Annotated in this window: 45 protein-coding genes, 3 tRNA genes and 3 rRNA genes (1 of these 51 running past the window's edge); 20 read left to right on the forward strand and 31 right to left on the reverse strand. The window is 55.5% G+C overall.

The genetic code is table 11. From position 1 onward, the window contains the following. Positions 1-54: 54 nt before the first annotated feature. Positions 55-258: a hypothetical protein gene (locus tag AC127K_RS09780; protein ID WP_483720441.1), complete on the reverse strand. Its 204-nt coding sequence runs from the start codon at positions 256-258 to the stop codon at positions 55-57. Positions 259-335: 77 nt separating this feature from the next. Between AC127K_RS09780 and AC127K_RS09785 the strand changes: the two genes are divergently transcribed. Further along, positions 336-848, forward strand: coding sequence for a pyridoxamine 5'-phosphate oxidase family protein (locus AC127K_RS09785; protein WP_294540885.1), 513 nt, complete (start codon positions 336-338; stop codon positions 846-848). Between the two features lie 3 nt (positions 849-851). Here the strand turns inward: AC127K_RS09785 and AC127K_RS09790 are convergent, their stop codons facing one another. The 10 genes from AC127K_RS09790 to AC127K_RS09835 all read right to left on the reverse strand — a co-directional run bounded on the left by AC127K_RS09790 (position 852) and on the right by AC127K_RS09835 (position 10,721). After that, complete coding sequence (locus AC127K_RS09790; RefSeq protein ID WP_483720442.1) at positions 852-1,628, reverse strand: hypothetical protein; 777 nt, start codon at positions 1,626-1,628, stop codon at positions 852-854. A 157-nt stretch (positions 1,629-1,785) separates the two neighbouring features. After that, positions 1,786-2,346: a flavin reductase family protein gene (locus AC127K_RS09795; protein WP_483720443.1), complete on the reverse strand. Its 561-nt coding sequence runs from the start codon at positions 2,344-2,346 to the stop codon at positions 1,786-1,788. A gap of 104 nt (positions 2,347-2,450) precedes the next feature. Then, entirely contained in the window at positions 2,451-4,511 is a 2,061-nt protein-coding gene (locus tag AC127K_RS09800) for a hypothetical protein (RefSeq protein ID WP_483720444.1), read from the reverse strand. Positions 4,512-4,651: 140 nt separating this feature from the next. Next, the gene (locus AC127K_RS09805) at positions 4,652-6,607 is read right to left on the reverse strand and encodes an oleate hydratase (RefSeq protein WP_294540878.1); all 1,956 of its coding nucleotides are present in this window, start codon (positions 6,605-6,607) and stop codon (positions 4,652-4,654) included. A gap of 152 nt (positions 6,608-6,759) precedes the next feature. Continuing rightward, positions 6,760-7,320: a TetR/AcrR family transcriptional regulator gene (locus AC127K_RS09810; RefSeq protein ID WP_483720445.1), complete on the reverse strand. Its 561-nt coding sequence runs from the start codon at positions 7,318-7,320 to the stop codon at positions 6,760-6,762. A gap of 119 nt (positions 7,321-7,439) precedes the next feature. Then, positions 7,440-7,934 carry a flavodoxin family protein BilS gene (gene bilS, locus AC127K_RS09815; RefSeq protein WP_483720446.1) on the reverse strand — a complete coding sequence of 165 codons (495 nt, stop codon included), beginning with the start codon at positions 7,932-7,934 and terminating at the stop codon, positions 7,440-7,442. Continuing rightward, entirely contained in the window at positions 7,934-9,052 is a 1,119-nt protein-coding gene (gene bilR, locus AC127K_RS09820; protein WP_483720447.1) for a bilirubin reductase, read from the reverse strand. The genes bilS and bilR overlap by 1 nt, the downstream gene beginning before the upstream one ends. Continuing rightward, positions 9,037-9,468, reverse strand: coding sequence for a bilirubin utilization transcriptional regulator BilQ (gene bilQ / locus AC127K_RS09825; protein ID WP_294540872.1), 432 nt, complete (start codon positions 9,466-9,468; stop codon positions 9,037-9,039). Before bilQ ends, bilR begins: the two co-directional genes overlap by 16 nt. A 162-nt stretch (positions 9,469-9,630) precedes the next feature. Next, positions 9,631-10,290 carry a YczE/YyaS/YitT family protein gene (locus tag AC127K_RS09830; protein ID WP_294540870.1) on the reverse strand — a complete coding sequence of 220 codons (660 nt, stop codon included), beginning with the start codon at positions 10,288-10,290 and terminating at the stop codon, positions 9,631-9,633. Then, positions 10,290-10,721 carry a MarR family winged helix-turn-helix transcriptional regulator gene (locus tag AC127K_RS09835; RefSeq protein ID WP_483720448.1) on the reverse strand — a complete coding sequence of 144 codons (432 nt, stop codon included), beginning with the start codon at positions 10,719-10,721 and terminating at the stop codon, positions 10,290-10,292. The genes AC127K_RS09830 and AC127K_RS09835 overlap by 1 nt, the downstream gene beginning before the upstream one ends. A 180-nt stretch (positions 10,722-10,901) precedes the next feature. On the opposite strand from AC127K_RS09835, the gene AC127K_RS09840 reads away from it, so the two are divergent. The 4 genes from AC127K_RS09840 (at position 10,902) to AC127K_RS09855 (ending at position 14,767) form a co-directional block, all read left to right on the forward strand. Beyond that, complete coding sequence (locus AC127K_RS09840; protein WP_483720449.1) at positions 10,902-12,182, forward strand: GDSL-type esterase/lipase family protein; 1,281 nt, start codon at positions 10,902-10,904, stop codon at positions 12,180-12,182. Positions 12,183-12,217: 35 nt separating this feature from the next. Beyond that, positions 12,218-13,468, forward strand: a complete 1,251-nt coding sequence (locus tag AC127K_RS09845) for a 5-bromo-4-chloroindolyl phosphate hydrolysis family protein (RefSeq protein ID WP_294540864.1) — start codon at positions 12,218-12,220, stop codon at positions 13,466-13,468. Between the two features lie 109 nt (positions 13,469-13,577). Next, on the forward strand, positions 13,578-13,928 hold the full coding sequence (locus tag AC127K_RS09850; protein WP_483720450.1) for a transposase: 351 nt from the start codon (positions 13,578-13,580) through the stop codon (positions 13,926-13,928). Beyond that, positions 13,919-14,767: an IS3 family transposase gene (locus AC127K_RS09855; protein ID WP_483720451.1), complete on the forward strand. Its 849-nt coding sequence runs from the start codon at positions 13,919-13,921 to the stop codon at positions 14,765-14,767. The genes AC127K_RS09850 and AC127K_RS09855 overlap by 10 nt, the downstream gene beginning before the upstream one ends. Positions 14,768-14,866: 99 nt before the next feature. On the opposite strand, the gene AC127K_RS09860 is transcribed toward AC127K_RS09855, so the two are convergent. The 5 genes from AC127K_RS09860 to AC127K_RS09880 form a co-directional block, all read right to left on the reverse strand. Next, positions 14,867-16,078, reverse strand: coding sequence for an FprA family A-type flavoprotein (locus AC127K_RS09860; protein ID WP_483720452.1), 1,212 nt, complete (start codon positions 16,076-16,078; stop codon positions 14,867-14,869). Between the two features lie 141 nt (positions 16,079-16,219). After that, a complete protein-coding gene (locus tag AC127K_RS09865) occupies positions 16,220-16,900 on the reverse strand; it encodes a phosphatase PAP2 family protein (RefSeq protein ID WP_483720453.1) in 681 nt (226 codons plus the stop codon). Between the two features lie 320 nt (positions 16,901-17,220). After that, positions 17,221-18,564 (reverse strand): hypothetical protein, encoded by a 1,344-nt coding sequence (locus AC127K_RS09870; protein WP_483720454.1) that lies wholly within the window; start codon positions 18,562-18,564, stop codon positions 17,221-17,223. Beyond that, entirely contained in the window at positions 18,561-19,121 is a 561-nt protein-coding gene (locus AC127K_RS09875) for an RNA polymerase sigma factor (RefSeq protein WP_483720455.1), read from the reverse strand. Before AC127K_RS09875 ends, AC127K_RS09870 begins: the two co-directional genes overlap by 4 nt. Positions 19,122-19,265: 144 nt before the next feature. Beyond that, the gene (locus tag AC127K_RS09880; RefSeq protein ID WP_483720456.1) at positions 19,266-20,207 is read right to left on the reverse strand and encodes a magnesium transporter CorA family protein; all 942 of its coding nucleotides are present in this window, start codon (positions 20,205-20,207) and stop codon (positions 19,266-19,268) included. Positions 20,208-20,703: 496 nt separating this feature from the next. Here AC127K_RS09880 and AC127K_RS09885 point away from each other — a divergent pair. The 6 genes from AC127K_RS09885 to AC127K_RS09910 all read left to right on the forward strand — a co-directional run bounded on the left by AC127K_RS09885 (position 20,704) and on the right by AC127K_RS09910 (position 26,021). Further along, positions 20,704-22,218: ribosomal RNA gene (locus AC127K_RS09885) — 16S ribosomal RNA — on the forward strand. A gap of 160 nt (positions 22,219-22,378) precedes the next feature. Further along, a tRNA-Ala gene (locus AC127K_RS09890) sits at positions 22,379-22,454 on the forward strand. Positions 22,455-22,457: 3 nt separating this feature from the next. Continuing rightward, positions 22,458-22,534, forward strand: a tRNA-Ile gene (locus tag AC127K_RS09895). A gap of 196 nt (positions 22,535-22,730) precedes the next feature. Continuing rightward, positions 22,731-25,563 (forward strand): 23S ribosomal RNA (locus AC127K_RS09900). Between the two features lie 99 nt (positions 25,564-25,662). After that, positions 25,663-25,779 (forward strand): 5S ribosomal RNA (gene rrf, locus AC127K_RS09905). Together the 16S, 23S and 5S rRNA genes with 3 tRNA genes alongside form the textbook arrangement of a ribosomal RNA operon. 166 nt (positions 25,780-25,945) lie before the next feature. Next, a tRNA-Lys gene (locus tag AC127K_RS09910) sits at positions 25,946-26,021 on the forward strand. A 334-nt stretch (positions 26,022-26,355) separates the two neighbouring features. On the opposite strand, the gene AC127K_RS09915 is transcribed toward AC127K_RS09910, so the two are convergent. Continuing rightward, positions 26,356-26,760: a MerR family transcriptional regulator gene (locus AC127K_RS09915; RefSeq protein ID WP_204647975.1), complete on the reverse strand. Its 405-nt coding sequence runs from the start codon at positions 26,758-26,760 to the stop codon at positions 26,356-26,358. Positions 26,761-26,896: 136 nt separating this feature from the next. On the opposite strand from AC127K_RS09915, the gene AC127K_RS09920 reads away from it, so the two are divergent. Next, positions 26,897-27,757 (forward strand): aldo/keto reductase, encoded by an 861-nt coding sequence (locus AC127K_RS09920; RefSeq protein ID WP_204647976.1) that lies wholly within the window; start codon positions 26,897-26,899, stop codon positions 27,755-27,757. Positions 27,758-27,876: 119 nt separating this feature from the next. Here the strand turns inward: AC127K_RS09920 and AC127K_RS09925 are convergent, their stop codons facing one another. From AC127K_RS09925 to AC127K_RS09940, 4 genes are read right to left on the reverse strand one after another with little or no spacing between them, the layout of a single operon-like run. After that, entirely contained in the window at positions 27,877-30,093 is a 2,217-nt protein-coding gene (locus AC127K_RS09925) for an FtsX-like permease family protein (protein WP_483720457.1), read from the reverse strand. A gap of 5 nt (positions 30,094-30,098) precedes the next feature. After that, the gene (locus AC127K_RS09930; protein ID WP_483720458.1) at positions 30,099-30,779 is read right to left on the reverse strand and encodes an ABC transporter ATP-binding protein; all 681 of its coding nucleotides are present in this window, start codon (positions 30,777-30,779) and stop codon (positions 30,099-30,101) included. A 56-nt stretch (positions 30,780-30,835) separates the two neighbouring features. After that, positions 30,836-31,987: a sensor histidine kinase gene (locus AC127K_RS09935; RefSeq protein WP_483720459.1), complete on the reverse strand. Its 1,152-nt coding sequence runs from the start codon at positions 31,985-31,987 to the stop codon at positions 30,836-30,838. After that, on the reverse strand, positions 31,984-32,655 hold the full coding sequence (locus AC127K_RS09940; protein WP_483720460.1) for a response regulator transcription factor: 672 nt from the start codon (positions 32,653-32,655) through the stop codon (positions 31,984-31,986). The genes AC127K_RS09935 and AC127K_RS09940 overlap by 4 nt, the downstream gene beginning before the upstream one ends. 142 nt (positions 32,656-32,797) lie before the next feature. Between AC127K_RS09940 and AC127K_RS09945 the strand changes: the two genes are divergently transcribed. Beyond that, the gene (locus AC127K_RS09945; RefSeq protein WP_483720461.1) at positions 32,798-33,172 is read left to right on the forward strand and encodes a helix-turn-helix domain-containing protein; all 375 of its coding nucleotides are present in this window, start codon (positions 32,798-32,800) and stop codon (positions 33,170-33,172) included. 13 nt (positions 33,173-33,185) lie between these two features. Continuing rightward, positions 33,186-34,673 carry a recombinase family protein gene (locus AC127K_RS09950; RefSeq protein WP_483720462.1) on the forward strand — a complete coding sequence of 496 codons (1,488 nt, stop codon included), beginning with the start codon at positions 33,186-33,188 and terminating at the stop codon, positions 34,671-34,673. 740 nt (positions 34,674-35,413) lie between these two features. Here the strand turns inward: AC127K_RS09950 and AC127K_RS09955 are convergent. The 6 genes from AC127K_RS09955 to AC127K_RS09980 form a co-directional block, all read right to left on the reverse strand. After that, positions 35,414-36,976, reverse strand: a complete 1,563-nt coding sequence (locus tag AC127K_RS09955; RefSeq protein ID WP_483720464.1) for a glycoside hydrolase family 43 protein — start codon at positions 36,974-36,976, stop codon at positions 35,414-35,416. Positions 36,977-37,150: 174 nt separating this feature from the next. Beyond that, positions 37,151-38,038 carry a carbohydrate ABC transporter permease gene (locus tag AC127K_RS09960; protein WP_483720465.1) on the reverse strand — a complete coding sequence of 296 codons (888 nt, stop codon included), beginning with the start codon at positions 38,036-38,038 and terminating at the stop codon, positions 37,151-37,153. Between the two features lie 13 nt (positions 38,039-38,051). Then, a complete protein-coding gene (locus AC127K_RS09965; protein ID WP_483720466.1) occupies positions 38,052-38,972 on the reverse strand; it encodes an ABC transporter permease in 921 nt (306 codons plus the stop codon). A 163-nt stretch (positions 38,973-39,135) separates the two neighbouring features. Then, positions 39,136-40,659, reverse strand: coding sequence for a type 2 periplasmic-binding domain-containing protein (locus AC127K_RS09970; protein ID WP_483720467.1), 1,524 nt, complete (start codon positions 40,657-40,659; stop codon positions 39,136-39,138). A gap of 444 nt (positions 40,660-41,103) precedes the next feature. Beyond that, entirely contained in the window at positions 41,104-42,711 is a 1,608-nt protein-coding gene (locus AC127K_RS09975; RefSeq protein WP_483720468.1) for a response regulator transcription factor, read from the reverse strand. Position 42,712: 1 nt separating this feature from the next. After that, complete coding sequence (locus AC127K_RS09980) at positions 42,713-44,479, reverse strand: sensor histidine kinase (protein WP_483720469.1); 1,767 nt, start codon at positions 44,477-44,479, stop codon at positions 42,713-42,715. Positions 44,480-44,660: 181 nt separating this feature from the next. On the opposite strand from AC127K_RS09980, the gene AC127K_RS09985 reads away from it, so the two are divergent. Beyond that, positions 44,661-45,353, forward strand: a complete 693-nt coding sequence (locus tag AC127K_RS09985; RefSeq protein ID WP_483720470.1) for a YesL family protein — start codon at positions 44,661-44,663, stop codon at positions 45,351-45,353. A 73-nt stretch (positions 45,354-45,426) separates the two neighbouring features. Here the strand turns inward: AC127K_RS09985 and AC127K_RS09990 are convergent, their stop codons facing one another. Together AC127K_RS09990 and AC127K_RS09995 are read right to left on the reverse strand one after the other, a co-directional pair. Next, positions 45,427-46,923: an alpha-N-arabinofuranosidase gene (locus AC127K_RS09990; RefSeq protein WP_193503327.1), complete on the reverse strand. Its 1,497-nt coding sequence runs from the start codon at positions 46,921-46,923 to the stop codon at positions 45,427-45,429. A 97-nt stretch (positions 46,924-47,020) separates the two neighbouring features. Then, positions 47,021-48,181 carry a family 8 glycosyl hydrolase gene (locus tag AC127K_RS09995; RefSeq protein WP_300282329.1) on the reverse strand — a complete coding sequence of 387 codons (1,161 nt, stop codon included), beginning with the start codon at positions 48,179-48,181 and terminating at the stop codon, positions 47,021-47,023. 559 nt (positions 48,182-48,740) lie between these two features. Here AC127K_RS09995 and AC127K_RS10000 point away from each other — a divergent pair. From AC127K_RS10000 to AC127K_RS10010, 3 genes are read left to right on the forward strand one after another with little or no spacing between them, the layout of a single operon-like run. Further along, a complete protein-coding gene (locus AC127K_RS10000; RefSeq protein ID WP_483720471.1) occupies positions 48,741-50,426 on the forward strand; it encodes an SGNH/GDSL hydrolase family protein in 1,686 nt (561 codons plus the stop codon). Positions 50,427-50,460: 34 nt separating this feature from the next. Continuing rightward, the gene (locus AC127K_RS10005) at positions 50,461-52,614 is read left to right on the forward strand and encodes a glycoside hydrolase family 3 C-terminal domain-containing protein (protein WP_483720472.1); all 2,154 of its coding nucleotides are present in this window, start codon (positions 50,461-50,463) and stop codon (positions 52,612-52,614) included. A 45-nt stretch (positions 52,615-52,659) separates the two neighbouring features. Next, positions 52,660-53,808: a cysteine desulfurase family protein gene (locus tag AC127K_RS10010; RefSeq protein WP_483720473.1), complete on the forward strand. Its 1,149-nt coding sequence runs from the start codon at positions 52,660-52,662 to the stop codon at positions 53,806-53,808. 76 nt (positions 53,809-53,884) lie between these two features. On the opposite strand, the gene AC127K_RS10015 is transcribed toward AC127K_RS10010, so the two are convergent. Continuing rightward, positions 53,885-54,760, reverse strand: a complete 876-nt coding sequence (locus AC127K_RS10015; protein WP_483720474.1) for a cupin domain-containing protein — start codon at positions 54,758-54,760, stop codon at positions 53,885-53,887. A 34-nt stretch (positions 54,761-54,794) separates the two neighbouring features. Then, the gene (locus tag AC127K_RS10020; RefSeq protein WP_483720475.1) at positions 54,795-56,096 is read right to left on the reverse strand and encodes an ROK family transcriptional regulator; all 1,302 of its coding nucleotides are present in this window, start codon (positions 56,094-56,096) and stop codon (positions 54,795-54,797) included. Positions 56,097-56,155: 59 nt separating this feature from the next. Here AC127K_RS10020 and xylB point away from each other — a divergent pair, with 59 nt between their 5' ends. Beyond that, on the forward strand, positions 56,156-57,640 hold the full coding sequence (gene xylB, locus AC127K_RS10025) for a xylulokinase (RefSeq protein WP_007048102.1): 1,485 nt from the start codon (positions 56,156-56,158) through the stop codon (positions 57,638-57,640). 28 nt (positions 57,641-57,668) lie between these two features. Next, positions 57,669-57,671 carry the start of a DUF4867 family protein gene (locus tag AC127K_RS10030; protein WP_007048103.1) on the forward strand. 639 nt of this gene lie beyond the right edge of the window, so only the first 3 of its 642 coding nucleotides appear in the window; the start codon lies at positions 57,669-57,671; the stop codon falls past the right edge of the window.

A 57,671-nucleotide genomic window follows, 5' to 3' on the forward strand; every position in this document is an offset into this window, starting at 1 on the left:
AGCTCCGATCCAACAGGCCCCGGCCTTCCCTGCAGGGAAGGCCGGGGCCTGCATTCATTCTTTCTTGTCCAGTTCCTGCCGGATCAGGTCCCCGGCGATGGTGAATGCCTGGATGCGGCGTCTGGCCAGGGTGATCTGGGACTTGTACCGGTCGGGGTCTTCCTTGGCTTCCAGGGTCTTGACCACCTCCCGCAGCTTGTGCAGGGTGGAGTCGATCTGGCGTTTGGCTTCGGAGAGCTGTTCAGATGTGTACGGCATGGCTACCTCACAAAAAAAGATTGTATCTGCGTTTGAAATACGTCATAATAGAAGAAAAACAAAAGGAGGATCCCATCATGACCCATGATGAATACGCCGCGGCAGCCCGGTACTGGGATGAAAAGGATGCCGGCAATGCAAAGATGGACCCGGCGGCCCTGCGGCAGGCGGCGGAAGCGTACATTCTGGCCAACAATACCTGCGCGCTGGCCACCGGGGCGGGAACGTATGTCCGCTGCACCCCCATCGAGTACAGCTACCATGACGGCTGCTTCTGGATGTTCACCGAGGGCGGCAAAAAGTTCATCGGCCTGGAACAGAACCCGCAGGTCTGTCTGGCCATCTTTGACAAGTATCAGGGGTTCGGGACCCTGCACGGCATGCAGGTCATGGGCCGTGCAGAGGTGGTGGAGCCCTTCAGTGACCGGTACAAGGCCCATGCGGCCCGCAAAAATATCCCGCTGGACTACCTGAAGCGGATGGACCCGCCCATGCACCTGTTGTGCGTACACCCGGAACAGGTGGAGTTCCTCTCTTCCGATTTCAAGGCGCAGGGCTTTTCCAACCGGCAGCGCCTGGATCTGGCATAAGCTTCACTCTCCCCGGGTCTGACGGAGGATACAGTACACCAGCAGGAAAAAGGCCACAAAAGCGCCGCCCAGACAGGGAAAGTAGAGGTCCGCGGACAGGGTCCCCACAGCCGGATGGCTCATGACGCACAGAAGCACCAGCACGGCCAGAGCGGCCCCGCTGAGGGTGATGTAAAGGGGATTGCGGTTTTCCTGAGGTTCCCAATCCGTCTGCCAGTTCCGGCGCCGCTCCAGCTGGCGAAGAAGCTGGTCCTCCGCCTCCACCCCTTTCACCAGCAGGCAGGTCTTGCGGAAAACGGGGCCGTCCTGCACCCGCATGCGGCAGCGCAGGGCATAATGGCCGGCGGTTTCCCGGATGTTTTCCACCTGCAGGATCTCTTTGGCCAGGGCCGGCACAAAGGGATCGGCGGCCAGTTCCCGCAGCAGGGCCTGGGTCCGCAGGGTGCCGGCGGCGTAGCGGAGAAGCGTCCGGCCGTTGTTCAGTTCCCCGGCGTTCAGGAGGAACAGGCGGTCATCGTCGGTGAGCAGAAAGACGGTGGCGTCCCGCAGACTCCTTTGCCCCAGCCGCAGTCCCAGCCAGAATCCCAGGGCCGTGATGCCTGCACAGAAAAGCAGGCCCACCGCCTGCATCGGCCACCGCAGGACCAGGGCCAGCACCGTGAGGCCTGCCGTGAGCGCCATGAGCAGAGCGGCCACGCCCAGAATACCGCCCAGGGTCCGCAGGGCATACCGGCTTTTCCGGGCCGTGTTCCCGGACATCCAGACTTGCTTTACCCTCATGGAAATCCCTGCCTTTTTATGGAGCATATGGTATCGGTGTCTTCCAGTATAGGGGAAATGCTATGGAAACGCAATACTTGTATGGCGGATATCTCTTCGCCTGTACAAAAAAACCTCCCGGCGGGATCTGTGCCGGGAGGTTTTTTGTATGGTGGGGTTATCGCAGGGCTGCGCCGTCCCGGAAGGCGTTGCCCGCCTTCTCGCCCAGCTTGCGGTAGGCGTTGTGGATGGGGTCAAAGAGGATGGGCTGCAGCTTGTCCGGGTCGATCTTGCCGGCTTCGTCCAGCACCGATTCGTCGGCGCTCACGTTGACGATCTCCCCCACAAGATGGCAGGATTCGGGATCGTAGCTGACCAGACGGCACTCCACCGCCATGGGCAGTTCGTCAATGAGGGGAGCGTCCACAAAGGCGGACCGGGTGGTGTGCCAGCCGGTCTTGGCCAGCTTGTCGGGCACCGTGTTGGCCGAAGCGATGCCCACATAGTCGCAGGGGACCAGCTGGTCGGCGGTGGCCATGCTCACCGTAAAGGCCTTGCGGGCCAGGATGTTGGCGGTGGTCTTGTGGTTGGCGCCCAGACAGATGGACAGCTGGGTATCGTCGCTGATGCCGCCCCAGGCCGCGTTCATGGCATCGGGGGTGCCGTCCTCCCCGTAGGTGGCAATGATGAAGACCGGCTGGGGATAGGTCCAGGGCTTGGCTCCGAAATTCTTACGCATGACAAAAACCTCCTTGGGCCGTGCCGTCCGCCCGGAGGTGGGCGTGGAGGCGCGGCGGCTCTTTCCTTTATTATACCACACCGGTGCAATGGGCCGGGAAACGCCTACATCCAGTAGATGGCCACCTCGGCGTTTTCAAAGACCGGGTGCTTGTCCGGCGGCAGACGGCCCGGCCAGCGTCTGGCCCAGACCAGACAGGTGACCCCGGCCTCCCGGCAGAGGTCTTCCCGGACATCGGCGGGGGTGGCAGGGTCGAACACGGTATCCGTGAGGGTCCGGCGGCGTCCAACCTCTTCCGGGGACACGCCCATGTTGCTCACGGCATAGGTCCAGCCCTCCATGTAGCACTGCACGCCGGAAAAAGCGGTGTACACGTTGGAGATGCCATCCTGTCCGGCGGGGTCCGGGTCGGGCAGACCGCTGGTGCGGTTGGTCAGGAACACGGTGCCGTCGGGGGCGTGGTCCCGCAGCCATTGTCCGGCCTGCTCATCCAAGGCGGTGACGGCACCGGGCGTGTACAGGCCGCCCTCCGGCATCCGGGCCAGCATGGCGGCGCCCTTCCCGCCCAGGGCCAGCACCATGCACAGGGTCGTCACAAGGCCGGCAGCCCCGGCCCCCAGGGTGAACAGGGGCGGTCGTTTGGCCCGGTGCAGGGCGGGCAGCTGCTCGGCGGCCAGAATGCTCATGCAGAGCAGGGCAAACAGGGCAAAGTAGACCTGGCTGGAACTTTCGTGGCGGAAGAGGTGATAGGCCAGGAACCCGCCCGCCGTGCCCGCGTGGAGCAGCAGGTGGGCGGCGTCCAGCCGGGGCAGGTTCCGCAGGGCTTCCGGCAGGCTCCGCGCCCACAGGCAGAACTGGAAGGGACAGAAGAAAAAGGTGTTTGCCACCCCGATAAGCCCCAGCCACACATACCCCGAAACCGTCAGATGGGCGCAGAGCCAGTCGGCCAGGGGCTCCAGACGGGCGTAGGTCAGGGTATCCCGCATGGAAAAGAGGGAAAACTGCATGCTGGTGTTGGCTCCGGCGGCGTACAGCGTGCGGTATACCAGGGCAAACATCCCGGCCAGCAGGGCGGCAAAGGCCACCGCGGGCAGGACCCGGGCCCTGCGGAACAGCAGCACAAAGACCATGGCGGCACCGCAGGCGCACAAGGCCAGGGCAGCCTCCGGCCCTTTGGCCACCGCGAACAGGACAAAGGCGACAAGACACAGCCCCCACAGCCGTATGCCGCCGAACCGGGCCAGACGGCTGAACAACGCCAGAAAGATACAGAAAAACACCGTTGCCGATGCCTGGGCGTTGATGTTGGAGGTCAGATGCCGCAGCATGGTGTTGCCGAAGAGGCTGTCTCCGGTGCGAAAGACCTTCCACAGCGACCCGCACTGAAAGCAAAGCAATACAAATGGTATAAACGCAGAATTTGTTTCCTTTTTGTAAATAACAAGGCCCAGCCAGTACAGGGCGGCGATGGCCCCGGCCAGCCACACCGGCGGCAGAAAGAAGGCGCACAGGTCGTAACAGGACGCCCCGCTGACCAGGGACAGGGCGGCGGTCAGTAGCTCGGTGAGGTAATGGTAGGAGAACCGCACCCCCGCAAACCGGATATCCTGGGCGGGAAAAGCCTTGCAGAAAGCCTCGGCGTTGCCCACATTCCACAAAAGGTCCCGGTCCAGGGGCGCGGCCCCGGCGGCGGTGGGGTGGGGATTCACGGCGCTGAAGCTCAGGGCCGAAACCAGGCAGAGCCCCGCCCACAGCAAGAGCAGGGCATGGCAGGGCAACGCCGGGAGAACCCGCTCCGGGCGCCGGATGCCGCCCTTGCGCCAGAGCAGCACGCCCCACAGGGCGGGCGGACCCAAGTGCAGAAGCAGGGGCTGGTGCAGGACCATGGTCCCCAGGTAGCAGACCAGCAGCAGGCAGCAGCCACAGAGCAGGGCGCACAGGGGGCGCAGCCCGGGCACATCCGGGGCCAGCCGCTCGGCCAGCAGCCGACCGGGCAGCAGCAGATACAGGACCAGACACAGATACGCCCGGGCTCCGGCCCACAGGTCGGCACCGCACAAAGCGTATACCAGGGCACAGGCGCCCAGGCAGACCGGTACCGGCACAAAGCGGAGCAGGGCCGACGGGCGGCAGGGAACAGACACAGATACAGCGGGGCAGGACATAGGGCAGACACTCTCCTTTTCCCCTCATCCTACCAGGAGCGCCTTTCCGTTTCCTTTAGAATGGTCCCCGGATGCAAAAAAACGCCCCCGGGAGCGCAGCTCCGCGGGGACGTCAAAGGGAAAAACCGTATGGCAGCAGGTTACAGCATGCCGTCTTTCAGCACATGGTGGTCACGGAGAAGTTTCTCCACCACCGTGCCCTGCACGGCTTTCAGCAGGGGTTTCTTCAGCAGGTTCAGGGGACCGGGCAGCTCGATCTCCAAAGGAGACTTGCCGTCCATCAGGCGGACGGAGCTTTCCAGCAGCTCCCGCACGTCATACACGCTGCCCCACACTTCGGGCACGCCACGGTCCACGCCCAGCAGGCCGTAGACCGCCTCCATGGCGGTGCGCACCGAGTATTCGGTGGTGAAAACGGTGTCCCGGGGGGTCTCGGCAAACTGACCCAGGAAGGCAAAGTTCACGCAGCCGTCGGGGATGACGTCGGGGCGGTCCCCCTTGGCCCGGGGCATGAAGAAGGCGGTGATATAAGGCATCATGGTGGGCACGCAGACGGCGCTGTGCTCTGCCAGTTCGGGAATGTCCGCCTCCGGCACGCCCAGATGGTACAGCCACTCCTCGGTGATCTCCCGACCGGTGCAGTCCTTCATGGGTTTCTTCACATAGTCGCCGGGAACATCGGTGAACAGGCCATACACCCAGATGCAGACCTTTTCCGGGTCCTGCTCCTTGAACTGGCCCTGCCGGTTGATGGTCCAGCTGAGCAGCCAGGCGGAGTCCTTGCAGCTGACGATGCCGCCGGTGACCACCCGGCCGCTGCGGGGATCCCGCTGGCAGATGTTGGTGATATAGGGGATGATCTTTTCGTCCAGGGTGGTGATGGTGGCGGACTCCCAGTTGGTCTTGGACACATCGGAGCAGAACTTCTCCGGATGGCCGAAGGCCGGGTCCTGTCTGGCGATGTTCTTCCACAGGTTCCAGCATCCGCTGGTGCGCACCTCGGCGTCCCCGTTGGGGGCGTGGTCCTGGTCGCCGTAGATGGTGCCTTCGGTGCAGCTGCCGTTGGTCACAAAGACCAGGTCGTTCTCGGTGAGGACGATGCCCTTTTCCGCCCCGTTGACCTTGCACTCGATGGCGGTGGCCACCTTGCGGCCGTCATGGATATCAAAAAGGACGTTGGTGACCTCGGTGCCGAACTGGAAATCCACCCCGGCATCCTCCAGGTACTTCTGCATGGGCAGGATCAGGGATTCATACTGGTTGTACCGGGTGAACTTCAGGGCGCTGAAATCCGGCAGCCCCGCAATGTGGTGGATGAACCGCTGGAAATAGAGCTTCATCTCCAGGGCGCTGTGCCAGTTTTCAAAGGCGAACATGGTGCGCCAGTACAGCCAGAAGGTGGAGTTGAACACCTCATCGTCGAACACGTCCTCGATGGTCTTGTCGTACAGGTCCTCGTCGGGGGTCATGAAGAGCTTGACGATCTCCATGCAGGCTTTCTGGCTCAGGTCAAACCGGCCGTCGGTGTGGGCGTCCCTGCCCCGGCGCTCGGTGGCGCGGCAGAGGGAATAGTTGGGGTCGTGCTTGTTCAGCCAGTAGAATTCGTCCAGCACCGAAGCCCCCGGCTTTTCCAGGGAGGGGATGCTGCGGAACAGATCCCACAGACATTCAAAGTGGTTTTCCATCTCCCGGCCGCCCCGCATGATGTACCCGCGGGTGGGGTCGTGGATGCCGTCGCAGGCGCCGCCCGCCACGTCCATGGCTTCCAGGATGTGGATGTGGGAACCGGGCATCTGGCCGTCCCGCACCAGGAAGCAGGCCGCCGCCAAAGACGCCAGACCGCTGCCCACCAGATAGGCGTGCTTGTCCTCCACCCCGGCGGGCTTTTCCGGGCGGGCAAAGGCCTCATAGTTGCCGCTGGAATAGTAGATGCCCTTGCTGTTCTTTTTGTGCATGCCCAGCTCGGTGTTGCGGTAGTCGGAAACCGGGGCCGCCGCCTTTTTGCCTGTGGTGTGTTTGCGGGCCAGGGCCACCGCCGCTCCCGCACCGGCCAGACCGGCCGCCGCTGCCGTCAGTTTTACAAAATTGCTTGCCATAGTCAAAACCGCCTTTCATAATAGGGAACCGCAGATGCGGTGATTGGTTCGGAATGTGGCTATAGCTTACCCCAAAACCGGGCGGCGTACCATTGACAAAACCCGCCCGATGATGAAAAACTGATCATCGGGCGGGTTTTGTACAAAAGGATTCAGCGGGCGGCGGCGAAGTTGCGGATGGAATTGTCGATGTTGCCCTGCATGGTCAGACCCATGCAGGCGGCGATCTGGTGGTAGTCGTCATGCATGCCCTGCTTGATCCAGTCCAGCATGATGCCCACAAAGCTGTACTTGTAAAAATCGGCGATGAAGGTCTTGTCCGCTTCGGTGATGGCGGCGCCCCGGCTTTTTTCGTCCACCACCCCCCGGATGAGCCCGTAGGTCAGCTTGTACAGGAACCGCTCCATCTGTTCCCGGCTGATGCAGCGGCAGGCGTTGAGCACAAAGGGCTTGTTTTCCAGCACCGCCTCAAAGATCTGCAGCAGCCCTTCCTGCCAGGTATCGCAGGTCTTTTTGCCCTGCAGCGCCCGGGTGGCGTCCTCCACGCAGACCCATTCGATGAGGTCGTAGATGTCCTTGAAGTGGTAGTAAAAGGCCATGCGGCTGATGCCGCAGTCGTCGGTGATGTCGCGGATGGTGATCTTGGCCAGGGGCTTTTTCAGCATCATCCGTTTCAGGGATGCTTCCAGCGCCTGTTTGGTGGTGTTTGCCATGGGAATCCCTCCTGCTCCTGAAGATAATCGGATACCGCAGTATACCGCATAAATATGACAAATCCGTGGCCAAAACAAAAAATGCCCGGGGCACAGGCTCCGGGCGGGGATTTATGCGGTCACAGGGTCCCCTGCACATCGGCACACAGCCGGGTCAGGTCGTCGGCGTCGGGATGGGCCAGGGCCTGGTCAAAGTTGTCCAGCATGGCCTGCCGGCGGGGGCTTTCGGGCATGGCTTCGTACCGGCGGCGGACAGCCTCGGGCATTCTGCCCTGGCACATGTACCGTCCGGCCACCTGCACCCCGGCGGGCAGATTGGCCGCCGCGGCGTTCAGGATCTTGTCAAAATAGACAGGGGAGCCGCCGAACCCGGCGGTGCCGAAGAGGTAGACCTCCTTGCCGGCGGGCACGCTCTGCAAAAAGGCGGCCACGGCCTCGTCGCAGGTGCCCTTGTCGGTCCAGAAGCCCACATACACCCGGTCGGCGGCCAGGGCTTCGGGGGCGGGGGCGCCGAAATAGAGGCAGTCTCCGGCGGGCAGGGCGCTGTGCAGGGCGTCGGCCAGCTGGCGGGTGTTGCCGGTGCGGCTGCTGTAAACGATGGCGTATTTCATCATCAGGACTTCCTTTCTTCCTTGTGTTCGTAGATGCAGTGGACGCCGCGGTGGGCCATCATGCCGCCCAGGCATTCCCGGTTGCAGCGCACGCAGCGGCGGATGGTCCCGGCCTGTCCGGCGGCCACCTTGTTGGGCCAGTCGGGGTCGGCGATGAGCTGGCGGCTCATGGCGGCGCAGTCGATGCGTCCGGCGGCCAGTTGGGCTTCCACAAAATCCGGGTCGGTGAGGCCGCCCACCCCGCACACCGGGCATCGGGTCAGGGCCCGGACCTGGTCGCAGAATTTCAGGAAGCAGCCTTCCTCATGGAATGCCGGATGGCTGGCCGGGGGGATGGTGTCGCTGAGATTGCAGTGGTCGGCCAGGGTCACATGGAAGCTGGTCACTCCCGCCTGTTCCAGCAAAGGCACAAAGACGGGCAGTTCCTCCTCCGCCACGCCGGCCCGACCGTACGCCGGATGGGTCTGGCGCACGGCCAGCTTGTAGTCGATGGGCATTTCCGGCAGACGGCTGCGCACCGCCCGCACCGCTTCCACCGCGAACCGGGCCCGGTTTTCGGCGCTGCCGCCGTACTCGTCGGTGCGGTGGTTGAAGAGGGCGGAACTGAAACTGCCGCACATCCGGTCCCCGTGGACCTGAATCATGTCGAAGCCGGCCTTCTGGGCCAGCACCGCCGCCTCCCCGAAGGCCTCGGTGATCTTGCGGATCTTCTTCCGGGACAGATTGGTCACCAGCGGTCCGGCGCCGTCGTTGAGCTTGGCCCGCAGTTCGTCCGCCGTGATCTTTTTGCAGAGGAACCCGGGCAGGTATTTCACCAGCGCCTTAAAGTCGGAGTCCGACTGGTGCAGCTGGGCGCAGAGCAGACAGCCCTCGCCGTGGACCAGCTCCGCAGCCTGCTGGTACAGGGCAAAGCCTTTCTTGCTGTACAGGGAGGGCCCGAACCCGTGGGGCAGCACCGGCACGTCCCCCAGGATGATCATGGCGCAGCCGCCTTTGGCGATGCGCTGCAGTCGGGCCAGCCACTCCTCGGTGGGAACCCCCATGGAGGTGGGGGCGAAGATGATGCGGTTTTTCAGCCGGATGCCTCCGTAATTCACGGGGGAGGTTATCGTCTGGTACATAGTTTGGAATTCGCCTTCTTTTCCTTGACTTTTTTCAAGAGCAGCAGCAGCTGGGTCTGTTCCGCGGGGGACAGTTCCTCCAGCGCCTGCTTGTCCCAGTCAAAAAAGACCTCGTGGCAGACCGAAAAGGCGTTTTCGCCCTTCATGCTCAGCCGCAGCCGGTAGGCCCGACCTTCCTTCTCCCGGGTCAGGAAGCCGTCCTCCGCCAGTTTCAGGGTGCTGCGCTGGCCGTACCCCCAGTCCAGGCCCAGGGCCTGGGTCAGTTCCGACTGGGTGCACCCCGGGTGCCGCCCCACATACAGCAAAAGGAACATCAGCCCGTGGCTGAGCCCCAGCTCCTGCAGCCGGCGGGAGGTGTAGGCCGCAAAATCCCGGTACAAAATGGTGGAATAGTAGGACAGGGTTTCCGTCATCATTAAGGACCTCTCTTTCTTGACTTGGTCAAGTATAGTCCCGATACTTGATGAAGTCAAGTAAAAACCGGGAAGTTTTCAAAAGATTCACAATTGCCTGCGCACAGATACAAAAAGACCGCAGACCTTTCCCAAAAAAGGACTGCGGTCTTGCAAAAGAGCAATTCAATCCAGCACCCGGGCGGCAAACCGGCGCATGGGGCGGTTGACCTGGCGGGCCACCAGACCCACACAGAAGGCCGCCGCCACGGTGCCTTCCCGTACGCCGTACAGCCCGCCCAGGAACACCAGGGACAGCACGCTGGCAATGACCACCAGGGTCACGTCAAAGCCGATCTTGGCGTTGCCGAAGGGCACCGGGAACACCTTGCACACGGCCAGGACCATGCCTTCGCCGGCCAGGGTGACCACGTTGGCGGTGACTTCAAAGCTCACCCCCACGCCCACCAGCAGAATGCCGATGATGCACAGCACCCACCGGGCGGGGTAGGTGCTGACGGTGATGCCCTGCAGGGCCCAGACGCTGAAGTCGGTCAGGCTGCCGAAGATCAGGGCCACCGGCAGCTGGGCCAGCTGGAAGGGATCGTACCGGCGGCGCAGCAGCAGGATCTGAAGCAGGATCAGGGTCACATGCATGGCGATGGTGGCGGTGCCCACCGTCAGGGTCACGGGCAGGGGAAGCAGGCTGAGCACATAGGGCAGGCTGGAGATGGGGGAGGTGCCCAGTCCCGCCTTGATGGAAAAGGCCACGCCGAAGGCCATGATCACCAGGCCCACCACCAGCAGGGCCCAGCGGCGCAGCAGATGTTTTTGTTTGGTTTGCATCAAAAAGACTTCCTTTCCGGTTCGGCGACGGCATCGTATACCCGCTGCAGCAGCCGCTGCAGTTCCAGGCATTCTTCCGCAGAAAGCTCTGCGGCGGCGCGGGCGTCTGCCTGCTGAAAGATCCGCTGGACCTGGGCGGCCATCTGCAGGCCCCGGGGCGTCAGCGAAACATACAGTGCCCGACGGTTGCCGTCCTTCTGGACCCGACGCACCAGTCCGTCCCGCTCCATGCGCAGCAGGATGCTGCCCACGGTGGCCTGTTCGATCTCACAGTACCGGGCAATGGCTTTCTGGTTGCACTCGCCGCATTCAGCCAGACATTCCAGGACCTTGGGCTGCCCGGGAGACAGCCCGAGCGCGGCGGCGTCGGCCATGATCCGGCGGTTGAGCTGGGTGTGTGCTTTCATAAGCAGATAGTGAAGCGGTTCCATCGTGTACCTCATATACTAAGTATACTTATTATAACGAACCTTATTATACAACGCCCCGGTATCGTGTGCAAGAGCGGCGGGTAAAACTTTTGAGCAGGTCTGTTTTTGCAGGGGCGAGTGTGGTATAATCAATCTGGTACCAAAAAAACGGACAGGCCAAAACAGGAAAGGAGGGCGCATATGCCCAACAGGGAAGGCGGTTACGGCGGCTACAGGCAGGACCCGCGCAGCCAGACCGGCCGCAAGGTCCATTCTCCCGGAACGGGCGGGGTGCGCCGCATGGGGCGGGACAACCGGCAGGATCTCTACCATCCGCCCTATACCCCCCGGGAGGGCGGCAATGATGTGCGTCCGGCCCGGTATGACCCCGATGGCCTGGAAGAAGATTGGGTCCGCGCGGAAGACTACACCCCGCCGCGGGCACCGGAACCGGATGGCCCCCAGCCTCCCCGCCGCCGGAGCGATGCGGCCCGCCAGCAGGCGGCCCGTCAGCGCCGCCGCCAGCAGCGGCGTCTGCTGTTCCTGGTAACGGTGGTGGGCATTCTGGTGGTATCCGGTGTGGTGACCCTGGTCCTGCCGGAAAGCGTGACCACGCCCCCTTCCCAGGTCTCCAGCCCGGAGACCGCCCTGGCCGACCGGCTGGTGGCGCCCCTGCCCTACGGCGGCGGGGACGGCAGCAGCACCACCACGGCCCAGGCCGTGAACTGGGGCAGCGTGGGACCGGTGAAGCAGACCGATTCCTATACCTACACCGCCCTGCCCGCCGCACCGGATTCGGTGCCGGAATTCGGCCGTGTGACCACCGAATGGTTCTCCGACGCGGCATTCCTGGGCGATTCTCTGACCGTGGGCTATGTGGATTACGACATTGACCTGGACGGGGCCCGCATCCTGGCTTATGAGGGTGCCTCCCCCAACAACTTCGTCAACCGCACCACCATGAAGAACGCCAACGATGAGGAAGAGATCCCCTATGACCTGCTGGCGGCTGACCCGCCCGCCAAGCTCTATGTGCTGGTGGGCACCAATGCCCTGGCCAGCGGCACGGCGGACGATTCCTTCCTGAACTACTACGGTCGGATGCTGGATGACCTGAAGAGCCTCCTGCCGAACACCAAAATCTTTGTGCAGTCGGTGCTTCCGGTCCGTCCCGAGGTGCTGGAGACCTCTCCGGGCATGGCCACCGACCACCTGAACACCATCAACGCTGCCATCCGGGATATGTGCGCCGAAAAGGGCTGCTATTACCTGGATCTGGCCTCCGCCTTCACCGACTCGGAGGGCGCCCTGATGGAGGAATATGCCCAGCCGGACGGCATCCACCTGACCGTGTCCGGCTATACGAACTGGGTCTCCTATCTGTGCACCCATGTGCCCTATGACAAGGACAATCCCTACCAGGCGGGCAGCACATATTACCTGGATGATTCCATCAGGCAGCTGCTCACCGATCTGCCCTGACAGCGGACCAATTTGCGGAAAGAAGGAATCCTACCATGCCCTCTCCCTATCATGACGATCAGGACAAACGCCGGCCCGTGAGCCCGCCGGTGTATTCCCGGCACCGTCCGCCCCAGCGCCAGCAGTACCGCCGGGGCGACGCCCCGTTCCAGATCCCCATCTGGGTGGTGATCCTCACCTTCTGCTTCGGGATGTGGCCGGTGTCCGTCGTGCTGCTGATCCTCAACTACCTGCTGCGCACCGGCCAGATCAGCTCGGATGCCTTCCGCTCCCGGCAGCGGTATGCACCCACCAACAGCATCTATGCCCAACCGGCAAAGGCGCCGGCAAAACCGGCCCCCGCCGCCAAGGCCGCCCCGCCCAAGCAGGGGGATGGCGGCGCCAACGTGCTGGCCATTGTGGGCATCGTGGTGGCGGCCATCGGCCTGCTGGCCACGGTCAGCGGCCTGCATGACATGATCTTCTACGGCGGCTGGGAGTACTGGGATCTGTATATTGAGGATGTGGTGGCCGGGTCCCTGCCTCTGTTTGCGGGTATTGGCATGTGCATCGGTGCCAACATCATGCGCACCGGACGCCGCATCCGCCGCAAGATCGACAAGATCGTGGGCGATGCGGACCACATGTACATCAAGGAAATCGCCGACGCCCTGCCCTGCAGTTATGACAAATGCCGCCGGTATCTGGAAGACTGCATCGACAAGGGTGTGTTCGGGGATGATGCCTACCTGGACATGCGCACCCGCTGCCTCATTGTGCGGGGCGATGCGCCCAAACCCGAGCCTGCCCCCAAACCGGCAGCCCCCCAGGCACCGGCGGCGCCCCAGAGCGAATATGACAAGACCCTGGCCCGCCTGCGGGAACTGAATGACGCCATCCCCGATGAGGAGATGAGCGAGCGGATCGCCCGGTTGGAAGCCGTCACCGCCAAGATCTTTGCCCAGGCGGAGTCCGACCCGGACAAGCTGCCCCAGATGCGCAAATTCCTGGACTATTACCTGCCCACCTCCCTCAAACTCCTGGAAGCCTATGCCGAGATGGATGCCCAGGGGATCGAAGGGGAGAACATCACCGAATCCAAGCGCCGGATCGAGCAGACCATGGGCACCCTGGTCACTGCTTTTGAAAACCAGCTGGACAAGCTGTTCCAGTCCGATGCGCTGGATCTCTCGGCGGACATTGATGTGATGGAAAAGATGCTGCAGGCCGACGGTCTGGCGGGGGACAATGACCCCTTTGACCTCAGGACGCCCAAAACGCCCGAAAGTCCCAAGATCCAGCTGTGAGCCCTGCCTGAATCCGAATAAGAACCAAGAAAAGCCCCGCCCCGGACATGAACTGCACCCCATTTGTTAGACAGTATGGTATACTGGATAACAAGTGGGGTGCTTTATTATGCCGAAAGGAATACCAAACAAACGCTACACACCGGAATTTAAGCAACTGGTAGTGGAGACAATGCGAGAAGAACATTTAAGTGTTCGGGAAGTAATGCGAAGGTTTAAAATCAATGATCATGGCATTATTGAACGCTGGGAACGAATCTATCTTGAAGAAGGGCCGGAAGGATTGGCGATAGAACGTCGAGGGCGCAAAAGAAGAAGCCGGCTTGCGAAGCTGTCTAAAACAGTTGAAGAAGACCTTATTGCCGAGAACCAGCGACTGCGCGCGGAGAACGAATACCTAAAAAATTTGCAAGCCTTGGTTTTGGAGGAAGAGCGACGCCGGCACAGAAAATGCAGGTAGTCCAAACACTAAGGCCGAAATATCCTTTGTCCCAGCTGCTCGAAATCGCTCAACTGCCTCGTGCCACTTTCTACTACCATCTGAAGCGGATGCAAAAGGAAGATAAATACGAAGAAGCAAAAGCGGAGATTTCCTCCATTTACCACGAAAACAAAGGGCGGTATGGATACCGGCGCATTACCGCAGCACTACACAAGAACGGTATACATTTGAACCACAAGACGGTGCAGCGACTCATGAAAGATCTGGGATTGGTTTGCCGTGTCAGACCCAAGAAGTATCGCTCTTACAAAGGAGAAGTGGGCAAGATCGCCCCTAATCTGCTGAACAGAGACTTCCATGCGGAAATGCCAAACCAGAAGTGGGTTACTGACGTGACAGAGTTCAGCCTGTTCGGCCAGAAGCTCTATCTTTCTCCAATCTTGGACCTGCACAATGGGTATTTGGTAAGCTACGCTATCTCTGACCGTCCGGTTTTAAGCATGGTAACGAAGATGCTTGCCAAAGCCTTTGAAACCATACCGGATGGAACCAGACTGATTCTTCACTCCGACCAGGGCTGGCAATACCAGCACAAGCAGTACCGGAGGATGCTTAAAGCAAAGGGCATCCGGCAAAGCATGAGCCGCAAGGGAAACTGTTTGGACAATGCAGTGGCGGAAAACTTCTTCGGTCTGCTCAAGAGCGAATTGCTCTATCTACAAAAGTTCCAGTCCATGCGGCACTTCAAACAAGAACTCATTGACTATCTGGATTACTACAATAACCGACGTATTAAGACAAAGCTAAAGGGCCTGCCGCCTGCAATTCACAGACAACAAGCCCTTTCGGTTGCTTGAACAGTTTTTATTTGAAAATATTGTCTAACTTTTGGGGGTCATTTCAGACAATGCCGGGACGGGGCTTTTGTGGTATTTCAGGGATTCAGCCGGCGGCCATCAGCCGTTGACGGCCTGGGCCACAGCGTCGGCCAGGGCGGCCACATCGGCCTCCTGGGCGGCGTTCAGGGCGCCGCGCACGGTGAGCTTGGCTTCCAGCACGGTGCAGTTCTTCAGGGCTTCCAGCTTGGCGGTCATCAGACGGGCGGACATGGGAGCCCAGCTGCCGTTCTCAATGAGAGCAAAGGTGCGGTTCTGCAGGCCCAGGGACTGCAGGTCGTCCAGCAGGGCGGCCACCGGGGGATACAGGCCGCCGTTGTAGGTGGGGCTGGCCAGCACAATGGTGGAAGCGCGCCAGCATTCGCTCACGGCCTCGCTCACATCGGCCACGGACAGGTCCATCACCTTCACGTTGGCCACGCCGCGGGCGCCAATCTGAGCGGCCACGGCCTCGGCGGCGGAAGCGGTGTTGCCGTACAGGCTGCCGTACAGCACCACAACGCCCTTGTCCTCGGCTTCCCAGCGGCTCCACAGGTCATACTTGCCCAGGAACCAGGCCAGATCCTTGCGCCAGATGGGACCATGCAGCGGGGCAATGGTCTGGATGGGCAGGGCACCGGCCTTCTTCAGCACGTTCTGCACCTGTACACCGTACTTGCCCACAATGTTGGCGTAGTAGCGGCGGGCGTCGTCCAGCCAGTCGCGCTCAAAGTTCACTTCGTCGGCAAACAGGCTGCCGCCCAGGGCGCCGAAGGTGCCGAAAGCGTCGGCGCTGAACAGGGTACCGGTGGCGGTATCAAAGGCCATCATGACTTCCGGCCAGTGGACCATGGGGGCCATGACAAAGCTCAGGCTGTGCTTGCCCAGCTCCAGGGTGTCGCCCTCCTTCACCAGCAGGGCGCCCTCGATGGCGGCGGCATCACCGGGGAAGAAAGCCTTCAGCATGGGCACGGTCTTGGCGTTGCAGACGATCTGCACACCGGGCCAGCGCAGCAGCACCGCCTCGATCATGGCGGCATGGTCAGGCTCCATGTGATCGATGACCAGGTAGTCCAGACCGCGGCCGTTCAGCGCAGCGGCCACGTCCTCCAGGAACTGGGCACCCACCGACACATCGGCGGTATCCATCAGAGCGGTCTTCTCGTCCAGAATGACGTAGGAGTTGTAGGAAACGCCGCGGGGAATGGGGAACAGGTTCTCGAACTTGGCCAGACGACGGTCGCTGGCGCCCACGTAAACGATATCCGGGGCAATGGTCTGAATGTTGTACATGATCTATACCTCCCTGAACTGTTTGGACTTCAGCTGATTGACAAGGTTTGGGCTCTACCCCTCAGTATAGCAAAAACAGCCTGGAAAAAATAGTGGCTGCGGCAACAAAAAAGGCCGGACAACCAGTCCGGCGGGGAAAAATCAGACACGTTCCAACATCTTGCGCAGGCGGTCGCTGTGGGGGGCATACCACCAGGCGGTCAGGCCGTCGGCCATGCGGTCCAGTAACAGTGCCAGCAGGATGCCGCCCATCACGTCCATGGCCGAGTGCTGTTTCAGCAGCATGGTGGAAGCCACAATGGCCGCTGCCAGCAGATGGGAGGCGGCCCCGCCCCACAGCCGCACAGCGATGCGGTCCCGGCGCAGACGGCGCTGCCAGGCCAGGTCCAGGGTCACGGCGTTGAGCACATGGATGGAAGGGAAGACGTTGGTGGGGGTGTCGGTATGGTACAGCTCCCGCACCGCCCGGGCAAACACGTCAGTGCCGGGGATATGGGCCGGACGCAGATACACCCCGTTGGGCACCACGGCACAGAAGAGCAGTGCCAGGGTCATGCCGGTGAACAGGGGCAGGCACAGCCGCCAGAAGTCCCACCGCGGGCCCCGCCGCAAAAGAAAGAACAGGGTGGCGGGGATCCAGGCAAACCAGGCATAATAGGGGATAATGGCATATTTGCAGAACGGGATCAGGTCATCCAGGGTGCAATGCAGCACAAGGTCCGGCACCTGGACCGACTTTTCCAGCAAAAAGAAGAACGCAAGATAAAATACCAGATATCCGGCCATGAAATAGACCGGATGATTTCTGCACCAGCTGCGCATAAGCAAGCTCCTTCTGTACACATCGGGACCATCCCGATGATAGACCACATTATACTTCGCTCTACGGGGGAAAACAAGCGCGAAACCAGACAACTTTTGGGGACGGCGATTGTAGACTTTTGGAGGGTTTGAACATAAAACCGGTGCAATAACGCACTTTTTTACAATTTGTACCCGTAAGGAAAACACAGGGCCGCGGCGTTTCGGCGCGCTTATCTATAACTACGACCCGTCCCGGAAACTTTTGGCAGACAAAAGGTGAAAAAGTTGTAAACAAAAAAGCCCGCGGCAACATCGGTGCCGCGGGGAAAAACGGTGCGTTACTGCGCGTCGGCCAGGGCCTCCAGGTCCTGCAGACGCACGGCGGGAACCAGGTACTCCCGGTAGACATGCAGAAAGGGGTCGGCTTCATCGGTGCCTTCGTCGGCAATATAGCTCCAGTAGGGCAGATACCAGGCGCCGACGCGGTGGTTGGTGTATACCAGACGCACACTGTCCAAATATTCCAGCACAGAGCTGCCGTCCAGGGTGCCCACATCGGTGAGGAAGATGTTCTGCGCCATCAGCTCATCGGCTTCCTCCCGGGTAATGGTGGCGTATTCACCTACAGGCTCAAGCAGATCGGGAGCACGCCAGATAACCTTGCACAGGTTGCCGTCCTCGTCCAGTTCGATTTCCACACTGCGCAGGTCCCCGGCCTCGATCCCCCGGGTGGAGGCGTCATCGGCGTCATAGAACCGAATGTGCCAGTTGTAATCTGTTCCGAAATATTCCTGACCGATGGGGTCCTTTCCGGCCAGGGCAGCAATCTCGGGCATATTGGAACGCACAATGTCGATATTTTCATAGGCGTGCAGGGGCAGAATGAGAACCATCGCCTCCCTGTCCGGCACTTCGGTGCAGACGGTACCTTCGCAATCTACCGTTATGTGAAGTCCCTGCGGCCACTTCCCGCAGGGGGCAACGTCCAGCGTCAGCAGGCCTGCGTCGGCCCAAAGACGCAGTTCGGCGCCTTTGCTTCCGCCTTGTTCCCGCAGCGTGTCGGCCTGCGCCTCGGCCTCCTCCTGGGTCAGGCCGGTGTATACTGCGTCCTCCGCCAGAGCGGGGTCCAGCCCCAGGGCCTGCAGCATGGTTTCCAGCCGGCTGCGCATTCCCCCGGTGTCAATGGAACGGGCGGACGCCATGCTGGCATACACCGGGACCGTTTCCGGCAGGGTCCAGTCACTGTCCTTGGTGCGGTCCGGAACAGCCGGACTGACACTCATTGTATAGACATCGCTGCCGGTATCCAGCAGGTCCGCCAGCTCGGCAGGGAAGGCGGACAAGGGGGCTCCCGATTCATTATATATGGCGGGGGCGTTGTTATATGTCTTGGCTTGGGCACCGCCGTCCCCGCCAGCTGCCTGACTGGGGATGGCTTCCCTGGCTGCCTCCTCCGGCGCCGCGGCTGCGGCGGTATCGGGGGCGGCTCCCTTGCCGGACAACCCGCCCTGCAGCTGCCACAGCACCGTACCGACGAACAGGCACAGACAGGCCGCCGCGGGGACCGCCCGCAGCAGCACCGGCCGCCAGCTGCGCCTGGGCCGGACGGGCGGTTCGTCCGCCGCCAGCACCAGGTCCTCGTCAATGGCGCCGATGGCCTCAAACAAATCCCGGTTGGTCATACATTCACCCCCTGTGCGGTCAGTTCTTTTTTCAGCTTGCTGCGGGTCCGGTGCAAAATCACCCGCACCCGGCCTTCGGGCATGGCATACCGCGCCCCGATGTCCGCCATGGAATCGCAGTACCAGTACCGGCGGATAAAAATGCCCCGGGCGGGCTCCGGCTGTCTGCGCAGGAACGCGCTGATCATCCGGGCGGTTTCGGCGGCTTCCACTGCGTGCTCGACCCGCTCCGGTCCGGCCAGACACCCTTCCAGCTCTTCCAATAGGAGCTCGGCCTGACCGCCGCCTCGCTTTTGGGCCATGGCCTTGTCCCGGTGGTCCAGTGCCAGGTTGCGGGTGATTCGTCCTAAGTAGGGGGCCAGTCGGGCGGGACGGTTTTCCGGCATGCTGTTCCAGGCGGCCATCCAGGTATCGTTTTCCACTTCCTCGGCGTCGGAGAGGTCGCCCAGCAGGTTCAGGGCGATCTTCCGGCAGTAGGCCCCGAACTTGGCGGAGCTCTCGGTCAGGGCCTGCTCGTCCCGCGCCCAGTATAAGGCCACAATGGCGGAATCCTCCATGCCGTCACCTCCTTTTCTTTTCCTACCTATATAAAACGGAAATGGGAGACCTTTGTTACACCCTTTTATATAAAGAATAGCCGAACCGGGCGCCCTGTGCAAGACAATAAAAAAGCGGCGCAAAGGCGCCGCTGTCCGTACAGCTCACAGCATATGTTTTTTGTGCAGGAACCAGGCTGCTCCCACACAGATACCCAAAATAATGGCGCACACAACCGCAAATCCCCAGGGGGAGGCGGCAAAGGGCATGCCGGCCAGATTCACGTTCATGCCGTACAAACCGGAGACCACCGTGGGAACGGCCATGATCAGGGTGACCGAAGTCAGGTATTTCATGGCGTTGTTCAGGCGGTTGTCCAGCACGGCGCTGAACAGCTCCCGCGTACCTTTGATATCGTCGCGGTAGATGGTGGTCATCTCAATGGCCTGCCGCATCTCCACGATCACGTCATCCAACAGCTCCATGTCATCGGGATACTGTTCCAGCCGCTTGTATCGGGTCAGACGGTCCAGTACCGTGCTGTTGGCCCGCAGACTGGTAGCAAAGTAGACCAGAGTGGATTCCAGGGCATGCAGTTCAATCAGGTCGCTGTCCCGCATGGCCCCGGACAGATTCTTTTCGATCTCCTGCCGGCGGCGGTCAATGAGACGCAGCTCCTGCTGGTACATCATGGCGGCCCGGTTCATGATCTGGTACACAAACCGCATCTTCTTGCGGGTGCTGAACTCCCGCACCCGCAAAGCGGCAAAGTCCTGCAATACCTGCGAGTCCACCGCACACACGGTGGTGATGGTCTGCTGGGTGAGCAGAATGCCCAAGGGAATGGTGGTGTACACACCCACCCCTTTGTCCGGCACCTGCACAGGTACGTCCACGATAATAACGGTATACCCGTCTTCCAGCGAAACACGGGCGGATTCTTCCGGGTCCAGGGCGGCCTGCAGGTCGGCAGGTTCGATATCCAGGGTGGCGGCCACCTGGCGGACTTCCTCCGGCGAAGGAGCGGTCAGGCTGACCCAGGTGCCTTCTGCGATTTCTCCGGTGCGCTCCAGGCGCTTGTCCACGGTCTGATAGATCTTCATCATACGTTTGCCACCACCGTTATTTGATCATACTATATTAGTATAAGGCGTCAGCACCAAAAGCGCAAGAAAAAAGAAAAAGCCTGAATTTGTGTTTTGTTGCACTGTAAAGTACAAGATATGGCTTTTCAAAATTCCTGTAAAAAAATGTCGAAAAAAGTGTTGACAAACCCCCGCATGAATGGTATTATACTTAAGCTGTCTCGCGAGGGACGGCAGGCGCTGAGAAAAGAAGCTCGAAAGAGCTTCGCAGCTCAAAAAAAATCTCAAAAAAGTGCTTGACAAAAAGAACTTTGCGAGATATAATAAATAAGCTGTCCCGATGAGGGCGGCGCCAAGCAGGACCTTGAAAATTGAACAAACCTGAAACTTGTGGAACCTTACAGTGTTTGGAAAAACACTTTAATCAATTCCAAAAGAACAAGTAATTCAACAGGACGCAAGCGATTGTGTCTGAGAAATTACAGTGATTTAACACTTTGTAAGTGATTAAATACCATTTATAAAGAGTTTGATCCTGGCTCAGGACGAACGCTGGCGGCGCGCCTAACACATGCAAGTCGAACGGAACTTGAGAGAGCTTGCTTTTTCAAGTTTAGTGGCGAACGGGTGAGTAACGCGTGAGTAACCTGCCCTGGAGTGGGGGACAACAGTTGGAAACGACTGCTAATACCGCATAAGCCCACAGTGCCGCATGGCACGGCGGGAAAAGGATTTATTCGCTTCAGGATGGACTCGCGTCCAATTAGCTAGTTGGTGAGGTAACGGCCCACCAAGGCGACGATTGGTAGCCGGACTGAGAGGTTGAACGGCCACATTGGGACTGAGACACGGCCCAGACTCCTACGGGAGGCAGCAGTGGGGGATATTGCACAATGGGGGAAACCCTGATGCAGCGACGCCGCGTGGAGGAAGAAGGTTTTCGGATTGTAAACTCCTGTCGTACGGGACGAATCATGACGGTACCGTACAAGAAAGCCACGGCTAACTACGTGCCAGCAGCCGCGGTAAAACGTAGGTGGCAAGCGTTGTCCGGAATTACTGGGTGTAAAGGGAGCGCAGGCGGACCGGCAAGTTGGAAGTGAAATCTATGGGCTCAACCCATAAATTGCTTTCAAAACTGCTGGCCTTGAGTAGTGCAGAGGTAGGCGGAATTCCCGGTGTAGCGGTGGAATGCGTAGATATCGGGAGGAACACCAGTGGCGAAGGCGGCCTACTGGGCACCAACTGACGCTGAGGCTCGAAAGCATGGGTAGCAAACAGGATTAGATACCCTGGTAGTCCATGCCGTAAACGATGATTACTAGGTGTTGGAGGATTGACCCCTTCAGTGCCGCAGTTAACACAATAAGTAATCCACCTGGGGAGTACGACCGCAAGGTTGAAACTCAAAGGAATTGACGGGGGCCCGCACAAGCAGTGGAGTATGTGGTTTAATTCGAAGCAACGCGAAGAACCTTACCAGGTCTTGACATCCGATGCATAGTGCAGAGATGCATGAAGTCCTTCGGGACATCGAGACAGGTGGTGCATGGTTGTCGTCAGCTCGTGTCGTGAGATGTTGGGTTAAGTCCCGCAACGAGCGCAACCCTTATTGCCAGTTACTACGCAAGAGGACTCTGGCGAGACTGCCGTTGACAAAACGGAGGAAGGTGGGGATGACGTCAAATCATCATGCCCTTTATGACCTGGGCTACACACGTACTACAATGGCGTTTAACAAAGAGAAGCGATACCGCGAGGTGGAGCAAAACTCAAAAACAACGTCTCAGTTCAGATTGCAGGCTGCAACTCGCCTGCATGAAGTCGGAATTGCTAGTAATCGCGGATCAGCATGCCGCGGTGAATACGTTCCCGGGCCTTGTACACACCGCCCGTCACACCATGAGAGCCGGGGGGACCCGAAGTCCGTAGTCTAACCGCAAGGAGGACGCGGCCGAAGGTAAAACTGGTGATTGGGGTGAAGTCGTAACAAGGTAGCCGTATCGGAAGGTGCGGCTGGATCACCTCCTTTCTAGGGAGTCAGACGTAAGAGATAAGCTGGTCTTAACTCTTACGGACAGGTAAGCAAATTTCAGGATTGTTCAATTTTGAAGGCCTTGCGGAAGCCTCTTGAGAGGTTTCTGAAAGATCTTCAGCATAAGGGCAGCGAAACCCGAAACGCTGGAAAGCGCGGGGGTATAGCTCAGTTGGGAGAGCACCTGCTTTGCAAGCAGGGGGTCAAGGGTTCGAATCCCTTTATCTCCACCATCCGGGCTGATAGCTCAGCTGGTTAGAGCACTCGGCTGATAACCGAGAGGTCGATGGTTCGAGTCCATTTCAGCCCACCACCGGATGCTCCGGTGACGGGGCGTCCCAAGAGTCCTTATGTGGGTAGTTCGCTATCCGGTATGTACCTTGAAAACTGAATATAGAACTGCGAAACAAGATAACAGAAATGTTATTACCCAAGTAAAATTATGTAAACTATAATTTCACCAAGCGGTAAAATCTTGTTGGCAAATGGAGAATCAATCTAAGGAAAACGGTCAAGCTAGAAAGGGCGCAAGGAGAATGCCTTGGCACTGGGAGCCGATGAAAGACGTGGTAAGCTGCGATAAGCCTTGGGGAGGAGCAAACATCCTTTGATCCAGGGATTTCTGAATGGGGCAACCCGGCGATGCTCATACATCGTCACCGTGCACTGAATTCATAGGTGTACGGAGGGAACCGCCTGAACTGAAACATCTAAGTAGGGCGAGGAAGAGACATCAACATGAGATTCCGTCAGTAGTGGCGAGCGAACGCGGAAGAGGGCAAACCGGAGGGAGAAATCCTTCCGGGGTATGGACTGCTTTTAGGACTGGAATGGTTAATCGAAGGGCATGGGAAGGCCCACCGAAGAGTGTGAGAGTCACGTAGATGAAAACTTGAACAGCTGCGCAGGATCCAGAGTACGGCCAGACACGTGAAACCTGGTCGGAATATGGGGGGACCACCCTCCAACCCTAAATACTACCCAGTGACCGATAGCGTATAGTACTGTGAAGGAAAGGTGAAAAGGACCCCGGGAGGGGAGTGAAATAGAACCTGAAACCTTGTGCCTACAAGCACATAGAGCCCGTCAACGGGTGATATGGTACTTTTTGTAGAACGGTCCGGCGAGCGATTGTACGTTGCGAGCTTAAGGTCTTCAGGACCGGAGGCGTAGCGAGAGCGAGTCTGAATAGGGCGTTCAGTAGCGTGCAATGGGCCCGAAACCGGGTGACCTACCCATGATCAGGCTGAAGTGAAAGTAAAATTTCATGGAGGGCCGAACCGACCTCCGTTGAAAAGGCGGCGGATGAATTGTGGGTAGCGGAGAAATTCCAATCGAACTCGGAGATAGCTGGTTCTCCCCGAAATAGCTTTAGGGCTAGCCTCATGTTAGATATCCGGAGGTAAAGCACTGAATGGCCTAGCGCCCGAGAGGGTAGCGAAGCCTATCAAACTAAGAATGCCGGAATATTGATGCATGGGAGTCAGACAGTGTGAGATAAATCTCATTGTCAAGAGGGAAACAGCCCAGATCTACAGCTAAGGTCCCAAATTGTATCTAAGTGGAAAAGGATGTGGAGATACGCAGACAACCAGGATGTTGGCTCAGAAGCAGCCACTCATTCAAAGAGTGCGTAATAGCTCACTGGTCGAGCGTCTCTGCGCCGAAAATTTAACGGGGCTAAGATACAAACCGAAGCTTAGGCTGCGTCGTAAGACGCGGGGTAGGGGAGCGTTGTGTACGCGGAGAAACGATAGCGTAAGCGGTCGTGGAGTGTACAGAAGTGAGAATGCCGGAATGAGTAGCGCGAATGCAGTGAGAATCTGCATGGCCGAAAGCCTCAGGTTTTTGGAGGAAGGTTCGTCCGCTCCAAGTTAGGCGGGAGCTAAGGTGAGGCCGAAAGGCGTAGCCGATGCACAGACGGTAGAGATTCCGTCCCCACCGAAAGATTTAAGCGCAGGGACACTTTTTGAAGGTCAGAGCCGGGTGTTGGTTCCGGTAGTGATCGAGGGAAAATTAGTACCGAAGTCTGGCTGGAAGAGAGGCGAGAAAAGCTGCGTGTATATCTAAGGTGCCCGTACCGCAAACCGACACAGGTAGGTAGGAAGAAGATTCTAAGGCCAACGGGAGAAGGGTTGTTAAGGAACTCGGCAAGTTGACCCCGTAACTTCGGAATAAGGGGTGCTCACGAGAGTGAGCCGCAGAGAATAGGCCCAGGCAACTGTTTACCAAAAACACAGGTTTGTGCTAAATCGAAAGATGACGTATACGAGCTGACGCCTGCCCGGTGCTGGAAGGTTAAAAGGAGATGTGCAAGCATTGAATTGAAGCCCCAGTGAACGGCGGCCGTAACTATAACGGTCCTAAGGTAGCGAAATTCCTTGTCAGGTAAGTTCTGACCCGCATGAAAGGCGTAATGATCTGGGCACTGTCTCAACAGCCCGCCCGGCGAAATTGTAGTACCGGTGAAGATGCCGGTTACCCGCGACAAGACGGAAAGACCCCATGGAGCTTTACTGTAGCCTAATATTGGGTTTCGGTGTTGCATGCACAGGATAGATGGGACACTGGGAAGCTAGGGCTTTGGCCTTAGTGGAGTGGCCGTTGGGATACCATCCTTGCGACATTGGAATTCTAACCTGCGCCCTTGAATCAGGGCGGGGGACATTGTTAGGTGGGCAGTTTGACTGGGGCGGTCGCCTCCTAAAGAGTAGCGGAGGCGTTCAAAGGTTGGCTCAGCATGGACGGAAACCATGCCAGAGAGTGCAAACGCAAAAGCCAGCCTGACTGCGAGACTGACGGGTCGAGCAGAGACGAAAGTCGGAGTTAGTGATCCGGTGGTATGTGAGTGGAAATGCCATCGCTCAACGGATAAAAGTTACCCTGGGGATAACAGGCTGATCTCCCCCAAGAGTCCACATCGACGGGGAGGTTTGGCACCTCGATGTCGGCTCATCGCATCCTGGGGCTGTATTCGGTCCCAAGGGTTTGGCTGTTCGCCAATTAAAGCGGTACGCGAGCTGGGTTCAGAACGTCGTGAGACAGTTCGGTCCCTATCTGTCGTGGGCGCAGGATATTTGAAAGGCGCTGTCCCTAGTACGAGAGGACCGGGATGGACGAACCTCTGGTGCACCAGTTGTCACGCCAGTGGCACAGCTGGGCAGCTATGTTCGGATCGGATAAACGCTGAAAGCATCTAAGCGTGAAGCCGACCTTAAGATAAGATATCCCACTGAGTCAATCAGGTAAGACCCCTTGAAGACTACAAGGTTGATAGGCACACAGTGTAAGCGGAGTGATCCGTTCAGCTAGCGTGTACTAATAGGTCGAGGGCTTGACCCCATTTTCTTAGAGTACTTCATTTGCCAGCAGTTCGATATTCAGTTTTGAGGGTATATACCTCAGAAAAGAGAAGCATAGCCGATAAAGGTCATGCAAATGGCCGGTGTCGATGACGGTGAGGATCCACCTGTTCCCATTCCGAACACAGAAGTTAAGCTCACTTGTGCCGAAGATAGTTGGCTGGAGACGGCCTGTGAAAATAGGTAGATGCCGGCTTCTCTTGAAAACAGCAGCCTCCGGGCCGAGCCATAGGCCCGGTCCGGAGATTGCTTTTATATGCGCCATTAGCTCAGTTGGTAGCGTTAGTAGCCAATACTAAGGCTGGAAGCCGCTGAACTTCTCAAAACAGGATTTGACACTGAATCGCCGAAAATCCTCATATGCACCATTAGCTCAGTTGGTAGAGCAACTGACTCTTAATCAGTGGGTCCTGGGTTCGAGTCCCCGATGGTGCACCAAAAAGAAGCCTTACAGAAATGTAGGGCTTTTTTTATTGCAATAATCCGGGATGTTGAGCTGGTGCACCATTAAAAGCAAATTCGAACGTACTTCTTTTTGAAGGTGCGTTCGGATTTGTTTTTTATCTGCAGTTTATGAAATAGAAATAGCCTTGCGGCGGGGAGCATCCTTGCTGCAAGGCGTTTGTCCTATAACAATATTATTTTCAGGGCTATTTGCCAAATTCCAAAATCGGGTTCTTGTTCAGGTGATAAAGTTCTGGGGCTTTGGGACTATTTCATTAAAGACGCACCACTACTAACTGTTCCAGATAGCAAGAGAAAATCCAACTCTTTATTTTTCATCAATATCAATCAAATTGCTGATGTATCTGGTCTTTCCTGTTAGAACATCGTCATAATAGTGCTGCTTCCTATCGATGTAGGCGATATCCTCTTGCAAGTCCGCCATTTTCTTCAGGAGAACTTCCCGCTGCTTTTGCAGGATTTCTTTTCGTTCGGGAATACTGGATTTGCCTTGTAGGCAAAGCGCTAGATAACGCTTCATGCCCTCCAGGCTCATTCCGCAACGTTTTAAGCAGATCAAGCCTTTAATCCATTCAATATCGCGTTCGTCAAAAATCCTGTAATTGTTTTTGTCACGTTTTACATGGGGAACCAATCCCTGATTGCAATAAAATTTCAATGCCTCATAGGTCATCCCTACTTTCTGACAAGTCTGTTTCATGCTGTACTGCATAGAAAGAACCTCAACCTTTCGAAATTTTTCAAAAAAGCTATTGACCGGTAGCTACAACCGGGTGCTACACTTGGTATGGTACCACAAAACATCCATAACAACAATTCTTTCCTCAGAGAGAACGGAGGCAGTAAAAATGGAACAGGTTACTTTCTATAATGGCGTGAAAATGCCGATTGTAGGATATGGCGTCTATCAGGTATCCAAAGAAGAATGTGAACGTTGCGTACTGGATGCCCTGGCTGTGGGGTATCGATCCATCGACACAGCACAAAGCTATTTCAACGAGGAACAGGTCGGTAATGCCATTGTCAAATCCGGTGTGCCCAGAAAAGATATTTTCCTGACAACAAAGGTCTGGATTGAACATTATGGGTATGAGGAAGCAAAAAAAGCGGTTCTGGAATCCATGCGGAAATTGCAAACCGAATATCTAGATCTAGTTCTGCTTCATCAACCGTTTTCGGATTATTACGGGGCATACCGGGCGTTGGAAGATCTCTATGGCGAAGGAAAATTGCGTGCCATCGGTGTTTCCAATTTTTATCCGGACCGGCTGGTAGATATCGCCTCTTTCAGTCGTATCAAACCTATGGTCAATCAGGTGGAGACCCATCCATTTCATCAACAAACAGAAGCAAAAAAGTGGATGGACAAGTACGGGATTCAGATGGAGGCCTGGGCCCCTTTCGGAGAAGGGCGCGGAGGCTTATTTGAAAATCCTGTACTGGCTCAACTTGCCGAGAAGTACAACAAAACGACCGCACAGATCATTTTACGCTGGCATATTCAGCGAGGTGTTGTGGTCATCCCCAAATCCACTCATAAGGCTCGGATGGAGGAAAATCTGCAGGTTTTTGACTTCGTATTGGAACCGGAAGATATGAATCGGATCTCTGCTCTGGATAAAAAGCAAAGTTCTTTCTTCTCTCACAGTGACCCCGCTATGGTTGAATGGTTTGTTAAGATGGTGGAGGAAAGAAAGAAAAAACAATAACCGGCACAGTAATTTCAGCCGGGCCATCCAACGGTTGAGAGGAGTGAGGTACGCTAGTTGCGGACAAACAGCTCCAGTCCGCGTGAATCTCCCATTGATCAGCGGGCCTGTTGATGTATTTATAGAAGGCTGTCATCCTTGAGCAGCCCGGTCAGGTCGGCGGAAAGGACCCGGTGGGCACCCAGGGCATAGGCCAGCGCCACAAAGAAAAGGATGCCCAGCGCGAAAAGGGCAACGGGCAACACCGGCGCTTCGGCCAGAAACAGGGCCGGGTCCAGGTAGCTGGCCCGGAGCATCAGGGCCACCATGCCGGCTGTGAGGGGCAGGGCGATGACCAGCGGGCGCAAGGCCAGCACCGCCCCTTCCATCCAGAAGAGACTGCGCAGCTCCCGGGGTGTCATCCCCAAGGAGAGATACCGGGCAAAGGCCCGGCGGCGCTGTTCCACAAAGCCCAAGGTGTTGAGAAAGACGTTGGCCAGCCCGATGGCCGCCACCAGCAGGCAGAAGGCCCCCAGGATGGCCTCGGCCCCCTGGATCATCCGGTCGTTGTCGGCGCGTTCGGTCAGCCGGTTTTCCACAGTGCAGGCATAGCCGGCCCCCTCCAGCAGGGCGGCAACTTCCTTTTGCAGTGTTTCGCATTCCCCCTGGGAGATGCCCTCCTGCCCCAGCAGGCGTACCAGCACCTCCGGTTCCCGGGCCGGAGCGGGCAGGGAATGTTCCTGCGTCCAGCGCTCCCACAGGCTCTGGGGCCAGAACAGGACCAGGGTATACTGGTCATATTCTTCCCGCAGGTTGGGCGGGGTATCGGTCAGGCCCAGCAGAGGCAACGCCCCCACCGCGATGCCGTCCCCCTCCGCCAGGGTGAGCGCGGCGGTACCGGGCTGCACAAAGGGCAGGTACTGTCGGTTGCGGAAATTGCTGTGCTGGCTGTCCCACACCCGATTGAGCAGCACCGCACCGTCCAGCGAAGGGGCAAGGCCCACTTCCTCGCAGAAGCGGAGAAAACTGGTATCGTCCAGAATCACCAGGGGCGCCTCCACCAGCCAGCCGTCCTGGATGACGGTGGCCTCCTCCCCGGCCAGTGCGCCCAGCCCGCCCAGCGCCTGCAAGGCATCACTCTGGGCTTCGGCGGGCAGCAGGACGGCGGCCTGCTGCTTTTCGTAGACCAGGCAGTCCTCCACTCCGGAAATGTCGGCCAGCTCCCCGGTGAGGGAAAAGTCAGAAAGCCGGGTATCCGGCAGGGTGGCCATCACGTCCCAGGCGTCCTGGTACCGCGCAAAATAGGTCATGTCGGTGCTGATGCCCGACAGGGTGAAAAAGCAGAGGATGGCGGTGAAGCCGAGAAACGAGAGCAGCAGGGACAGGTTGGCGATGCGCAGGGATTTTTTCTGGGCTTGCAGGGCGCTGCCTGCCAGTTCCCCCCGGATGCCGAAGCACCGCGCCAGCAGGCGGGTGGTGAGGGAGCGTTTGCCCTTTCCTCTCGCCTCCGGTGAAAGGGTGCCCCGCATCGCTTCCAGCGGCGGGATCCGGCAGAGCCGACGGGCGGGCAGCCATGCAGACAGCAGGACGGTGACCAGCGCTGCCAGCAGCGCCGCAGCCGCCACCGCCGGATGCAGGGTAAATTCCGCCGGTTGCCGGTCGGGCAGACCGGCGGCCACCTGATTGACCGCCGCCAATACTCCCCGGCAGGCGGCAAAGCCCAGCAAAGTGCCTACCGCCAGCGGCAGCAGCGAGACGGCAGCGGCCTCCTGCAACAGGCAAAGGCGCAGCTGACGGGGCGTGGCCCCCACGCTGGCCAGAATGCCCAGCCGGTGGAGCCGGGCCTGCATGGTGATCTCAAAGGCGTTGCGCAGCAAAAGCACCAGCGCCGCCACCAGCAGCGCCAGCACCCCGGCCAGGAAGGGAAGCAACAGGGCCGGGTGGTCGGGATCGGTGACTCCATAGAGAGACAAAAGGGTGTCGTGGCTCTGGACCTGGTCCGCGTCCAGCCCCAGCCGATCCCGGATGAGGTCCAGCGTGTCATACACAGCGGTTCTGTCCCGGAAGGTCAGCTCCACCACCAGGGCATCCGGCCCGGACAGCCCCTCATCGGGGGTGACGGTATCCACCTGGGCAAACTGTTCCAGCGCTTCCGCCTGCGCCCTGTCGGTCAGGGTCAGCCGTGCCTGCCAGCCGCCCTCCTCCTGGAGAACCCGGTCCACCTCGTAGGTCCAGGCGTTGTAAAACAGGCCGCAGAGCAGCGCCAGAAAAAAGGAGGCTGCCAGCGCCGACAAGGCCATCGTCCGGACGGCAGCAGGGGTATGGGCCAGATCGTCCCGGGAAAAGCTCTTCCACATAGCCCTCACCCCCGTGAGCGGTCGCTGACGATCCGCCCGTCGCTGAGGGTGATGACCCGGTCCGCCTGGGCTGCCAGGGCTTCGTCGTGGGTCACCAGCAGGATAGTCTGGCCGAGATTCTTGTGAAAGAGCCGGAGCAGGTCCAGGATCTCGGTGCTGTTTTTCCGGTCCAGATTGCCGGTGGGCTCGTCGGCCAGCAGCAGGGCTGGTCGGTAGCAGAGCGCCCGGGCAATGGCCACCCGCTGCTGCTGCCCGCCGGAAAGCTGCCCCGGCAGGGCGCGGCGCTTCTCCTCCAGCCCCAGCGTCCGGAGCAGCGAATCCAGAAAAACCGGGTCGGGCTTCCGCTTATCCAGCAGCAGGGGCAAGGCAATGTTTTTCTCCACCGACAGGGTGGGAATGAGGTTGAAAAACTGGTAGATCAGCCCTACCTTGCGGCGGCGGAAGAGAGCGGCTTTGGTGGGGTCCAGCGAACCCACCTCCACCCCGTCGATGAGGACCTGTCCGGCGGTGGGTCTGTCCACCCCGGCCAGCAGATGCAGCAGGGTGGATTTTCCCGAGCCGGAAGCCCCTACCACGGCCACAAAGGTCCCCCGCTCCACCATCAGGTCGATGCCGTCCAGGGCGCAGACGGCGGTATCCCCCTTGCCGTACACTTTTTTCAGATCGGTACAACGCAGCAGTTCCATGGATGTTCCTCCTTTGGCGTCCATTCTACCACCGCAAGGTGACATTCCGGTGACAGTCACCCGTAAAACCGCACCACAAACCGGCCGCCGCCGTCGGGGGCGTTTTCAGCATGGACCAGGGCGTTCTGCCGTTCCAGCAATTCTTTGGCGATAGCCAGCCCCAGCCCGGTGCTGTGGGGACTGGGATGCTCTCCACGGTAAAACCGCTCAAACAGATGGTCCAGATCAGCCGGGGAGAAACCAGCCCCTGCATCCTGCAGCACCACCTCGGTGTAAAGGGCGTTGCGGCGGCAGGAACAGCGGACCGCGCTGCCCGCAGGGGCGTGCTCCACGCAGTTTTTCATCAGATTCAGAAGGGCTTCCATCGTCCAGTCGGGGTCACAGGTGACCGGGATGAGCTCCAGCTCCGGGATGTCCAGCGTCACCCCGGCGGATTCGGCCAGGGATTCCAGGTTGTCCGCCGCCATCATCAGCAGGGTGTAGAGATCGCAGGGTTCAGGGTGCAAGGGCAGAGCCCCGGTGTCCAGCCGGGCCAGCAACAGCAGGGATTCCTCCAGCCCGGTGAGCCGGGCCAGTGGGGCGGCCATGGAATCCACTCCGGCACTCTGGGCCGCCAGGGACAGGGCGGTAAGGGGTGTTTTCAGCTGGTGGGCGATGTTGGCAAGGTTCTGGGCAAACCGGTCCCGGGCCCTCACCGCCTCCTGCCGGGTGAGGGCCAGCTCGGTGACGGTTTTCTGAATCTCATCGGCCAGACGGGCGTAGCTGCCCTCGGCCATCCCGTCCCCGGTGAGCAGCGGCAGAGGCTGGCCGGTGCGGGCGGCCTCCAGCAGGCGGATCAGCTGCTGCCGCTGCCGGTGGGCGGCCCGGCGGGAAAGGAAAAAGGTCCCGCCCAGCAGGGCGAGCCCCAAGGCCAGCGCCGCCCCGGCCACGGCGAACAGCCACCCGGTACCGGCGGCAAAATCCCCGGGGCGGTACCCCAGCGCCGCCAGTATGCCCGGGGCCGGCTGTCCGGCAAAGGTTCCGTCCTTTACCAGGGCGTAGACGGCATCGGCGGTTTCGGGGGCGCGGGCGACCAGGGCGGTGCAGAAGCTGTCCAGCAAAGCCAGCTGGCGGGCAGCGGACCAGAAGGCCAGCAGACCCGTCACCACCGCCACCGCCAGCAGACAGACCGCCGGAAAGGCCATCCGGCGCACAAAAGAAGGTTTCATGGTTGGGGTTCCTCCAATCGGTAGCCGAAGCTGCGCACCGTTTTCAGGCAGGCGGGACGGCCCAGTTTTTCCCGCAGCCGCTTCATTGTCACGGTGAGGGTGTTGTCATTGACAAAGTGACCGTTTTTGTCCCACAGGGCATCCAGCAGCTGCTGCCGGGTGACGGTACGGCCCTTGTTTTGCATCAGCAGATGGAGAAGCTGGTATTCCAGCGGTGCCAGCGCCATCGGTTCCCCCTGGCAGGTGACGGTCTGCCGGACCGGGTCCAGCCGGATGCCGCCGCAGCAAAGCCACGCTTCCTCGCCGGGACAGCTGCGCCGTCCCAGAGCCAGCAGCCGGGCGTAGAGCACTTCCCGGTCAAAGGGTTTGATCACATAATCGTCGGCACCGCAGGCAAACCCCGCCAGAATATCCCGGGTGTCGTCCCGCACCGTCAGCATCAGAAGGGGCAGCCGGGGCCAGCGTTGCCGCAGTTCCCGGCAAAGGTCCGCCCCTTGCCCGTCGGGCAGGTTCCAGTCCAGCACGACCACATCGGGCAGGGCAGTCGCCAGCCGGTCCCGCGCCTCCGAAAGTGTAGGGCAGACGGTGACCCGGCAGTCTTTTTCGGTCAGAAAGGCTTCCAGCGCCCCGGCAATGTAGGTGTCATCTTCCACAAGCAGAATCTTCACGGGTACCCCTCCTGGGATGGATTTTGGTTCCAGTATAGCGGGTTTTGCCAGGGGGAGCAAACAAAATTTCCACGCACTACTTGAAAATATTCTTGAATAGTTTATACTTGAATTTAGAATATACAAGGAAGGAGAAAACGGAATGGATGTATCCGTAGGCACCCGTCTGCGCGTCCTGCGCAAGGACGCGGGGCTGACTCAATCCCAGCTGGCGGCGCTGGCCGGAACCAACCAGGCTGCCATCAACCGGTACGAAACCGACCGGGCGGCGGCACCTTACCGCATTCTGGTCTGGTACGCCACCTATTTTAATGTATCGCTGGACTATATCTTCGGTCTGTGCGAGGACCCCCGCGGACGGTATGTCTGTGTCACGCCGGAGGGGGCACAGGAGGTGGTACAGCGCAAACCGGACTGGAGCGAGTTTGTGGAAGCCTGCTTCACGCCTGACAGTGAGCTGAACCGGCGGCTGAAACAGATGATCCTCAACATGGGAGAAGAGGAAAAGCACAAGTGAGGAGGTGCACGCCATGAATGCCGTGATCTATGCCCGTTACAGCAGCGACAACCAGCGGGAGGAATCCATTGAAGGTCAGCTGCGGGAATGCAAGGAGTATGCCGACCAAAACGGCATCACTGTGGTGCGGACCTACATCGATAGGGCACTGTCCGCCAAGACCGACAGCCGCCCGCAGTTCCAGCAGATGATCCACGACAGCGCCACCCACACCTTTGAAGCGGTGCTTGTGTGGAAGCTGGACCGCTTTTCCCGCAACCGGTACGACTCGGCCCATTATAAGCGCATCCTCAAAAACAACCGGGTCCATGTGGTGTCGGTGACAGAACCCATCTCCAACACGCCGGAGGGCATCATGCTGGAAAGCCTGCTGGAAGGTATGGCCGAGTACTATTCGGCGGAGCTGGCCGAGAAGGTCAGCCGTGGTCACAAGGAGAATGCCCTCAAGGCCAAGTTCAACGGCGGCCCGGTGCCGCTGGGCTATCGCATCGACAGCGAGCATCACTACCAGATTGATCCGGCCACCGCACCGGTGGTGCAGGAAGCGTTCCAACGGTACGCGGCGGGGGAGAGCATCCGCAGTATCATCGAATCGATGAACGCCCGCGGCATCCGCAACAGCAGGGGCAACCCGTTTACCAAGAACAGTTTCCAGACGCTGCTCAAGAATCGCCGGTATCTGGGGGAATACCGCTATAAAGATACCGTCATCCCGGATGCCATCCCGGCCATTATCGACCCGGATTGTTTCGATGCGGTCCAGCGCCGGTGCGAGATTCACCGTCAGGCACCGGCCCACAACAAGGCGGATGTCCATTACCTGCTGACCACCAAGCTGTTCTGTGGCAAGTGCGGCACCATGATGGCAGGGGAGAGCGGCAGAAGCCACACGGGCACGATTCACTATTACTATAAATGCGGCACCCGCAAACGCAGCGGCAGGGAGGCTTGCAGCCTGAAGCCGGTGCGCAAGGAACCGCTGGAGCAGTTTGTGGTGCAGACGGCACTGGAAAAGGTGCTGAATGACCGGGTCATCGACCTGCTGGCGGACAAGCTGCTGGAATACCAGAGCAAAGAAAACACCCGTCTTCCGGTTTTGCAGGTAGAACTGAAAGAGGTCAAGCGCCGCATCGACAATCTGGTGGCAGCCATCGAGCAGGGAATCCTGACGCCCTCCACCAAGGCGCGGATGGAGGAACTGGAACAGCAGCGTGAAGCGCTGGAAACCAGCATCCTGCAGGAGCAGATCGAGAAGCCGCCCATCACACGGGAACAGATTTTGTTCTGGTTCGATCAGTTCCGCCACGGTGACCCGGCGGATATTGCCTTTCAGGAAAAGGTTATCGACTGCTTTATCAATTCCATCTATCTGTTCGATGACCGCATCGCGGTGAATTTCAACTACCAGCAGGGCGGCCGCCCGGTATCTCTGGAAGAAGTACTCAGTTCGTTTTTGGATGGGAATGGTGCACCAGAAAGAGCCAGCAACGTAAGTTGCTGACTCTTTTCTTTTTGTTGTCACTGTGTATAACAGGGAAGATGGATTGATGCCATTATGTCAGCCCTTTTTCTTTTTCCTGTATTCCAGCACTTGAATGGTCAGAAAAGTGGTCACTGTGCACAACAGCAAAGATGGACTGACGTAACCGGCGTCAGTCCTTTTTCTTTTTCCAGTATTCCAACACTTGAATGGTCAGAGAAACGGAAGCGTATATCGTGCCACCAAAGAGGGAAAGAAGCAAAAGAAATTCATTCAATTCCAAAACGCTATCACCTCCTGCTTACATAGAATCCCCTTTATCTCACACGCTATCTTTTCGTTCGCAGTATTGAGTCACAAATTGATTCAGTTCAAAAATCGTTCTGCCTAGAACTTCTTCCACTGAAAAAGACATCCGCAGTCCTTTTTGCAGTACATCACATACACCGGAACTACGAATCTTGATGTCCTGCGCTACTGCATAAGCCTATTGTGTTGCGGAGCAATCAGGCGTTTCGTTTTGTAAATGAATCGTGCATACAAAAAGCAGACCCGTGAGTCCAAGGGTCTGCTTTTTGTATTTGCGATAGGGAAGAGTATGGACGGGTTACGCAGGTATCGATCCGGGAGATTCGGTTTCCAAACACCCACATCCGCTGGGCTTTTCGCGGATTCGATGGCTTTTTATTTGTGGGCGGGCTCCTCGCCGGTTGGACATTCTCTCCCCATTTGGCAGCCGCTACCGAATGATTCGTGAAGGATTACTTGGTGGGAAGTTCGCGATAGGTCATTCTTTCAAAATCAGAATAACCACCAGCGTCCTCTCCATTGCCGGAAGCATATAACCCCAGTGTACAGCCGACAAAACCGCCGGCATGTTCCGTGCTTAAAGAGCGCAGATCAATGTCGTAGGCAACCGGTTTCCATTCACTATTGCTTTGGTAAAGAACACTGGCCACAAGCCCTTCTACGCGCAACTTCAGTTTGATGGGGGTTGCAGCCGACATATCCATTCGCGCCAAACAGCTGTCTTCACCATCTTTGCAAAGAGAAACAACAAGTTTGATCCCCGAATCCTGGGGATAGCACTCTGCCCGTAGATGGTTTTCGTTGCTTTGAACCATGGCAATACCGGCGCAATCACTCTCTTTGCAGAAATGCGGGATAAAGCTGGTTTCAAATTCGCAATTCCAGTGTTGCTGACGCAGCGCGAGGTATGCAGGCTCACCGCAATCCTTCAAGCTGTCGCAACGATGGAAAAGACGAACAATATGCTCTTCTGCGTGCAGTTCCAGTTCGTGATCGCGGTGATTGCGCAAAGTCAGCAATTCCAGCGGCAGAGAAGGTGTATCAAACGTATAGGTTTTACATTGGGGTACGTCTTCAGAAGGCTGCCCCTCGTAAGGCAGCGTGACTACTTCTTCAAGATGACCGACCCCCGCATTTACAACCGGCCAACCATCTTCCCAGGTGACCTTTGCCAAAAAGGTTTCACGCCCCAACAACGTGTACCCTTGGTTCGGCCGGCAAGCCAATACAACCATATACCAGTTGCCGTTTCCGTCATCCACTAAGTCGGCATGACCGACGCAGGTAACAGGATATTGGGCTCCCAAATGGCGATGCGTCAGGATGGGGTTGCAGGGGCAGTACTCGTAGGGACCAAACACATTTTTGCTGCGCGCGATCATGACGCTGTGGTGGATGGAAGTACCGCTTTCCGCATGCAAAATGTAATAGTAACCGTCCTTTTTGTACAGGTGAGGTCCCTCCGGCCAAATGGCTTTGCGCTGGAATCCGGTAAGTACAATGGTGGCATCGGGCTTTAACTGCATCGTGTCCAGATTCAGAGTTTGAATCCAAATTTCGCAGTCGCCATTGTAGCGGTACCCGGCAGAACGCGGCCGTTGGCCGATATAATAGCAGGTACCGTCATCGTCAAAAAAGAGACTGGGATCAATGCCGCCGGTAGACTCACCCAAATAGTAAGGCTCGGACCAGGGGCCGCGCGGATCTTTTGCAGTGACGATAAAATTTCCTTGGTCGGACACGTTGGTGGTAATCATATACCAGGTGCCCTTATGGTAACGAATGGTAGGGGCAAAAATCCCCTCGGAATGCTGACAGCCGGACAAAGGAACCTGAGAATCACGATCGAGCACATTGCTGATCAAATTCCAGTGGACAAGATCTTCGCTCTCAAAAACCGGCACGCCGGGAAAATACGCAAATGTCGAATGAACCGTATAGAATTTGTTCCCTACCCGGCAAATCGAAGGGTCGGGAAAGAAGCCTGTCATGATAGGATTTTTAACGGAAAGCATAGAAAACCTCCAGGTATAAAGGGGTGATGTTCTGCATGCAAAAATATAGAGCTATGGCCGCTGCATCCAAGAGGAAAAACAGATGCAGCGGCCATAGCTATTGAAGGGTGCCGCCGAACTGACTTTTCGTGTTACAGGCACTGGAAAACAGGGGCGGATGGCAGGAAAAGGATTTTACTCTTTTACACTGCCAATGGTCATGCCGGATACAAAGTATCTTTGCAGGAAGGGATAAAGCAGAATGATGGGAAGCATCGTCACCACAGTAGCGGCGGCACGCACGGTAACCGGCGTGACGGCTGCGGCAGCTGTGTTGCCGCCGGTGGTGGCACTGCCGCTTTGCTGCATGACAGAGGAAAGAAGCTTCATCAACTCATATTGCAGGGTCGTATACTGGGCGTTCATCCGGTTGTACAACATAGCATCGAACCAGGAGTTCCAGTGTCCGACAGCTACGAACAGGGCGACGGTGGCATACACCGGCTTGCACAGGGGCGAGATGATACGGGTAAAGATGGTGAAATCGTTGGCACCGTCAATCATGGCGGATTCTTCCAGCGCGCTGGGCAGACCTTCCATGTAAGTGCGCAGAACCAGAACGTTGAATGCGCTGATCATGCCCGGAATGACGTATACCCAGAAAGTGTTGGTCAGGTTCAGGTTGCGGTACAAAACCAAGGTGGGGATCATACCGCCGTTCACATACATGGTGATGACCCAGAACAAAGACAGCTGGGAACGGAACAAAAAGCGTTTGCGGCTGACGACGTAGGCCAAAAGTGCGTTCGTTACCAGGGCGAAGATGGTTCCCAACACAGTTCTGGCCACCGAAACCACTGCACCGGTGATGATGTTCTGCTGATTCAGAACCGTTTTATAGTTCGAGAGCGTAAAGATGCGCGGCCACAGATGGATGCCACCGCGTACGGCGTCGATACCGTCGTTGAAAGAAATCGCCACCGTGTTCAGAACAGGATACAGCGTAATGGTGACGAACAAAACCAGGAAAATGGTATTGCAGGTAACAAAGACTTTGTCCATGGTGGATGATTTGATTTTCATGTGTACCCTCCCCTTAGAACAATCTGTCTTCACCGGCACGTTTGGCAATCCAGTTTGCGCCGAGAATCAGAATAATTGCAACGACGCTCTTGAAGATACCGGCTGCAGTACCCAAAGAATAATCGTTCTGGCTGATGCCCCAGGTCAAGGTGTAGATATCAATGGTTTCCGAAACACTCTTGACCAGGCCGTTGCCAAGCAGATACTGGACTTCAAAGCCTGCATTCAATACGTTGCCAACATTCATGATCAGCAGAATCATAATGGTGGACTTGATGCCAGGAAGCGTGACGTGCCAGATTTTGCCCCACCGGCCGGCACCATCCAGAGTGGCTGCCTCATACAGGCTGGGATCGATGGAGGTAATGGCGGCCAGGTAGACAATGGCATTCCAGCCGGTTTCCTTCCAAACATTGGCAAATGCAACGATTGGCCAAAAATAACTCGGATTGGCGAAGAAGTTGACGGGCGAATCCAGAATGCCCAGGTTCACCAGCAGCTCATTGACGATACCGGAGGAAGACAGCGCATCGTGCAGAATACCGGTGACAATGATCCAGGAGAGGAAGTGGGGCAGATAGGAAATCGTTTGAACAAGCTTTTTGCCGAACATGTTGCGTACTTCGTTCAGCAGGATGGCGAAGATAATGGCCATTAAAAAGGTGGTCACCAGATTGAGAACGCCCATGGCCAGAGTGTTGCGGATATCACGCAAAAAGACTTCGTCAGAGAACAGGAATTTAAACTTTTCCAGTCCTACGAATTGAGAGAAGAAGCCGTCTTTGGGTTTGTAGTTCTGAAAGGCCATTACCCAGCCTGCCAGTGGAACGTAATAAAATACGATGCCGTATACAAAAAAGATAGCCGCACAGACCATCAGAAATTTCTGGCGTGAAATCTCTTCCCATATAGTACGCTTTGATGGATTTTTCATTGGCGAGTCCTCCTAAGGAACGTGTATGGCGAATCATGTGTTGCAAACTAACGTTTAAGGAGCTTGCGGGTTGAATGCATTCATAAAAAAGTGGCCACGGCTACACCGTGCAGCCGTGGCCACTTGTATGTGTCAACGTCTGTGTCGCCTGCAATAACGGGCATCAAAGACCGGCACGGCGCTCAAGCTCAGTTTGCATTTCTGCCAAGAAATCCTGCGGATTGGCTGCGTTGTACGCAGTCATGTATTCATTCCAGGTGGTTTCAAAATCAGGCTCCATAACAACTTTGGGCAGCCATTCGTGTTTGACTTCGCCCATCTTGACCCAGGCAACACCACCGGGGGTTTCGGTAGTCATTGAACCGGAGTAAGAATACATCGGGAACCAGGGGCCCGGTTCTTCTTTCACAGAACCGATCAGATCAACGTAGCTGTCTACGCCGTAGGCTTCAAACAGTTTCTGCAGGGGGGTGGACAGGCTGTCCAGGAATTCGCTTGCCTGCTGGTCGGGCTGCATGGCGTTCTTGCCGTCCCGGCTGGTGCCCAGCCACTGCGGCATGTAGGAATAGTTGCACATGTGAGAGGCCTGATAGGCGGGATCCGAACACTGCATCCGCATTTCTTCGGTGCGGTAATACATGCCGTTTTCATCCACCAGATAGTCTACTCCTTCAACGCCCCAGTAGCGAAGATCGTGAATCTCCTGGTCCAGGAGGTCATTCATGAACTTAAAGGCTGCATCAATGTCGGAGCAACTGGTAGTAACCGCCACACCGCTGGAGTTGTTCAACGTGTCGGCGTAGTTGTGCCAGCGGTTTTCCATTCCTTCTTCAATGGTCAGGCCCAGCGGAACATAGTTGCAGCCCTGCTCGTCCAGACCCTGCTGTTTGAAAACATCATTGACATTGTACGCGAAGTTCCACCACTGGTCGCACATGCCCAGCACAGCGCCGGTGGAAAGCTTGGCGATGTATTCATCGTAGGTCTGGGTGGCGAATTCTACGTCCACGTAGCCTTTCTGGTATTCTTCGTTCAATTTCTGGAAATACTTCTTGGCAGTGGGCGTGGTATTGTAGTCAACCACCTGCATCGTATCCGTGTCTACAATGACAGAGCCGTCGTTGGGATACCCATCAAGGAACTGGGGTGCATTCTCGATGCAGAAATAGCGCCAGTCTTCGCAAAGTGCCGTGTAGGGAATGTTCTTGGTACCGTTTGCCATGGTGGGGTTGGCATCGGCATAGCTTTCCAGCAGATCGAAATACTGGTCCAGGGTATGGATTTCGGGGTAACCGGCCCATTCCAGAACACGCGCCTGAATCCAGAAGGCTTCATCGTTATGGGTGGTGGCACGATCTTCGCCATAGGTGTTCTGGAATACGTTGGCCCAATAGATTTTGCCGTCCTCCTGGCGGAACTTGTCCCACTCTTCGTCGGTGTACATCTCTTTCAGGTTGGGATACTTTTCCAGGTAATCATCCCAGGGCACCAGGACGCCTGCGTCATAAAGAGACATCATGGCATCGCCGCCATTGATGAAGTCCGGATACTCGCCGCCGGCGATGATTGTGCCGATGGCTTCTGCGTCGGTCTGGCCGGTCAGCCAGGTCTCTTTCAGTTTGGCACCGGTCTTTTCGGCAATGATGTTCATAATTTCGTTGTCATCATTGATTTCGGAACCGGGCATTGCGATAAACATCGTAAATGTTTTGATCCCATCGGCCGATTCGGACGATGCGGTGGAATCAGAGCCGCCACATGCCGTTAAGCCCAGCAGCATGGCCGCGGACATACTTGCCGCAAATACGCGCCGCCACAATTTTACTTTCATAATTGGCCTCCTGTAGATAGATTTTTCGCCCCTTGCGAGCTTACCTGATTTAAGTATATATACCAAAAATGTTTTACACAACCGACAAATTCTAGTAAAAACCCCTGAAAATTATAGCTTTGCAAATTCAACGTAAGAGGAAATCGCGCTAAACAGCGAAACAATGATACAAAAAAGACAGGCAGTCCCCCGTCCTTGAAGTATTTTGGAAGGCAACATGCCTGCACTTTTGCTTGGTTTATCGTTGTTTTTTAAGAATGCAAAAAACGAAAAGCAAGTGTATGATTATTCTGGTGTGAATTATTTCCCGGGAAATTCAGAATGTGGTTTCTCGGTTTTGCTCTTCCGAAAATGGGAAGGCGTACAGCCTTTCAGCTCGATAAATTTGCCAAGGAAATAATCCACATCTTTATAGCCCACATCTTCGGCAATGCGGCCGATCCGCTTGTTTGTGTACAATAGCTGGTGGCACGCTTCGTTAATACGGTAAGAACACAAATAGTTTTTAAAGGACTGTCCGTATTTTTTGCGGAAGATTTGCCCTAAGTATGCACTGTTGATATAGTATTTTTTGCCCAAGCCCTGCAACGTCAGGTTTTCCGAGTAGTGTTCCTGAATTTCTTTGTCGATAGAATCCAAAATATCGGTGGAGATACTTTTTCGCAGAAGGGAAAGGTAGTCTGCATACTCGCGTGCAAAGCGGAACAGATGCTGTCGGCTCCCGCGGGAAATTCCTTCCCGGAAAGACTGCGCGCTGATAAATTGCAGCATTTCCTTCTGGTTGGCTTCGTTGTCCAAATTGGATGCAAGATGCATAAGCCGGAACAAAAGATAATTTAAGTTCAGGTTGATATCTTTGTCATGTACGCCACGCTGCTGCATTTCGGCAAACAAATGGTCTATTTCGGAGCCGATGCGTTCCTGCTCATTTAGTTCAATGGCGGTAATCAACTGATCCAGGGTATCTTTGCACAAAACGGCTCTTTCTTGCGGAATCGATAACTCTTCCTCGTAATAATAGATCGATTTTTGCTGGCGGAAGGCGCAAAGGTTTTTCAGCCCGCAGACGGTATCATACGATTCAGAAACAGTGGTGATATCGTCCACTTTTTTGCCAACCAGAAATCGCAATTCGTGTTGTATCGAAACACCCAATTTCTTATAAAAATCCTGGATATACTGTGTTTCGGAACAGCCGGCATTTCGGGCAAGCGCACCGCTGTAAACAAAAGCAATCCCATACCCAACGCGATCCAGCGAAGCGTCATAGAAACACCGGCTCCGGTCCTCGCCTAAAATTTGCACACAGCTTTGGTACAGGTCACGCTGCACCATACGGAAGTGGTTCTCATCATCGTCATCTTCGCTGTCCGAAGAATGGCAAGCGGAAATTTCAATGTAACGAACGCCGTCCGAAAAATCCAGATGCTTATGCAGATAATCCAGGCCGTTGGGATCATATTTGCCGAACAGCAACGAGATCAAACACCGGGCTTGATAGGCCAGTTCGTACTGCTCCTCCATTTTGCTGTTTTGCGAGATGTTATTGTATTTGCTGAGAATGGATAACAGATCTTGCTTTTCCACCGGTTTGAGAAGATAGTCGATACACCCGTAGCGCAGCGCTTTTTGAGCATAGGAAAACTCACTGTATCCGCTCAGAATCACGAAACCGGCGTTGGAAAGATTCTCCCGGCGAACAGTTTCCAGTAATTCAAGTCCGGTCATTTTTGGCATCATAACGTCGGTGATGACAAGGTCAACGGGTAACTTTTTTATGTACTCCAAAGCCTCCTGTCCGTCGGACAGAACGGCAGCCACTTCATAGCCTGCGGCGTTCCAGTCAATCAACGCCTGCAAACCTTGCGCAATAAACTGCTCATCATCTACGATAATAACTTTTAACATGTCACTCCGCCCTTATTGCTTTGTTTAGAGGGAACCGAATCGAAACAAGTGTTCCAATGCCCGGCTCGCTTTCCACCGAGAACTGTGCAGTATCCTCCGTCATCATGCGGATGCGCAGGCAGGTGTTCACCATGCCTACGCGTCCTTTTTCTTTTAACATTTTCAGGCTGGCGTTGCGCATCCGGTCTTGAATACGTTCTGCCTCGGCCTTGTCCATACCGCCACCGGTATCTTCAATTTCCATGCAAAGCGCATCGTTTTCTGTATACACGCGTACAAAAATCCAACCGGGAGAAGATTTTGCTTCAATACCGTGCACGCAGGCATTTTCCACAAAGGTGGTAATGGTCAATTTCGGAACCAGGATGTTCTGGCAATCTTCCTGCGCATTGATTTGATACGAAAGGCGCTCCCCGAAGCGATATTTTTGCAAGGCCAGATACGTTTCAACAAACGCCAGCTCACGCTTAATGGTATTGGAATCCGAGGACCAATCCACGTTTTGGCGCGCCATTATGGCCAATTTCTGTACCATATCGGCGGTTTCTTCTTCTTTTTTCAGGATGCTGTGCATACGGATGCTTTCCAGTGCGTTGAACAGAAAATGGGGATTGATTTGGCTGTATAAAGCCATCAGCTCTGCGTTCTGCCGGGCAATATCCATCTCCTGCTCTTTCAGTCGGCATCGGTAGACGGTGTCAATCAGGCTGTTCATCCGGTCAGCCATGCGGTTGTAGTCGTCCATCAGACTGCCGATCTCATCTTGACCGCTTGGCCCGGAAATCTTGATCAACACGTCGCTGTCTATCTGGTTGAAGACTTTTTCCAGACGGAAAAGACGAGAAGTAATGGAATTCTCCAGCAGATTCATCAAAAGCTGCGGGGGAATAATGTTCAGGAGCAGCAGCAGGATCAGGATATGGATGTTTTGGCGAATCAGGGCTAAAACGTTGCCGATTGGTTCCATCACATAGATGTCCAGATCTTCCCCGTAAAGGGTAAAATGCTGGGACAAGCCTACCGAATCAGACGGGGAGAATGTGTCATAAGGCTGCCAACGATAATTGGGCATTGCGTTCGTAAGCAAAATCCGGTTACCGCTGCATACATAAACTGAATAGTTATACCCCATGTTCTGGAAATCGCGGTCCAGCGTGCTGTAATTGATTTCAATACACAAAAGGCGCTCCGCCTTATCGCTGTAAAGGCCATTCATCCCACGTAAAAACAACACCTGGCGCCCATCTGTTTCATCATAAGAAAAAAGAAGCCGAAGGCTGTAGCCATCCGCAGTATACTGCTGATACCAGGGCTCCTGCGAAACGGTGGATAACCGTGCAAATTCACTGCCGTTTATCAAGGTTTCATTGTCTGCATACACCCGTATGACGGAATTTGTGATCCGGGAAACACCCTGCAGCAAAGAATTGTGGATGTATTCTCGGTAACTTGAAAAATAGTCCTGGGGACTGGCATATTGCCGGCTCACAAAATCCTGGAGGGAGTTATCCATATACAGGCTGGTAGAAATCAGCGCGGAATCTTCTGTGGCGGCGGAAAGCATCGACTGCACTGATTTGGCTATTTTTTCCATCTGGTGCAGCTGCTCGGCATGCTCGTTCTTGGTTAATGCATGTAAAATTACAATATCGGTCAAAAATATGGGGACCAGAATACATAAAAAATAAAGATATCGAAGTTTTTTCTTCAGGCTTAAGTTATTGAGAAAACTCTCCAGCTTGATTCTGACATGATGAAACCGGTTCATACAAAGCTCCTTACCGGCGAATGTTGCAAAAGGACCTTGCTATTTTTAGCGGTGCAAAGTATAATGCCAGTATAATTCAGCCGCAGAACCATTGTCAATCAAATAACAGATTGAATAGTGTACAATCTGAATCGCTGTTTTTGGTGAATATTTACATCCTGAAAAAAAGGAGGAGAACTCATTGAGAGGCGTTTTTAATCCGGACAGCCCCCTGATGCGCGCCCTGGGCGTTGTGTGGGATCTTATTGTCCTGAATCTGCTGTTCCTGGTTTGCTGCATTCCGGTGGTCACCATTGGCCCTGCCATCACGGCTTTACATTATGTCACCACAAAAATGGCGGGTGAAAAAGACGGCACTCCGGTGGTCGGCAATTTTTTCAAGTCATTCCGGGCAAATTTCCGCCAGGGCGTACTGATGGGAATTCTTTTTGGGGCCGCAGGGGGATTTCTGGGCTATGATATCTATCTTCTATGGCATTCCGGGAATTTCCAAAACAGCATCTTTAAGATTTTGATTCCCGTGGCAGCAATCGCTTATATGATGACCTTCGTATATGCTTTCCCGCTGCTTGCAAGATTCAACAATACGGTTTTAGGTACCATACGGAATGCGTTTATCATGTCTGTGACCTCTTTGCCCAAAACCTTTTCCATGTTGTTGTTGATAGGCGCATGTGTAGCATTTACCCTGTATACACAGACCACATTGCGCTATGGACTGTTTTTGTGGTTTGCGCTGGGGTTCTCTTCGATCGCTTATGCAAATGCATTTGTTTTAAATGGCGTTTTCATGAAGTGCTCGGGGCAGTACTCTTCTCAGATAAATCAGGAGCAGTCTCAGGATACTACGGAGAATTCAGACGGCAAAAAGTAACCGTTTGACGGCATAGAATAAAGCAGAAGAGCGCGGGAGTCATCTCCGGCGCTCTTTTGCTTTGGTCTGGAAATCAGGCTTTCAGAGTAAAGGCAGCAACGCTGCATGCGGGCAAGAGGGAAGTAAAGCTGTTGGTACCAACAGTTATGTTTGTCAACGGCTTCGGCTCGACTTGATGGGGATTATCGAACGTATTGTAGGCAGCCGCGCCGGCACCATCACCGCTAAGAACCTGACCGGTGATGGAAGTAAACTTGCTCAGGCCATCCCAGTGAATTTCAACAGGCACAGAGGAATGATCGCTGAGGTTGACGACGGTAACCAGCACATTGCCGTTATGGTCTTCACTGGCGGAAACGTGCAAATTGGGAACCTTGCAGTCTGCCCCGTCTGCACCGATGAGCGCTGTTTCTGCGTAAGTTTCCAGCTGGCGAGCCCCCTGGTGGCCTTTGAACATATGGAACACGTGATACGTGGGCGTGCAAAGCATGCGCGGCCCGTCGGTAAGAATCATAGCCTGCAACACATTGACCGTTTGTGCAATGTTGGCCATGACGACGGAATCACAATGATCGCCAAAGATGTTCAGGTTGACTGCAGCGACCAGGGCATCCCGCATAGCGTTTTGCTGGTACAGGAAATGGGGGTTGGTTCCTTCCTCCACATCAAGCCATGTACCCCATTCATCAATTACAAGCCCCAGATTTTTGTTGGGGCAGGCCTGCCGCATCCGTGCGGTGTGGTTTTCAATCAACCCCTTCATCTGAAGGGCTTTATACATGGTAATATAATACTCTTCGCGGCTGAACTTGGTGGCAGAGCCTTTGTGCTCCCATTCGCTGCCGGGAATGGTGTAGTAATGCAGGCTTAAAGCGTCTACCAGCGCCCCGGTCAGTTCAGCAACCCGTTGCGTCCAATCGTAGTTGAAATCACAGGCACCGCTTGCAATTTTGTAAATCTTGTGGGAAGGATCGTAGTCCCGTAGGAAACTGGCATACTGACGGCACAGATCGGAGTAGTAGTCTGCGCGCATATTGCCGCCGCCGCCCCACATTTCGTTGCCGATTCCCCAGTACTTTACGTTCCAGGGTGCATCCTGACCGTTTTGCCGCCGCAAGTCCGCCATGGGGGAAACGCCGGGCATGTTGCAATATTCGACCCAGTCGCACATTTCCTGTACAGTGCCGGTGCCTACGTTTCCGTTGATGTATGCTTCGCATCCCAACTGACGGCACAGCTCCATAAATTCATGGGTGCCAAAGGAATTATCCTCCCGTACACCACCCCATGTGGTATTGATCAGCGTCTTACGGGAAGACTTGGGACCGATGCCGTCCTGCCAGTGATAGGTGTCTGCAAAACAACCACCCGGCCACCGAAGGACGGGAATATCCAGCTCTTTGAGAGCATTGACAACATCGGTGCGCATTCCATTCTGGTTGGGAATCTCGGAATCTTCGCCTACATACAGGCCGCCGTAAATGCAGCGCCCCAGATGTTCGGCAAAATGCCCGTAGATGTTTTTATTGATGGTGCCGACAGAGCGGTTGCCGTTAATGAAAATCAACATTGACATAGCCTCCTGAATGTGTGGTCCAGTAAACTGCGGTTCATGGAAAAAAGCAAACCGAAGGGGAAGGAAAAAATCGTTTTTTTGGTAGGGTACATTATACCGTTGCTTCTTGCGGGAACCAGATGCGGTAATGCCCGCTTAAAGCAAGCAGCGCAAAAAGATACAGGCAATTGTCATAATAACGCCGCGGTCCGGAACGGAGCGGAGTGCTAAAGAACCGGCGGAGCCATTCATCCGCGCAGGCGTCATCCAGAATCAGGGAACCCTGCGCAATGGTAGCCAGAAGCCCTACAGGATGCAGAGCATTTCCTTCAACGGGTGTGCCGTCGATCAGATAGATGCCGTTTGTTTGCCCGTGTTCCTTTTCTTCAAAAAATTGCTGAATATGTGCAGCTGTTTCTTGGGCCCAACCGTCTTTGTCCCCGAACCATTGGGCATCCAAAGCAATGTTGCCCAACGTGCGGTATGCATCGCTGAAGAACCAGTCGTGACGGTCCGGCTGATCACCCCGATGCGGGCGGCCGTCATACTCGGCATATTCGGCACTCAATCCGGTACGGGCGTGGCAGGCTTTGCGCAGGTACTGGCGGCTGGCCGCTGCGGCTGCATGCCAGAAAGGACGGTCGCATTCGTCGCTCCACAGAGCAAAAAGTTCATAGAAATGCGGCAAATGATAAGAGGGATCGGTAAATTCACAGTTGGGAACGAATTTGATGAGATGGTTTTCGGGGTTCCACATGGGAAATCCGGAACCGGCTTCTTCGCCTTTGTGTACACATGTGTGCAAGATGCGCCGTGCCCAGGAAGCGTAATCCAGTACCCCTTCGCCGGAACCCCAGCGGTTGGCTGCAAAAAACAGGGACATGGCAAAAAATTCTTCGCCGTCAGGGGCGGGTCCATCGGAATTTTTGCTGCCGTCAGTATGACAGGACCAGGCAAAATAGCCGGCGTTTTCCCCTTCGGTGAGGTACATGTGGGTCACGACCCATCGCCACAGGCAGTCGAATTCCTTCTGGCGATTCATTTGTACGCAGAACATCATTGCGTAGGACATGCCCTCGGTACGGACGTCGTGGTTCCCCGTATCCTCTATGTACATCATGTCAGGTCCGGCAAAATGGCAAAGGCGAACCCCCTCCGGACCATAGAACATCTCCTCAAATGTGCTTTCCAGCTTGTTGTCAATTTCGGCCTGCGAATATCCAAGCCGTTCCAGTCTGTTCAAATATTGCCCGTTATAGTAGGCGCCTTCCATAATAATTTCAGCTCCTTTTGAATCGTGTAAGGCGCAACCGATTTACTCGGTCTGCTGTTCTTGTGACTCACTATAGCAGCTTTTCGATTGCATGGCAAGCGCACAAATGCATGGGTATGGCGAAAAGCTGTCAGCCATTTGAAAACTCTCTGGAATACAGCAATAAATGAGAAAGACTGTTTCATCCTACATCTTTTTCAAGAATCAGAGGAACAAAAAGAAACCGCAACATTCGCCTATCCTTATTTTTCATCATGGTTCTCTAAATTAAATAAATGGTAGCAACAGTAGCGGAGTAAGGGCAAACGGGAAACAACTTTACAAAATCAGAATCAACTATGAATGGCGGCAGGGTTGTGGCGTCTTCTTGGCGGTATAAGCAAATTGATCGAAAATTGCTGACTTTTCAATCAGAGCGGTTAATCCGCTACGGAAAACAAAAAAGCAAAATACAAGAATTCGTATAGCAAAAAATGAGAAGCGCACTCATACATAAGGATTTATGATAGAGAAAAATTGCCAGAAAGCAAAAATTTTATCATGAAAAGGTGAAGGGAATATGCGAGATCAACGAATTGCTCCACGGGATCCCATCCCTCAGCGAGAGGCTCTGTATATTCTGGTTGATAAGCCCGTCGGCGGCGGGGGCTCCGATGCACAAGCCAACCGATTTCCTGTTTTCTTGAACGATGAGCGTTTGGTAACATTCGCAAAAATCGTGGGTGGCGTTCAGGACGAGAACATTCTGCAAATGCTGCAGACAGCTAAAGGCTTCCGCCGGTTGGTTCACAGCATTGGTGTGAGCGTTGTCAGTGATGCGCCTGATAAAGCGACCGTCTTTAGCATGTGTTTTTCGGGAGAACATGGCACAGAAGGAGGCAGCGGCAAGATTTCTCTGTGTACCAACGGCGTCGAAACAATCCTGGAAATGGCTTGCGTAGAGGAACAAGATACGGATGCTGTTCCTGGCAAGTTCTTGATAGAACTCCCCTGTGAAGAAGACACGGCCCTTGTGACGGTCAAATTTTACCTTCATGACGGATACCATGCGCCGCGATTTGATCCAGATCCGCCGGTTGAATTTGATACGCCGCAGTATAACGCAATGATCGCACGATCTTGCTTGAGTACAGGGAACAATGCACGGATCAAGCGAGTTCTGGAGGACCTGCGTGCTGGTAAGCCGGTGACTCTGGCTTTTCTTGGCGGTTCTATCACACAGGGGGCCGGAGCTGTTCCCGAACAGGAAAAGTGTTATGCCCGTCTGACCTTTGAAGCAATCCGGGATCAATATTCCTCTGCACCCGATCAAGTGAATTATATCAAAGCCGGGGTAGGCGGAACCCCCTCACAGCTGGCTTTGAATCGCTATGATCGGGATGTCACACGCAATGGTACGGTATCCCCGGATCTGGTCGTGGTAGAATTCGCTGTAAATGATTTGGGGGATGAAACCAATGGATGCTGCTACGAAAGTCTGGTGCATCGCATTTGGAATGATCCCGGCGAACCGGCTGTTATTCTCTTGTTTTCTGTATTTGCAAATGACTGGAATCTGAAAGAGCGGTTGGCCCCCGTGGGATGGCGGCATGAATTGCCCATGGTGGACGTGCTGGAAGCGGTCAGCCCCCAGTTTGGAGCAACGACTGCGCAGCGGAGTGTGATTACCAAGCGGCAATATTTCTATGATACCTATCATCCTTCGAACGCCGGACATCGCATCATGAAGGATTGCTTGATGTATCTGTTACAGCGTCTGGATGCCCAACAGAGTATGGCACCTGCAAAAGAAGCGCCGCCCTATTACAGTTTCTACTTCTCTGCGATGCAGGCGTATGACCGCGGCAACTTGCCGTTTGACATCTCTGTGGACCCGGGAAGCTTTACCGGTACCGATGAAGAGTTGCAGGCGGTTGCCTTGGACGATGACGCTTGCACTACAGCGCAGTTCCCTTACAACTGGAAAAAAGAACACGGGGAAAAGCCTTTTGAAATGGAGTTGGTGTGCAAATCGCTCCAATTGGTTTTTAAAGATAGCGCATCCTTGGATTTTGGAAGAATCCGCGTTACAGTAGACGGGCAGCACGTCACCTATTATGACCCGAGGGAAGTGGGATGGACCCATTGCCACGCAACAATTCTGTTCGCAGAAGAAACCGCCGGCAAGCACCACATAGAAATCTGCATGGCGCCGGAGGATGAAGGTAAGACCTTCACAATCCTTGGCTTTGGCGTTGTGCGCTAATGATACAAAATAAGAAGAAAGGGGTACGTACAAAATGAAAGATCGTAACCAAAAACTGGAACAATACCGGGAGCGGGCACGCGCGCTCGTTGCACAAATGACGCTGAAAGAAAAAATCAGCCAGATGCTCAGCTGGGCTCCGGCCATTCCGCGTCTGGGCATCCCTGCATACAACTGGTGGAACGAGGGCATTCATGGCGTGGGACGCGCCGGAACGGCAACCGTATTTCCGCAGGCAATTGGTCTGGCTGCGTCTTTTGATGAGGATTTGCTGGGCCAGGTCGGGGAAGCCGTCGGCGTGGAAGCGCGTGGTAAATACAACATGTATCGCAGCTATCAGGATCGGGATATCTACAAGGGCCTGACGATCTGGGCCCCTAACGTAAATATCTTCCGTGACCCACGCTGGGGCAGAGGCCACGAAACCTATGGCGAAGATCCGTACCTGACCTCTCGCCTGGGCGTACGCTTTGTGGAAGGTATGCAGGGCGATGACCCGGACTATCTGCGCGCCGCTGCCTGTGCCAAACACTTTGCAGTCCATTCGGGTCCGGAAGACCAGAGACATTATTTTGATGCCAAAGTTTCCCAACAAGATTTGTGGGAAACGTACCTTCCGGCCTTTCGTGCACTTGTAAAGGAAGCCGGGGTGGAAGCAGTCATGGGTGCCTATAACCGCACAAACGGTGAACCGTGCTGCGGCAGCAAAACCCTTCTTGTGGACATTCTGCGCGGAAAGTGGAATTTCCAGGGGCATGTTACGTCCGACTGCTGGGCAATCAAGGATTTCCATGAAGGGCATATGGTCACGTCCGGCCCGGTGGATTCCGTGGCCCTGGCCGTAAACAACGGGTGTGATCTCAACTGCGGCGATCTGTACGCGTATCTGGAAGAAGCTGTGGCAGAAGGCAAGGTAAAAGAGGAAACGATTGACCGAAGCCTGGTCCGGCTGTTTACGACCCGCATGAAATTGGGCATGTTTGATGCGGAAGAGAAGGTACCCTACAACAAAATCGGGTATGATGCGGTAGATAGCCGGGAAATGCAGGCCCTGAACCTGGAAGTGGCCGAGAAGGTTCTGGTTCTGCTGAAAAACGAAAACCATACCTTGCCGCTGGACAAAAGCAAGCTGCATCGGGTTGCAGTGGTCGGCCCGAATGCGGACAACCGCAAGGCTTTGGTCGGCAATTATGAGGGAACCGCATCCCGGTATGTGACGGTTCTGGATGGAATCCAGGAGTATCTGGGAGAAGATGTGCAGGTTCGCTACTCTGAGGGGTGCCATCTGTATGCAGATAAAATCCAGGGACTGGCAAAATCCAATGAGCTTATCAGCGAAGTACGCGGCGTATGTGCGGAATGTGATGTGGTGATTTGCTGCCTGGGCTTGGATGCGGGCCTGGAAGGCGAAGAAGGCGACCAGGGAAACCAGTTTGCCAGCGGCGACAAGCAGTCTCTTTCTCTGCCGGGAAACCAGGAGTCTGTACTAAAAGCCTGCATCGAGAGCGGAAAACCTGTGGTGGTGGTGGTGCTGAGCGGCAGTGCGTTAGCCTTGGGCACTGCGCAGGAAGGGGCAGCCGCTGTTCTGCAGGCATGGTACCCCGGTGCCCAGGGCGGTCGGGCCGTAGCGCGTGCTTTGTTCGGGGAATGCAATCCGCAGGGTAAGCTGCCGGTCACTTTTTATCATTCGGATGAGGATTTGCCTGCATTCACGGATTATGCAATGAAGGGACGCACCTATCGCTATATGGAAAAAGAGCCGCTTTACCCCTTCGGTTATGGCCTTTCTTACAGTCATTTTACCTTCCGTGATGCCAAAGCCGATGCTGCACAGATTGGGCCGGACGGTGTGGATGTAAGGGTAACGGTAGTCAACGACGGGCAGTACCGCGGCCGTGAAACCGTTGAAGTTTATGTCAAGGCAGAACGCCCCGGCACACCGAATGCGCAGCTGAAAGCGCTGGGCAAAGTGGACCTTATGCCCGGGGAAGAAAAGTGCATTACGCTGCATCTGCCGCAGTGTGCTTTTGCTCTTTGCAACGAGGAGGGCATTTCGGAAGTGCTACCGGGTGAATACACCGTTTGGTTGGGAGGAAGCCAGCCCGATGCACGCAGCATCCTGCTGACGGGACAGAAACCACTCAACATCCTGCTGCATCAAAAGGAGAAAGTTGTTATCTCCGACTGATGTCCCCTCCTGAACCCCATCTTTCCGTTTGTTGGAGATGATTTGATGAGTGATACGATTTACGCAGATCACGCTGCTACGACCCCGCTTGAACCGGAAGCCTGGGAAGCGATGTGTTATTGGCTTACTAAGGATTTTTCCAATCCGGCAGCCTTGTATCGAAGCGGAATTGCTGCGCATCAAGCAGTAGAGCGAGCGCGCCAAAGTGTGGCAGAATGCCTGAGATGCAGCGCATCACAAATCTTTTTCACATCCGGCGGCAGCGAAAGCAATACGTGGGCAATCCTGAGCGGTGCCAGCAGAGCAGGCATCGGTAGCAGAGAAGTCATCACTACGCCTATTGAACATCACTCAGTCGGTAGAGCCTGCGCATCGCTAAAAAATAGCGGAATAGCTGTATATACGTTGCCGGTCAGCGAAGAAGGGAAAATAGATTTGCCTGCTTTGCTGCGGGCTCTGGAACGGCAGCCCAGATTGGTGACCATTCAATACGCCAACAACGAGGTAGGCACGATTCAGGATATCCCTACCATTTCCACCCTTTGTCAAAAAAAAGGTGTATTGCTCCATGTGGATGCTGTACAGGCAATCGGGCATATCCCCGTAGTATTAGACGGCATCGATTTTCTCAGTGCTTCCGCGCATAAATTTGGCGGCCCCAAAGGCATAGGCTTCCTGTATGCACGAAATCCTGCTTTGTTGAAGCCTTTAATTTTTGGTGGCGAACAACAGAGCGGATTACGCCCCGGAACGGAACCGGTAGCTCAGATTGTAGGGCTGGCATGCGCGCTCAAACTAGCCTGCAAACAGATGGAGCAGCATGCCGCATTCAAACGAATGTTAGCAGAAGAATTTTGCCAAACACTTCGTCAATCTTGGGCGGAAGTATATTTCAATAGTACCAAAGCAGGCTTGCCTGGTTTGGTTAGCGTGGGGCTGCCAGGCTACGAGGGTCAGAATCTTACCTACCGACTAGATGTGGCCGGCGTGTGTGTTTCACCGGGTGCTGCGTGCGATAACACAAGGAGCCGCAATGCCTCCCATGTATTGCTGGCCCTGGGGGGAACTGCGGCTCGTAATGCATTGTGTACACTTCGGTTTAGTTTTGGCCGGACCAATCATTCCGGTGACGGAATCGAGGCTGCACAAAGGTTGGTGAAGATTCTTCAATCTATGCCCAAACGCCTGCTATGATTGCGTTCACAGAAACTTTTGTGCGAACCCTTCTAAGGGGGGCGGACGAACAGGGAAGTTGCCTGTTCGGTGCCCATTATTCTTGCGGCGCAGAAAAACCAAGCCCCAATTTTCTGAATTCGCTGGGTGTGCAGCCAATTTGAAATTTAAAAATGCGATTGAACGTGGCCAACGAATTGAATCCTGAACGCATGGCAACTTCTGTGATGGGGAGCGAAAAGTCTGCTAACAGGGTTTTGGCAAAGAGAAGCCGTCGCCCTAACAGATAGTTGTGGCAGGTGGTCCCTGTTATTTCTTTAAAAAGCCTTGCGAAGTGGTACTTACTGAATCCTGCTTCATTGGCCAATTCGTCCAAAGACAGATCTTCTGTGCAGTGAGCATTAATGTAATTGCATAACATGGAAAAACGCTCTTGCTGTTCTTTTTGCCGCAGGGAAGAGATGTTTTCATGCGGTGCATTCTGATGGAGCTTGCGGCCTATGATTGCGAAAAAGTGCAACATCAGCGAAGACAACTCGCAATCCCGAAAGAACGCCGCACCAAAGTATTCTTTTTCCATCCGGGTCATCAGGGCCAGAAGCTGGTCGTTGAACTGCGGTTGATCCTGATAGCGTAACAGCTTGAAGGGATGCAGGGTGGCAAAAAAAAGCGCAAGCTCGTGGAACTGCTCAAACATTGCGGTACTAAAATTCAAAATGTACCGCTCGCCCTCCTTTGGAGCTGTAATGCTGTGCAATTCCCCTGAGCCGATGAACAGTATGTCATGGGGTTTCAAATAAAGAATTTCGTCTGCAACGGTCACATTATAGGTGTTTTGGATCGGGCAGATAATCTCCCCGGGGACATGCCAGTGTAACGGGAAGTCTTCCGCTGAATTGTTGTGATATAACCGGATATTGGAAGCGAGTGTAAAGTCTACAGTTTCGGTGGTACCGTTCAATTTTTCAATCATAGAAAATTCCTCTTAATCATGACGGTAGCCGCAATCATAACTCTTCAACAAAAAGATTGATAAAATGCAATGCTGCACCAAGTGGAACAGCGTGCTTGGGGTAATGACAAAGGGAAATATATTCAGCTTCATCATCAAACGGATCGCGGCTGGCCGTCAGCCCCCGGAGCTCCTTTAAAAAAGGAGCGAGATATTGAGCGACATACCCGCCCAGCACAATGCGACAGTCAAAAACCATACGGATCGTGGCAAGCGCTGATGCCAAATGGCGAAGATAATCTTTCCATAACGTTTGGTACGCTAAGTTCCCGGATTCCAAGCCAGCAAAAAACTGCTCCACGGAGATACCTAAATCGGTAGAAATTCGATCAGAAGAGCAGTAAGCTTCCAGACAACCACGCAAACCACACTTACAGGAAAGCCCTTCCGGCTGCACACAAATGTGTCCAAACTCGCCGCTGCGGCCATTCAGACCGGTATAAGGAACACCGTTCATAAGGATAGCGCCACCTACGCCACCTTCTAAGGAAATATATGCCATGCAATCGGAATCTTGCTGAACGTACCATTCAGCATACCCGCCGCTGGTCGCATCATTGCAAACGGAAACAGGGTAAGGGATACTACAAATCAGTGGATGGATATCTTGATCTCGCAAATTAAGTGTTGGTGCAGTGATCACACAAGTCCTATCGGCATTAAAAATGGCTGGTAGCGCGATCCCGACCCCCAGCAGTTTTTCGCGGTTCAGACCAAATCTGTTTAGAAAATTTTCCAAATCGGCTGCAAGGAAGTTCCCCATCTCCTTCATGTTGTTGCAATGGGGATGAGGATACTTTTGATATGCGATTTCATCCAGCCGGAGGTTCGCAGCAATGATCCGAAAATGATCGTCGGTGACAGAAATTCCTACAGAAAAATGCGCATTTTCATTAATGGTCAATTGAAGAGGCCGGCGCCCACCCGTAGATTCTCCAACGCCATCGATGCGCACCAACCCCGCTTGTGTCAGTTCGTTCAGATTTTGATGTACAGTTGGCATACTGAAATTGAGGCTGTCAGCAATCTCCTGCTTAGAACATCCGGGTGCCTTGTAAATATATTGATAAATCTGGTTCCGGGTCAAGCGACGCCGTTCGGTAGGCGGAAGAGAAAGCTTTTTCATATATAATTCCTTTAACTTTTCAAAAGTGAAATCAATGTAAAACACTTTCATCTTACCCAACCACAACAAAAAAGTCAACCGAATCAGAAATTTTTGTGGATATATGGCGATATTTTTCGACTGCTTTTGTTGGTTTTGATGATTGACAGTGATGTATACTTGCAGTATCATATGTAAAGAACTTATATAAATGTTCTTTACGAAAGAATGGCTGGAAAGGCGGTATTCTTATGTTGTATATCGGCGTGGATCTGGGTACCTCGGCGTGCAAATTTCTTCTGGTGGACGAAACCGGCAAGGTGTGCAACCAGGTCTCCCGGGAATATCCCCTAAGTATGCCTCATACGGGATGGAGCGAACAGGATCCTTCCTCCTGGTGGCAGGCATGCCTGGATGGCATCCCGGCTCTGCTGGAAGGCTTCGACCCCGCCCAGGTGCAGGGCATCGGCATGGGCGGCCAGATGCACGGTCTGGTGGCCCTGGACGCCGCCGACAAGGTGCTGCGCCCCGCCATCCTGTGGAACGACGGCCGCACCGCCAGACAGACCGACTATCTGAACAAGGAAATCGGCCGCGAGACCCTGAGCAAATACACCGGCAACATCGCTTTCGCAGGATTCACCGCCCCCAAGATCCTGTGGATGAAGGAGAACGAGCCTGAACTTTATGCGGCTATTGCCAAGATCATGCTGCCCAAGGATTACCTGGTGTACCGCATGACCGGCGTGCACGCCACCGATTATTCCGATGCTTCCGGCATGCTGCTCCTGGATGTAGAACACAAATGCTGGAGCAAGGAAATGTGCGAAATCTGCGGTGTCAAGGAAGAATGGCTGGCCCATCTCTATGAAAGTTGGCAGTTTGTTGGTACCTTGAAACCGGACGCAGCCGCCGCCCTGGGTCTGCCCGAAAGTGTAAAGGTCTGTGCGGGTGCGGGAGATAACGCAGCCGCAGCTGTGGGCACCGGCACGGTAGGGAAAGGGCACTGCAACATCAGTTTGGGTACTTCCGGCACTGTGTTTATCAGCAGTGAAAAGTTCGGCGTGGATGCCACCAATGGTCTGCATGCCTTCGCTCACGCAGACGGCGGCTGGCATCTGATGGGTTGCATGCTCTCCGCTGCCTCCTGCAACAAATGGTGGATGGATGACATTCTCAAGGTCACTGATAAAGACTATCCCGCCGAGCAGGCCCCCATTACCCGGGACAAGCTGGGCCGCAATAAGGTGTTTTTTCTGCCCTACCTGATGGGCGAGCGCAGCCCTATCAACGACACCGATGCCCGAGGTACCCTCATCGGGCTGAGCATGGACACGACGCGTGCAGATATCACACAGGCAGTACTGGAAGGCGTGGCATTTGCCATCCGGGATTCGGTGGAAACCGCCCGCTCCATCGGCGTGGAGATCCCCCGGTCCAACATCTGCGGCGGCGGTGCCAAGAGCCCGCTGTGGTGTACCATCATGGCCAACGTGTTGGGCATTCCCTTGGATATCCTGGTTACCGAACAGGGACCCGGTTACGGCGGTGCGCTGCTGGCCATGGTCTGCTGCGGTAAATATGCGACCGTGCAGGAGGCCACCAATGCCCTGGTCCATGTCAGCCGTACCATTGAGCCGGACGCGGAACTCACCGCCCTGTATGAAGAACGGTATCAGAAATTCAAGCAAATCTACCCCACCTGTAAGCCGCTGTTCAAAGAACTTGCCAAGTAACAAGTTAAGAAAAAGGGAGGAAAAACAAATG

The sequence above is a fragment of the Subdoligranulum sp. DSM 23681 genome, from assembly GCF_057005535.1.

Bases quoted from the DNA above. Each gene is read 5' to 3' on its own strand.
- AC127K_RS09780 (WP_483720441.1), bottom strand. From the start codon at position 258: ATGCCGTACACATCTGAACAGCTCTCCGAAGCCAAACGCCAGATCGAC.
- AC127K_RS09785 (WP_294540885.1), top strand. From the start codon at position 336: ATGACCCATGATGAATACGCCGCGGCAGCCCGGTACTGGGATGAAAAG.
- AC127K_RS09790 (WP_483720442.1), bottom strand. From the start codon at position 1,628: ATGAGGGTAAAGCAAGTCTGGATGTCCGGGAACACGGCCCGGAAAAGC.
- AC127K_RS09795 (WP_483720443.1), bottom strand. From the start codon at position 2,346: ATGCGTAAGAATTTCGGAGCCAAGCCCTGGACCTATCCCCAGCCGGTC.
- AC127K_RS09800 (WP_483720444.1), bottom strand. From the start codon at position 4,511: ATGTCCTGCCCCGCTGTATCTGTGTCTGTTCCCTGCCGCCCGTCGGCC.
- AC127K_RS09805 (WP_294540878.1), bottom strand. From the start codon at position 6,607: ATGGCAAGCAATTTTGTAAAACTGACGGCAGCGGCGGCCGGTCTGGCC.
- AC127K_RS09810 (WP_483720445.1), bottom strand. From the start codon at position 7,320: ATGGCAAACACCACCAAACAGGCGCTGGAAGCATCCCTGAAACGGATG.
- bilS (WP_483720446.1), bottom strand. From the start codon at position 7,934: ATGATGAAATACGCCATCGTTTACAGCAGCCGCACCGGCAACACCCGC.
- bilR (WP_483720447.1), bottom strand. From the start codon at position 9,052: ATGTACCAGACGATAACCTCCCCCGTGAATTACGGAGGCATCCGGCTG.
- bilQ (WP_294540872.1), bottom strand. From the start codon at position 9,468: ATGATGACGGAAACCCTGTCCTACTATTCCACCATTTTGTACCGGGAT.
- AC127K_RS09830 (WP_294540870.1), bottom strand. From the start codon at position 10,290: ATGCAAACCAAACAAAAACATCTGCTGCGCCGCTGGGCCCTGCTGGTG.
- AC127K_RS09835 (WP_483720448.1), bottom strand. From the start codon at position 10,721: ATGGAACCGCTTCACTATCTGCTTATGAAAGCACACACCCAGCTCAAC.
- AC127K_RS09840 (WP_483720449.1), top strand. From the start codon at position 10,902: ATGCCCAACAGGGAAGGCGGTTACGGCGGCTACAGGCAGGACCCGCGC.
- AC127K_RS09845 (WP_294540864.1), top strand. From the start codon at position 12,218: ATGCCCTCTCCCTATCATGACGATCAGGACAAACGCCGGCCCGTGAGC.
- AC127K_RS09850 (WP_483720450.1), top strand. From the start codon at position 13,578: ATGCCGAAAGGAATACCAAACAAACGCTACACACCGGAATTTAAGCAA.
- AC127K_RS09855 (WP_483720451.1), top strand. From the start codon at position 13,919: ATGCAGGTAGTCCAAACACTAAGGCCGAAATATCCTTTGTCCCAGCTG.
- AC127K_RS09860 (WP_483720452.1), bottom strand. From the start codon at position 16,078: ATGTACAACATTCAGACCATTGCCCCGGATATCGTTTACGTGGGCGCC.
- AC127K_RS09865 (WP_483720453.1), bottom strand. From the start codon at position 16,900: ATGCGCAGCTGGTGCAGAAATCATCCGGTCTATTTCATGGCCGGATAT.
- AC127K_RS09870 (WP_483720454.1), bottom strand. From the start codon at position 18,564: ATGACCAACCGGGATTTGTTTGAGGCCATCGGCGCCATTGACGAGGAC.
- AC127K_RS09875 (WP_483720455.1), bottom strand. From the start codon at position 19,121: ATGGAGGATTCCGCCATTGTGGCCTTATACTGGGCGCGGGACGAGCAG.
- AC127K_RS09880 (WP_483720456.1), bottom strand. From the start codon at position 20,207: ATGATGAAGATCTATCAGACCGTGGACAAGCGCCTGGAGCGCACCGGA.
- AC127K_RS09915 (WP_204647975.1), bottom strand. From the start codon at position 26,760: ATGCAGTACAGCATGAAACAGACTTGTCAGAAAGTAGGGATGACCTAT.
- AC127K_RS09920 (WP_204647976.1), top strand. From the start codon at position 26,897: ATGGAACAGGTTACTTTCTATAATGGCGTGAAAATGCCGATTGTAGGA.
- AC127K_RS09925 (WP_483720457.1), bottom strand. From the start codon at position 30,093: ATGTGGAAGAGCTTTTCCCGGGACGATCTGGCCCATACCCCTGCTGCC.
- AC127K_RS09930 (WP_483720458.1), bottom strand. From the start codon at position 30,779: ATGGAACTGCTGCGTTGTACCGATCTGAAAAAAGTGTACGGCAAGGGG.
- AC127K_RS09935 (WP_483720459.1), bottom strand. From the start codon at position 31,987: ATGAAACCTTCTTTTGTGCGCCGGATGGCCTTTCCGGCGGTCTGTCTG.
- AC127K_RS09945 (WP_483720461.1), top strand. From the start codon at position 32,798: ATGGATGTATCCGTAGGCACCCGTCTGCGCGTCCTGCGCAAGGACGCG.
- AC127K_RS09950 (WP_483720462.1), top strand. From the start codon at position 33,186: ATGAATGCCGTGATCTATGCCCGTTACAGCAGCGACAACCAGCGGGAG.
- AC127K_RS09955 (WP_483720464.1), bottom strand. From the start codon at position 36,976: ATGCTTTCCGTTAAAAATCCTATCATGACAGGCTTCTTTCCCGACCCT.
- AC127K_RS09960 (WP_483720465.1), bottom strand. From the start codon at position 38,038: ATGAAAATCAAATCATCCACCATGGACAAAGTCTTTGTTACCTGCAAT.
- AC127K_RS09965 (WP_483720466.1), bottom strand. From the start codon at position 38,972: ATGAAAAATCCATCAAAGCGTACTATATGGGAAGAGATTTCACGCCAG.
- AC127K_RS09970 (WP_483720467.1), bottom strand. From the start codon at position 40,659: ATGCCCGGTTCCGAAATCAATGATGACAACGAAATTATGAACATCATT.
- AC127K_RS09975 (WP_483720468.1), bottom strand. From the start codon at position 42,711: ATGTTAAAAGTTATTATCGTAGATGATGAGCAGTTTATTGCGCAAGGT.
- AC127K_RS09980 (WP_483720469.1), bottom strand. From the start codon at position 44,479: ATGAACCGGTTTCATCATGTCAGAATCAAGCTGGAGAGTTTTCTCAAT.
- AC127K_RS09990 (WP_193503327.1), bottom strand. From the start codon at position 46,923: ATGTTGATTTTCATTAACGGCAACCGCTCTGTCGGCACCATCAATAAA.
- AC127K_RS09995 (WP_300282329.1), bottom strand. From the start codon at position 48,181: ATGGAAGGCGCCTACTATAACGGGCAATATTTGAACAGACTGGAACGG.
- AC127K_RS10000 (WP_483720471.1), top strand. From the start codon at position 48,741: ATGCGAGATCAACGAATTGCTCCACGGGATCCCATCCCTCAGCGAGAG.
- AC127K_RS10005 (WP_483720472.1), top strand. From the start codon at position 50,461: ATGAAAGATCGTAACCAAAAACTGGAACAATACCGGGAGCGGGCACGC.
- AC127K_RS10010 (WP_483720473.1), top strand. From the start codon at position 52,660: ATGAGTGATACGATTTACGCAGATCACGCTGCTACGACCCCGCTTGAA.
- AC127K_RS10015 (WP_483720474.1), bottom strand. From the start codon at position 54,760: ATGATTGAAAAATTGAACGGTACCACCGAAACTGTAGACTTTACACTC.
- AC127K_RS10020 (WP_483720475.1), bottom strand. From the start codon at position 56,096: ATGATACTGCAAGTATACATCACTGTCAATCATCAAAACCAACAAAAG.
- xylB (WP_007048102.1), top strand. From the start codon at position 56,156: ATGTTGTATATCGGCGTGGATCTGGGTACCTCGGCGTGCAAATTTCTT.